This is a genomic window from Mycobacterium timonense (assembly GCF_025821985.1).
Lineage (GTDB): Bacteria > Actinomycetota > Actinomycetes > Mycobacteriales > Mycobacteriaceae > Mycobacterium > Mycobacterium avium.
On the sequence record NZ_JACKSY010000014.1, the window covers coordinates 56,324 to 99,415 of the forward strand.

The window sequence follows — 43,092 nt, forward strand, 5'->3', positions numbered from 1 at the left end:
ATCATCATCCCGACGACGACGCTGTTGAACTCGGTCGGGCTCTTCGGCGGCGTTTCCCCGATGTGGTGCGTGACGGGCAGGCCCGCGGCCTCGATCTCGTCCCAGACCGGTCTCATGGCGGTGCTGGAGTAGTCGATCATGTTGCCGTCGTCGTCCTTGCCGGGATTGAGCGGCATCAGGAAAGTCTTGAGCCCCAATGCTTTCAGCTCGTCCAGGGTCTTTCTGGTGCCCTGCGGGTCCCACCAGTTGATCAGCCCGGCGCCGTAGAAGTGCCCGTTCGAGCGCTCCTGCAGCTCGGCGATGTATTCGTTGTATATGCGGAAGGCGAGCTCGCGAAGTGTCTTGTCGGGGTAGTGGAACAGCGCCAGCACCGCGTTGGGGAAGGCCAGTTCCTTTTCCACCCCGTCCTCGTGCAACTCCTGAATCCGCGCCTCGATGTTGGTGCTCGCCGCACCGGGGAGGTCGTCGTACTGCATCAGCACGGCGCTGAAGTCGCCGGGCAGGAAAGACTGTCCCTTGCGCCCGACCTGGTAGGCGCCGTCCTCGTACCAGATCCGCGGCGCCTTGTCCTTCAGGTCATCCGGAAAGCGTTGGTAGAAGATGTCATCGGCCAGCGAGATGTGGTTGTCCGCCGAGAAGACCACCGTGCCCTCCGGCAGGCCGACATCGCTGCCCACGGCGTGACCGCGCCGGTTCTTGGGGGCGCCGTATCCTCCGGGCGGGTACAGGGAAACGGGGCTTGTTTGAGTCGTCATCATTGACCCTCCATTCGGATCCGCAATCTTTCGTGGGCTACCAGGTCACCGGGAGTTCGTAGACGCCGTAGGCGAGGCGGTCGTCCTTGAACGGAACCTCCTCGATCGGAATCGCAAGTTGCAGTGTGGGAATGCGGCGTACCAGGGCGTGGAACACGATCTGCAGCTCGGCGCGCGCCAGCTGCTGGCCCACGCATTGATGGCGGCCGTAGCCGAATGCGACGTTGCGGTCGGCGCCGGAGCGATGCAGGTAGAGCCGGTCGGGTTCGGGGAAGACGCGCGCATCCCAGTTCGCCGGGGCCAGGTCGATGATGATCCCCTCACCGGCCCGGATGGTCTCCCCGGCGATGTGGATGTCTTCGAGCGCGACGCGGCGCTGGCCGTTCTGAATGATGCTGAGGTAGCGCAGCAATTCCTCGACTGCGCTGGCGATCACCTTGGGGTCTTCGGCGTCCCGGATGACGGCCAGCTGGTCGGGGTTTTCCAGCAGGGCGAGCACGCCGAGACCGATCATGTTCGAGGTGGTTTCGTGCCCGGCGATCAGCAGGCCGGTGCCCAGCTGCGCGGCCTCCTTCACGCTGAGCTCCCCGGCCCTGACCCGCTCGGCCAGATCGGACACCGCGTCCTCGGCGGGGTTCTCCATCTTGGCCTCGACCAGCTGGGCGAGGTATTTGTTCAGGCTCATCGCGCCTTTGACGGTGTCCTCACCGGTGGCATAGCGCGCGAGGCCGACGTTGGCGTGGTGCTGGAACATGTCGGCGTCCTCGTAGGGGACCCCGAGCAGCTGGCTGATCACCAGCGAGGGCACCGGCAGGGCCAGCGCGCTGACGATGTCGGCCGGTTTCGGTCCGGCCAGTATCGCGTCGATGTGCTCGTCGGTGATCTGCTGGATGGTCGGGCGCAAACCCTCGACACGCTTGAACGTGAAGGGTTTTGACAGCATGCGCCGGAACCGGGTGTGTTCTTCGCCGTCGGCGGTGAAGACCGACCGCGGACGCTTGTGCACCGTGGACAGCATGCCCGCGTTCCAGTGCGGGAAGCCGGGCAGCCGGTCGTCGACGCTGACCCGCGAGTCCGAAAACAGTTCGCGCACTTGCTCATAGCCTGTGATGAGCCACGGTGTGCTGCCGTCCCAGATCCGCACCCGCGACAACGGCTTGTCGTGGGCCAGCGCCATGACGTCCGGTGGCGGCGCGAACGGGCAGCCGGCCTGCCGCGGCATCGGGTAGTCCGGAATGTCGGCGGTCTGCTCGGTCGCGGTGCTCGTCAGGGTGTCTGACATGGTGTTGTTCCTCGCCGTGTCGTCATTCTTCAACGCGGATGGCCAGGGCGGGGCAAGCCGCCGCCGCGCGCCGCGCGCCTTGCGCCTGCTCGGCCGTGGGATGGGGGTTGAGCAGGACGACGACGCCGTCGTCGTCGCGCTGGTCGAACACCTCGGGGGCATTCATCACGCAGTTCCCCGACGATGCGCAAAGGTCTTGGTCGACGGTCACTTTCATCTGCCCAGTCCTTCACTCGTACGGCGTCACGGGCGCCAGCCACAGGCCCACGATCGCGTCGATGAGGCCGGATGCCGCGGCCCGCCAGGAACGATGGGAGGTCGACGTGCCCGCGGCGAGCGCACGTTCACGGTCGGCGCAGGTGTGCATCAACAGGTTTCGAGCCATGATGTTGCGTTCGAAGTGCACTTCTGCCGGCAGGTCGGGCAGGCAGCGGTTGATGCCCTCGACGACCTGCACCAGCGACGGCGAGCTGAGCGCGCCCTTGACGATGATGTTGTAGTAGGCGGGATCGGTCATCGCCTGCGCCGCGAACCGCGCATACCAGGTCGGATTTCCCAGCTCCTCGAGGTGGTCGGTGAGGGGGCGCACCAAACAGGCCACCCAGCTGCGCAATTCGGCGTCCCGGCCGCCCCCGGCGCCGGACTCCAGCAGCTCGGCGACCATCTGCTCGCGCAGCTGCTCGACGGGCCCGCGGTGCTTGTGCTCGATGGCGCGCACCAAATCGGCCTTGGTGCCGAAGTGGTAACCGACCGCGGCGTTGTTGCCCTGTCCGGCGGCCTCGCTGACCTGCCGATTGGAGACGGCGAACATGCCGTGCTCGGCATAGAGCCGCTCGGCGGCCACCAGGATCGCCTCCTGCGTGGAGCTGGCCCGCTCGGTGCGCACGGGCCGTCCGATGGTGGTCATTGCGCCAGTCAACCGCGCCCGCGCTTTTAAGTCAAGCGATTGATTTAAAATTTCGGCGGGTGTCATCCCTGCCGCTTCGAGCGCATCGCCTTGCCAGCCGAGGTCCCGCCGTCCACCGGCAGCACCGTCCCGGTGACGTAGCGCGAGCGGTCGGTGGCGAAATACAGCGCCGCCTCCGCGACGTCGTCGGGTGTGCCCTCGCGCTTGAGCGGCCGGTCCTCGCGCATTCCCTCGCGGATCCGCGCCTCGAACCGCTCCCGCTGCTCGGGGTCCATGTCGCCCGCCGACTTCCCGAGAATCGGCGTCGGTATGTTGCCGGGCGCGATGGCGTTGACGCGAATGTCATAGCGCGCCAGCTCAATTGCCGCGGCCTTGGTGAACTGGATGACCGCTGCCTTGGAGGCGCGGTAGGTCATCACTCCCCCGCCGGCCTGGATCCCGCCGATCGAGGTCAGGTTGATGATCGCCCCGCCGCCGTTGTCGGCCATGTGGCGCGCCGCGTCTCGGGTACCGGCCATCACGCCCAGCACGTTGACGCCCATCACCCGGTGGAAGTCGGCGAGGTCGTCGTCGAGCAGCCGGCGCAACGGGCTGGAGATTCCGGCGTTGTTCACCATCACGTGCAGGTCGCCGAATTTCTCGACGGCGGCTGCGACCAGAGCCCCGACCTGTTCGATGTCGGAGACGTCGGTGCGGCGGAACACGGCCTCACCGCCCAGCTCGGCGGCCAGCCGCTCTCCCCGCTCGGTCTCGATATCGGCGATGACGACCCGCGCCCCTTCTGCCACAAAACGTTCCACGATTCCGCGACCGATGCCGGACGCCCCGCCGGTGACGATGGCAACCTTGCCAGCCAGTTCGTTGACCACACGACGAGTTAATCGGCGGCAACGGTGTTAAGTCAAGCAACTGATTTAAGGGTGGCCGGGAATGCGGCCGCCGATCGGTCGGACCCGACCCGTGCGACACGGCCGGAATCGATGACGGCGCTTGCATTCCGGCCGACACACGAGCACGGTATTAGGGCGCCCGAGGCCCACTCGACGAAGACGGGGAGCGACCAATGCCTGTGCCGCCGGCCGGTGATACCCCGTCGGAACGAAGGCAGCTCAGCAGGCGCGGTTTCATGGCCGCCGGTATCGCCGGCGGATTGGCGCTCGCGGGCTGCGGTCAGTCCAAGCCGGACCCGTCGCGCAACACGCGGATGGCCGCCGCCATCGCCACGGCCGAGGCCGCCCGGCCGCACAGCGGCCGCACCGTAACCGCGCACCTGACACCGCAACCGGTGCAGATCGATTTGGGCGGACCCGTCGTGCGCACGCTGGCCTTCGGCGACTCCATCCCCGGTCCGGTGATCCGCGCCGCCATCGGCGACGAGGTCGCGGTGACGGTGGCGAACCGGCTTGACCATTCGACATCGGTGCATTGGCATGGCATCTCGCTGCGCAACGACATGGACGGCGCCGAGCCCGCCACCCCCAACATCGCGGCCGGACACGACTTCACCTACCGGTTCTCGGTGCCCAATCCCGGTACCTACTGGGCACATCCGCACACCGGTCTGGACGAGGACACGGGTCTTTATCTGCCGGTCATCGTCGACGACCCGGCCGAGGCCGACTACGACGCCGAGTGGATCGTCGTGCTCGACGACTGGACCGACGGCGTCGGCAAGAGCCCGGCCCAGTTGTACGGCGAATTGAGCAATCCGAACAAGCCGCCACGCAACCCGCCCGAGACGACGACGTCGACCACCCCCACCACGACCGAGACATCCCCGGCCACGACGACCGAGACCACGTCGACCACCCCGACGACGGCCGCCGCGGCTCCGCCCGGCGTGGGCAGCAGCGAGCTGCTCGGCGGCGACGCCGGCGACATCGCCTACCCCTACTATCTGGTCAACGGTCGAATTGCGGCTTCCCCCAAGATATTCAACGCCAAGCCCGGCCAGCGGATACGGATTCGTCTGATCAACACGGCCTCGGACACCGCGTTCCGGGTCGCACTGGCCGGGCACTCGATGACGGTGACGCACACCGACGGCTATCCCGTGGTGCCCGCTCAGGTCGATGCCCTGCTGATCGGCATGGCCGAACGCTACGACGTCACGGTGACCGCGGGCGACGGTGTCTTCCCACTGGTCGCCGTCGCCGAAGGCAAGAACGCGCTGGGGCGGGCCCTGCTGTCCACCGCCGCGGGCAGCACACCCGACCCGCAGTTCCAGCCGGGCGAACTCACCAAACGGGTGGGCACGGTGGAGATGTTCACCGCCACCACGCCGGTCAACCTGGGCCGCCCCGATCCCGGTCTGGATCTGCCGATCGTGCTGGGCGGCAACATGATCCAGTACAACTGGACGATCAACGGCGAGCCGTACAGCAAGACGAATCCGCTGCTCGTGCACGAGGACCAACGGCCCACCCTCTCTTTCGAGAACACCACGATGATGTATCACCCGATTCACCTGCACGGGCACACATTCCAGGTGATCAAGCCCGACGGCAGCCCGGGCGCCCGCAAGGACACCGTCATGGTGCTGCCCAAGCAGAAACTCGCCGCTGTCCTGTCCGCCGACAACCCCGGCACCTGGGTGATGCACTGCCACAACACCTATCACCAGGTCGCCGGAATGGAGACCCGGCTGGACTATGTCCTGTGACGCTGCCTGTGACGCCACTGCTTACGCTCAGGCGGTCGCCAGAAAATCCATCAGCAACTGGTTGACCACGGACGGCTGCTCGATCTGCGGACAGTGCCCGGCATCGTCCACCACGACGGAGCGCGCGCCGTCGATCTGCTTGGCGATCTGAGCCGACCAGCCGGCGGGAAGGAGTTTGTCGCCTCCGCCCTCCACGACAAGCGTTGGCACACCAATGCGTTCGTAGGCCCGGGCGCTCGACGGCGTCGGGGACGGCGTGGCACCCGGCCGCCGGAACCTGGCCGCGGCGATGGCCTCCCACGCCCCCGGCGCGGTGCTGGACTCGTGCCGGCGGCGCACGTAGTCGTCGTCGGCGGGATAGGCCGGGTCGAAGAACAGCGCTTCGATGATGCGGCGCATCGCGGGCAGCGTGGCGTCGTAGTTCTGCAGCGCCTCGAAATACTCGTTCTGCTGGATTTCGCCGCCGCCGCAGATGATCACGGCGCTGCGGACCGGCCACAGCGGGCTGTCCGACGTGGCGTCGGTGAGCAGATTGATGGCGCCCATAGAATTGCCGACGACGTGCGCCGACTCGACGCCGAGCAGTTCGCAGAACCGGGCCACGTGCCGGATCCGCATGCCGCGACCGTCGACGAAGTCGATGACCTTGGCGGACCCGCCGAAGCCCAACTGGTCGGGCGCCAGCACCCGGTAGCGCGCGGCGAGTGCGGCGATGTTGCGTTCCCAGCCGAGCTCGGCGCTGGCCCCGAACTCCCCGCCGTGCAGCAACACCACCGGGTCGCCCTCGCCCGCCTCAAGGTAGCTGGTGACCAGGCCATCGACCGACATCGTTTTGCGATGAATCTCCATCGCCCGCCTTCTCTATTTGATCGCGATCGGGTTCACCGGCGAACCCACTGCCCCCACAAACCTCAACGGCGGTGCGACAAGCTGGAATTCGTAGACGCCGTCGGCCGCGCAATCGGTCGCCAGCGCGCTGAGGTCCCAGTACTCGCCGAGCATCAGCCCCATGTCGCGCAGGGTCAGCAGATGGAAGGGCAAAAACACCCCGTCGACGCCGGACACCGGATCTTCGACCTGCAGGTTGTCCGAGGCGACCGCGGCGACCTCGTGGTCATGCAGCCACTGGGCGCATCGCCAGTCCAGCCCGGAATACGGTTCGGTCTTGTTCCCTGTTTCCAAATATCTTGTCCACCAACCGGTCCGGATGAGCAGGATGTCGCCGCGCTCGATCGTCACGCCCTGGGCGCGCACGACGTCATCCAATTCCTGTGGGGTGATCGGGTTTCCGTGCTCCAAGAAGACCTCCGCGCCGCGATGGCGCACCAGATCCAGCAGCACCCCGCGCGACGTGATGCCCTTGCCGTCCACCTTCTCGATGCCCAAGCGGCGGGCGCCCAGGCTGGTCACCGAGCCGGCGGGGACGCCGTTGTAGAGCAGGTCGTCGTAGTAGACGTGCGACAGCGCATCCCATTGGGTGGCCGCCTGCAGCGGCATGATGATCATGTCGTCGTTGAACCGGAACAGGTTGTCGACGAAGTAGGGGCCCATCTGCGCCGCTGTCGGGTTGCGGTCCCAGCCGGGTCCGTACTGGGCCAGCGTGGCGGCGTCGCCGCCGTCCACGGTCATCACGTGGATCGGGTTGTGCCGAAACCCGAAGGCGCCCTGCGGTCCTGACGAGCCGAAGTCCACGCCGAGCGGAAACACTTTTCCGTGCTGCACCAGGCTGGCGGCCTGGGCGATCTTTTCCTCGGTGATGAAGTTCAGTGTGCCGAGCTCGTCGTCATCGCCCCAGCGACCCCAGTTGCTGACGTCGCGGGCGGCCCGGCGGAAGTCGGTCACACTGGCCACGGGGTACGCCCTTCCTCGAGTTCGCGAGCGATCGCGGCGCCTACATTTCCGCCGTCGACCCACACCACCTGGCCCGAAATATAGCTGGCCGCATCGCTATTGAGGAACAGCAGCACCGCTGCTTGCTCGGCGGGCCGGCTGACCCGGCCCAGCGGTTTGGGGATGTCGTCCAGGAAGCCCTGCCCGTAGGAGGTGCGCAGTTGATCCAAGATCGGCGTCTCGGTGACCCCGGGGCCGGTGCAGTTGATGCGGATACCACGAGCACCCAGCGGGGTGACGCTGCGCATGGTGTAGAGAATCAGGGCTTCCTTGGACAGTTGATAGCCGGTGCCCAGCGCTTCGGGATGGCTTGTGCACCAGTCGATACCCTCCCGCATGGTGGCGGTGTCCAGCAGCGGCGCCGCCTGCCGCAGGTGCTCGCGGTACCCGGCGGCGGCGAGCGAGGACACGCTCACGATGGACGACCCGGCCACCATCTTCGGGATCAGCGCCTCGGTGAGTTGGCGCGTGCCCAGGAAGTTGACGGTCACCACCAGCGGCGGGTTGCCGATCCCCGAGGACACGCCCGCGATGTTGAACAGCGCGTCGACGGGGCCGTCGATGCCGGCCGCGGCGCGGTCGATGGACTCGGGATCGGCCAGGTCCACCTCGTGGAACTCGCCGAGTGCGCAGCCGGGCCGGCGCTGGTCCAACCCGATCACATCGGCGCCGAGTTGGCCGAGCTGGCGCACCACCTGCTCGCCGATGCCCGACGCGCATCCGGTCACCACCGCGCGGCGGCCGTCATAGCGCCACAGCGCGTCGATCTCTGCCACGTTTCGCCCCGAAATCCGTTGAGAACTACTTCTTCTGCTGCTGTTGTTCCTTCGCCCGCTGCGCGGCCTGGACCCGGCCTTCGTTGATCTCCGCCATGGCCTCGGGGATCTCGCTGGCGGTGAACTTACCGCCCCGACCGGTGGGCAGTCCACCGAACGAGTAATTCTCGTCGAACTGCGGCGCGGTCGACTTCGGTCGGCGCGCCTCCACCTTTTCGATCACCGGCGCCAGCCTGGTGGCCTTGTCGGCCACGGCTTTTGCGTCCCGCTCGATGAATTCAGGGAGCACCTCTTTGCCCATCAGTTCGATGGATTCCATGGTGCCCTCGTGGCTGCGCGGGTTGAGCAGCAGGATGATCTCGTCGACGCCGCTTTCCTCGTAGCCGCGCAGGAACTCGCGCACCGTGGCCGGCGATCCGATGGCGCCCCGCCCGGGGCCGTAGGCCAGCGTCGGATCCTTTTCCACCTCTTCGAGATACCGCTTCCACACACCGGTTCGCCCGGGCGTGTGCACGCCGGTCATGTAGTAGTGCATGATCCCGAACGAGAAGAAGCCGCCGCCCTTGCCGAGCCGCTGCAGCGCCTCCTCGTCGGTCTTTGCCACCATCATCGACAGGTCACCGCCGATGGCCAAGATGTTCGGGTTGATCGCCGGCGTGACGGGCACGCCGTTCTCCTCGAACTCCTTGTAGTAGCCGTTGACGCGCTCGGTCAGCGGGCCGGGGCCGGTGTAGGCGAAACTCAAGGCGCCGATTGCCTTTTGGGCGGCCATCTGTACGCTGGCCGGCCGCGTGCAGGCCACCCACACCGGTGGGTGCGGCTTTTGCAGCGGCTTGGGAATGACGTTGCGCGCCGGCATCTGGACGTGCTCGCCGTGGAATCCGCTGAACGGTTCCTCGACCATGCAGCGGATCGCGACCTCGAGGGCCTCCTCCCACTGGGCCCGCTTGTCGGCGGGGTCGATGTTGAACCCGCCGAGCTCACCGACCGACGACGATTCACCGGTGCCGAACTCGACGCGGCCGTTGGACAGCAGGTCCAGGGTGGCGATGCGTTCGGCGACCCGGGCGGGGTGGTTGACCGCCGGCGGCAGATGCATGATGCCGAAACCGAGCCGGATGTTCTTGGTCCGCTGGCTGGCGGCGGCCAGGAAGATCTCCGGCGCCGTGGAGTGACAGTACTCCTCGAGGAAGTGGTGCTCGGTCAGCCAGACGGTGGAGAAACCCGCCTTGTCGGCCGCCTCCACCTCGTCCAGGCATTCCTGCAGCAGGACGTGCTCGTCGTCGGGGGCCCAGGGCCGCGGCAGGGCGAATTCGTAGAACAGCGAGATTTTCATGTGCTACCTCCTATGAGTATTAGCGGCTCGGTTGGCGACTTGGGCCGCAACGTGTTTCGCCGCGACGTAGCCGAAGGTCATGGCGGGGCCGATGGTGGCCCCCGCACCGGCATAGCTGCGGCCCATCACCGGCGCGGAGGTGTTACCCACCGCGTAGAGTCCCGGCACCACGGTGTCGTCGGCCCGCAGCACGCGGGCGTGTTCGTCGGTGCGCAGGCCGCCCGAGGTTCCGAGGTCCCCGAGCACGATTCGGAAGGCGTAATACGGCGGATCGCCCAGCGGATACAGGTTGGGGTTGGGCAGGGTCGGGTCGCCGTAGTAGTTGTCGTAGACGCTGTCGCCGCGGTTGAAGTCGTCGTCGTGGCCCTTGCGGGCGAGTTCGTTGAACCGTCGCGCGGTTTCGGCGAGCTCCGCGGCGGGCACCCCGATCTGCGCCGCCATCTCGTCCCACGTCATCGCGGCCTTGACGACACCCGATTCCAGCCAGGCCGGCGGGATCTTGCGGCCGGTGGGCACCGGCGCCCCGGGGATCTTCGGCAGCGGCAGGTGCCCGCCGATGACGTAGCGGTTCCACGACCTGTGGTCGGTGATCAGCCAGCACGGGATGTGGGTGACACCGGACCGCTGGCCCTCGATCATGGCGTGGCCGAAGTCCATGTACGGGGCCGCCTCGTTGATGAACCGTCGGCCGGCGCCGTTGACGATGAATTGCGCCGGCATCATCCGCTCGTTGAGCATGAATTGCATGCGCCCGTCCGGCCATTGGATGGCCGGGAACCACCACGCCTCGTCGAGCAAGTCCGTTGCGGCGCCCACATTTTGGCCGGCCCGGATGCCGTCCCCCATCGCGGCCGGGTTGCCGAAGCTCCAGTCCTGGTCCACCTCGGGCAGCAGCTCCTTGCGCCAGGCGAGGTCGTGGTCGAAGCCACCGGAGGCCAGGATCACGCCGAACCGTGCGCCGATGCGCTGCGGCTTGCCTTCGCGTTCCACCACCGCGCCGCTGACCGCTCCCTGCGGGTCGGTGAGCAACCGCACCATCGGCGAGTCCAGCCACAGCGGGACACCGCGGTCGCGCAGCGCCAGCCGCATCCGGGCGGCCAGCGACTGCCCGATCGCGGCCATCCGCTCGCCGAACACCCGCGCCCTGACCATCCGGGCGATCAGCTTGAGCAGCACGGCTTTGCCCGCCCAGGACTGCCGGATCCGGTAGAAGGTGCGTAACTCCTTGGGCCCCAGCCAGATTCCCTTGGGGGCCAGGGCCAGCGGCTGCAGCAGCTTGTGCTCGTCGGGCCCGAGCTTGCGCAGGTCGATGGGTGGCACGTTGATGGTGCTGCCGAGTTCGGAGCCGCCGGGCAGCTCGGGATAGTAGTCGGCATATCCGGGCTTCCAGACGAATTCGAACCATCCGGAGAGGTTTTCCAAGAATGACAGCATCTGCGGCGCGGTCTCGACGTATTGCCGTATCCGCGCCTCGCTGACCAGCCCGTCGGTGATGTTTTTGAGGTATTCCACCACCCCTTCCGGCGAGGGCGAGTAGCCCTCCCGCCGCTGCGCGGGCGCGCCGGGCACCCAGATGCCGCCTCCGGACAGCGCGGTGGAACCCCCGAAGTGGGAGGACTTTTCGACGATCAGCGCATCCAGCCCGGCGGCCTGGGCGGTGAGCGCGGCCGTCATCCCGCCGCCGCCCGAGCCGACGATGAGTACGTCGACGACGTGGTCGAAATCGGTCATTTCGGTCTTGCCGTTCTGATGGCGAATCCGGCGATCAGTTCGGGGGCGGGCTTGTAGTAGCGCATGGTCGTCTCGTAGGGACCGGCCGCCTGCAGTGCGGCGAATGCGGCCACCCAGGTGCGGATTTCGTGCGCGGAGCCGCCGCCCTCGTGCGTCACGAACGAATTCGACCAGCGGTCCAATTCGCTCAGCGAGCCGCGGTCGATGATTTCCAGGAACCGGTGATCCCAGGTCGGGTTGAGCGGCTGCAGTGCACTGTCGCCGGCGGCGAAGCTCCTGGCCGCGTCGATCACCGCGGCCTGCCGGGCCTGACGCTGCTCGGCCGTCATCGGCGCGCCGTGCACGATCCGCTGCAGCACAGGCTCGGGCGCGGTGGCCAGGGTGGGCACCGGCGGACTGTGCGAGAGCCCACCGGATCCCATCACCAGCACCCGCTTGTCCAGCGTGGCCAGATAGGTGCCGACGGCGGCGCCCAGCGCCCGGCACCGGTGCATCGGCCCCAGCGGCACCCCGATCGCGTTGACGAAGATCGGTATCACCGGACGCGAAATGGCCGTGCCGAACAGCTTTTCCAGCGGCTGGACGGTCCCGTGGTCGACGTCCATGCTGGCTGACACGGCGATGTCGACCCCGGCGTCGAGGACGGCTTGCGCGCAGTCGACCGCCAGCTTCTCCGGGACGTCCAGCGGTCCGGCGTGGGTGCCGTAATCGCCGACGCCGCTGGCGCTGGTGCCGATGCAGAAGGGCGGCATCACCTTGTAGAAGAACCCGTTGTAGTGGTCCGGTGAAAAGATGACCACGAGCTGCGGGTCGTAGTCTTCGACGAAACCTCGCGCCCGGGCGATGGCGGCGTCGATGTCGTCAAGCAGGTCCCGCGACGGCCCCGGAAGATTCAGGAGCGGGCTGTGCGACATACAGCACAGAGCCAGTGCCACTTTGCGGATCACCTCCTCGCGGCGTGAGCGTCAGCGCGTCGAACAGCGCCGCGCTCAGGTCGGGCGCGCGCTGTGCGATGCAGGCGCCGGCGATGCATCGATCGGGACGCAGGAACAGCACCGATTCAGCGTGGATGTCGAACCAGGATTTGAGGTCACCGCGCCGGTCGCCGACGACCACGACGTCGGGATCGTCGTGCCCGGTCCAGTGCAACTGTGTGGCCGGGCGCAGCGCAAAGAAGCGGGCGCCCAAGGCTTTCCAGTTCGCGAACGCCGTCTCGCCGAGGATCTTGCGCGGGTTGTTGTTCCAGCACAGCACGGCGAACCAGGGACCCAGCACGTCGTCGAGCAGCACGTCCTGCTGGTCCCGGGTGTCCACCCGCGGCTGGATGAACAGCGTGCCCACCGGGGAGTCGGCCCGGCCGGGGTTGGCGTGCACGACGGCGCCGTGCTCGTAACGCGGCATGGGCTTGAACCGCATCTCCAGCACATACCGCTTGAGCGTCGGCACGATCGACGCCGAGCGCACCAGCAGGTCGCGGGCGCCGGCCACCCGGCGGTTGGTGGGTGAGATGACCCGGCCCACCATCGTGGACAGGTCGATCATCGCGCGGGCATGCTTGCGGCGCTCCATGTCGTAGGTGTCCAGCAGCTCGTCGCCGGCCCGCCCGCTTACCACCGCGGCGAGCTTCCAGCCCAAGTTCGCCGCGTCGCGGATCCCGCTGTTGTATCCCTGTCCCTGCCAGACCGGCATCAGGTGCGCGGCGTCGCCGGCCAGCAGCAGCCGGCCTCGGCGGAACTCGCCGGCGATCCGCGAATGGTGGGTGTACACCCGGCGCCGGATCACGTCGACCCGGTCGGGGTGCGGCACCATCCGGGCCAGCATCCGCGTCAGGAATTCCGGGTCTTCGGCCTGTTCGTCGGACTCGTCGGCGTGAATCATGAACTCGAAGCGGCGAATTCCGTGCGCGATCGAGATCGAGGCGTACGGACGTTCGGGGTCGGCGCCGACCTCACTGTTGGGATGCCCGAGCGGATCGTTGGCGATGTCGACCACCAGCCACCGGGTCGAGGACGTCGTGCCGTCGAAGGACACCCCCATCACCCGCCGGGTCATGCTGCGCCCGCCGTCGCAACCGACGACGTAGCGGGCGCGCAGCCGGGCGGGGTGGCCGTCACCGCCGCCATCGCCGACATTGCCGCCGTCGGCGCCGAGTTCGACGTTCACCCCGTCGGCGTCTTCCCGGCAGCCCGTCATCGGGCTGCCCCAGCGCACCTGCACGTGCGCGAACCGGTCCAGTCCGGCCAGCAGTTCGGCGTCGACGAGCGGTTGCACGAATCCGTTTCGCTTCGGCCAGCCGAAACGCGCGTCGGGCGGGGCCATTTCGGCGAGCACCCGGCGTTTGGCGTCCATGAACCGCAGGATCTGGTTGGGCACCGTGTGCGGCAGCACCCGCTCGACAAGGCCGATCGACTGGAAGGTGCGCAGCGCCTCGTCGTCCAGGCCCACCCCGCGCGGGTAGTCGATCAGGGTGTCCCGCTCCTCGACCACCACGGTGCGGATGCCTTGCAGGCCAAGGATATTGGCGAGCGTCAGGCCGACCGGACCCGCACCCACCACCAGGACGTCGGTGTCGTGGTCGGTTGCCCGTGGCCCCGGCGCGATCATCAGCGGCCCAGCAGGAAATCGAGATGCAGCCGATTGAACGTCTTGGCGTCCTCGTACTGCGGCCAATGACCGCAGCCGGGCATCACTTCGAAACGCGCGCCCGGAATCATCGACGCGATGCGGCGGCCCTCGCTGACATCGGCGGTCGGGTCGTCGCTCGTCCACAGCACCAGGGTCGGCGCGATGATCGAGCCGTATTCGGCCGGGCCCAGAATGTTGCGCGCCCGAATCTCGGGGTCCTGCAACGCCATGATGTCGCGCATGGCGGCGACGAACCCCGGTTGGCGGTAGACGCGCTGGCGGCTGGCGACCAGGTCGTCGTAGTCGCGGGACTTGTCGGCCATCAGCCATTTGATCCGCGCTTGCACCGTCTCCCAGGTGGGGTTTTCGGCAGCGGCCATCGACAGCGCGATAATCCGTTGCATCACAACGGGATCGGCCTGCGACCCGCCGGCGGTGTTGAGGACCAGCCGGTCTACCACGTCGGGATGGTCGATGGCCGCGCGGGCGGCCACCCAGCCGCCCAGGGATTCGCCGCTGATGCTGGCGCGCTCGACACCGATGGTGCGCAGCACGGTCATCAGGTGCTCGACGTAGTGGCGGACCTCCAGCGGATGGCCGGGCTTGTCGGTGTAGCCGTGGCCCAGCATGTCGATCGACCAGGTCCAGAAATGGTCGGCGTGCGCGGCCAGGTTGCGGACGTACGCCTCGGCGTGACCGCCGGACCCGTGCAACAGGACCAGCACCGGCTTGCCGGGATCGCCGGCGCGCAGGTAGCGGGTCCGGATGCCCCCGGCATCGAGGTAGCCCTGCTCGAACGCGACGCCCTGGAGATCACTCCATATGCTCTCGAACTCCGCCACGGTTCCGTCCGGCCTCCAGATCGGGGAAATCTCGTTCTCGTTTTCGACCTACCTGTGTGCTAATATCGCACAGTGACGTGCGCTATATATAGAGCTTGGCTCTCACGGGAAGGTCTGTCAAGGCTGTGACGGGTTCTGGGACCGGTTCGCAGACCCTGGCCAGGGGTCTGACCGCGCTGCAGATGGTGGCGGATGCCCCCGCCGGACTCACGGTGCAGCAGCTTGCCGATCAGGTCGGCGTGCATCGCACGATCGCCTACCGGTTGCTGACGACGTTGGCGGAGTTCCGGCTGGTGGCCAAGGGCGAGGACGGCCGCTACCGCCCCGCGGCCGGTCTGGCCGTGCTCGGCGCGTCCTTCGACCGCAACGTGCGGCAGCTGTGCCTGCCGACGCTGCGCGCGCTGGCCGACGAGCTGGGCACCACGGTGTCCCTGCTCGTTGCCGAGGGCGACCAGCAAGTGGCGATCGCGGTGATCGTCCCCAGCCACGTCGCCTACCAGCTGTCCTTTCACGAAGGCAGCCGGTACCCGCTCGACCGCGGCGCCGCCGGCATCGCCCTGCTCGCGTGCATGCCGCCGCGGCCGGGGGAACGTGAGCTGGTGTCGCGGGCACGCGAGCGTGGTTGGGTGACGACGTACGGCGAGATCGAACCGAACACCTACGGCCTGGCCGTCGGTGTGCGCCGCCCGGCGCCGTCCCCGCCCACCTGTGTCAACCTCATCTCGCACCGCGAAGACGTCGTGATGCGCGGCAAGGATGCGGTCATGCGGGCCGCGGAGCAGTTATCAAAGCTGTTGAGCTGAAGGGATTGCAGTCCATGTCATGGGACCACGAAGTCGACGTCGTCGTGCTCGGCAGTGGCGGCGCCGGTCTCACCGCCGCGCTGACCGCGGCCGTGGCGGGCGCCTCGGTGCAGGTTTACGAGAAGGCACCGACCGTCGGCGGCACCACCGCCGTGTCCGGCGGCATCGTGTGGATACCGGCCCACAACCGTTGTCCCGACGGGGAATTGACGGCCGCCGACGCGTTGAAGTATCTGCGCGCGCAGTCCCTCGGTTCGATGGACGACGAGTTGGTCGAGACGTTCGTGCGCACCGGCCCGGCGATGCTCGACTTCATCGAGGCGCACAGCGGCCTTCACTTCGAGATCGCGACCGGCTTCCCCGACTACCGGCCCGAGCTGCCGGGAGGACGGCCCAGGGGTGGCCGATCGCTGAGCGCGGTGCCCTTCGACCTTGCCCAACTGGGCGAATGGGCAACGCGGATAACGTCTTTCCCTGCCGACTGGTCCAACGTCGGGTTCGACGCCGAGACCCGGGCGCGGCTGCACGCCGCGATCGACGAACGAACAGGTCACCTGTGCGTGGCCGGCACCGCGCTGATCGCCGGCCTGCTCAAGGGCCTGCTGGACCTCGGGGTGACGCCGCGGGTGAACGCGCGGGCCGAAGAGCTCGTCGCCGAGGACGGGGAGATCACCGGGGTGCGCATCGCCTCGGCCGAGGGCCGCATCGGCGTTCGCGCGCGGCGCGGAGTCATCCTGGGCACGGGCGGTTTCGAGTGGGATCCCGTTCTGGTGCAGGCGTTTCTGCGCGGCCCCATGCATGGCGCGGTCTCGCCACCCAACAACACCGGGGACGGGCTGCGGATGGCGATGGCGCACGGCGCGGATCTGGCCAACATGGGCGAAGCGTGGTGGGTGCCCATCGTCCAGATCCCGGGCGACACCATCGACGGCAAGCCGCGCAGCCGCAGTGTGCGGCTGGAAAGGACGCGGCCGCGCAGCATCATCGTCAACGCGGCGGGCCGGCGCTTCGTCAACGAGGCGTGCGACTACAACTCGATGGCCGGCGCGTTCCACTACCTGGATCCGCGCGGCGGATACGTCAACGACCGCGGGTGGATGGTGTTCGACTCGGTTCACCTGCAGCGCTACGGATTCCTGGGTGTCGAACCGGGACAACCGGTTCCGGACTGGTTCTGCGAGTCGGCAGATCTCGCCGAGCTGGCCGCCAAGACCGGTATCGACGCCGACGGATTGACCCGCACCGTCGAGAACTGGAACCGGTATGTGGCGGCCGGCGTCGACCCCGACTTCGGCCGCGGCTCCAGTGCCTACGACGGCTACTGGGGCGACGACAGCGCGGCCACTCAGGCGGGCAAGACGCTCGGGCCGATCGACACCGCCCCGTATTACGCGGTGCCGGTGAGCATCGGCGCGATGGGCACGAAGGGCGGCCCGCGCACCGATCGCGACGCGCGCGTGCTGCATGTGGGCGGTGAGCCGATCCCGGGCCTCTTCGCCGCGGGCAACGCGATGGGCGGGGTGACCGGACGCGCGTACGGCGGCGCCGGCGGAACACTTGGCCCGGCAATGGTTTTCGGGTACCGCGCCGGCCACGCCGCGGCCACCGGCAAATCGGTCGACTTGCAATAGCGGCGGCTTGGGCGCTTCGCACCCCCGCTTCGCGCCGAGCGAGTGGGCCCGGTTTCGCACCCCCGCTGCGCGCCGAGCGTGGGCCTTACGTCCCGAAACTGCCGGTTGGACGACCATAGGCCCCACGCTCGACGGGGAATCGCGGTGCGGTGAGCGGCAACCGATAGCGCCGGTGCTGGCGCAATCCAAACTCACTTCATGCCAGCCAAATTGGTGACCACGTGACCAATGTGACGCGCAGCAGCGATCGGCGCGGTTAGTTTCTCAGCGGTACCTCGACGCACACGTGCGTGCCCACCGGAACATCCAGGAATACCAGCTCTCCCCCGGCGGCCTCCACCCGGGCACGATGCGAGGCCAGCCCGATGTGCCCCTCGCCCAAGCGGCGCGCCACCGTCTCCTGGTTGAAGCCCACGCCGTCGTCGACGACGTGCAGGACGCACGTCCCGTCGGTGCGGCCGAGCATGATCGCCGCGGTGCGGGCCCGCGAATGCTGCACGACGTTGGACAGCAGCTCGCGCACCACGCCGAACACCACCGCGTCGATGGCGCTGCGCCCCGAATAGTCGATGTCGGTGGAGATTTCGATCCCGGACCGCTGCGCGGTGAATTCGGCCAGCTGCTGCACGGCAGCACCCAGCCCGACCTGTTCGAGCACCGCGGGATGCAGCTCGAACGTCGCCTGCCGCAACCGCTCCGAGGCCAGCTGCAGACCGGCCAGCGCCCGGCCGATACGTTCGTCATCGGGCACGGCCGCATCCAGCTCGACGAGCTCTTGGCGCACCGCCAGGATGTCTTGCAGCGGCCCGTCGTGAATGAACTCCGAGATCCTGCGCTGGGACACATCCGACGCGTTCATGGTCTGGGCGAGCAATTCCTCCCGCAACGCGCTGAGCCCGGCCACCGAGCGGGTATGGCGCTCCTCGATGCGCACCACCAAAAATGCCGCACAACAGAGAAAGCCGTAGAGCAGGAACCGAAAACCCGCCTCCGGCAAACGCACCGAGCTCGACATCACCGGATCTTGCAGCACGGCAATCGCGAACCCGAGCATGGAGAAGATCAGCACCACGGCCGCCCGGCGGGAGGAGACGTCGAGTCCCAACAGGACCGGCAGCATGGCCATGATGAGCAGCGGATAGATCCCGTTGGTGGACAGCAACTGAAAGATCGTCAACGCCAGGATGTCGACGACCGTGAACGCGAACGGCTCCAGCCGGCCGACCCCGGCCAATCTGCCGATCCCGATCCAGCGGCGAAACGGCGCGAACGCCAGCGCCACAGCACCGAGGGCGATGATTCCGTACAGCAGGATCAACACGCTTTCCTGCGGCCACTCGGATCGGGCGGTGCCGATGATCATCGCCGCGACCATCAGGCCCACCACGCCGACCCGCAACACCGAGCCGATTCGGTACGAGCGCATTTGGTGAACCGCGCGTACCCGCTCCAGCTCTGCGTCCCCGGCTACCGCCACCCGATCACCGTACTCATCCGCGCCGGTCGACCCCAAGCAAACGAGAAGACGACTCATCAGGGCGCCCAATCGTGGCGAAGACCGTTGTTCGGCAAAGAGCTACACTGTCGGCCATGGCTGACCCGGCTACCCGCGAGACGGTGCGGGTGGTCGTCGCCGACGACCACCCGCTGTTTCGCGAAGGTGTGGTGCGCGCGCTGGTGTCGAGCGGCGCGGTGAACGTCGTCGGTGAGGCGGAAGACGGTTCTGCGGCACTGGAATTGATCAAGTCGCATCGCACCAGCCCGACGTCGCGCTGCTCGACTACCGGATGCCCGGCATGGACGGCGCCCAGGTGGCCGCGGCGGTGCGCGCCGACGGGCTGGCGACCCGGGTGTTGCTGATCTCGGCGCACGACGAATCGGCGATCGTCTACCAGGCGCTGCAGCAGGGTGCGGCCGGGTTCGTGTTGAAGGACTCGACGCGCAGCGAGATCGTCAAGGCCGTGCTCGACTGCGCGCAGGGCCGCGACGTCGTGGCACCCGCGCTCGTCGGCGGTCTTGCTGCCGAGATCCGCCAGCGCGCGGAACCGACGGGGCCGGTGCTGAGCGCGCGCGAGCGCGAGGTGCTCCACCGGATCGCGCGCGGTCAAAGCATCCCCGCGATCGCGGGCGAGCTCTACGTGGCGCCGTCGACGGTCAAGACCCACGTGCAACGCCTCTACGAGAAGCTGGGGGTCAGCGACCGCGCGGCCGCCGTCGCCGAGGCAATGCGCCAAGGTCTGCTCAGCTAGCAGCCGACCAGCGGTCGGGTGCGCTCACCGCATCGGACCGGCGCGCTCGCACCAGCGCTTTCGCGCACGCCATCGCCTCGGCCACCAGATGCCGGGCTCCGCGTTCGACCTCCACGAGCCGGTCGGGGTCGACCCCGTCGGCCATCAGCCGCCGTCGCGCCAGGACCAGCGGGTCGATGGCGACGGGGTGGTTCGTCCGGTAGGTGATCGCCTCGACCAGGCTTGGCCCGTCGCCGGCGCTGGCGCGCCGTACCGCTTGGCCCACCGAATCACCCACGGCCACAACGTCTCTGCCGTCGACCAACGCCATGGGCATCGTCTCGGACCGGTAGGCGCACCGCCGGGCATCCGGCCCGCCGCGGACATTCTGCACGACGAACACCACCGGCAACCGCCACGACGCGGCGATCTTTGCGGCCGTGGCGAACTCGACGGAGTGCGTGTCACTACCCGCGATGGCACACAGCGTGACCCTGCCGTCACCGGCCATCCGCTGCGCGTTGGCGTCGCCGAGCGCAAACAGGGTCGATTGCCCCAACGCGCTTTCGTTGGCCAGCGCCTGCTTCCAGTCAGCCGCACCGCTTTTCCGCGATCCGCCGGCGCCTCCGCGCGTGGTTCCGAGCAATTCCGCGATCGCCGGGCCCAGCGGCAGGCCCAGGCCGATCTGCTGGGCGTGCCGGAATCGGGGGGTCGTCGCGTTGACCAGGTCTCCCGGTCGAAGTGCGGCGACGGCCCCGACGGCGACCGCCTCCTGCCCGAAGTCCACCGGCGCGTCGTCGTCGATCGCGGCGCCGACGGCCGATTCGTCCAGCGCCATGTCGAGCAGCCGCAAGACCCACATCCGGCGGTAGGGCTCCAGCCGGTCGTCGTGTTCGGGTGCTGTCATGTGCCGGACCTCCTAGTCGCAAGCGATTTGCTTGGTCCTCAAGGTAGGGGGATGGCCCGCGGCGCGCCTCCGCCGATCGGTCCGCAAACGTGATGAATGCCCGTTCCCCCGATTGGGGGACACCGCCGGCGGTCAGTCCGTCTCGGTCCTCGACGGCGAGAGCAGCCGGTCGGCGGCGGTGTAGGGATCCTGGGTGCCGTCGACGACGGCCTCGGCGAGCCGGTCGAGGGCCGGCTGGGTGCGCAGCCGGGTCTGCGCCAGCGACAGGATCTGGGCCCGGGCGCGCGCCAGTCGACGGGCGCGGCTGTCGGTGCGGCGATGGTCCTCGATGGCCGCCATCAGGTCCTCGATGCCCTCGCCCCGGGCGGCGATCAACGACACGATGGGGGCGCTGGTTTCGGCACGAAGATCCCGGACCGTCTGCTCGGCGCCGTCGCGGTCCGCCTTGTTGACGGCCACGATGTCGGCGACCTCCAACACCCCCGCCTTGGCGGCCTGGACCGCGTCGCCGGCACCGGGATTGAGGATGACGACGGTCGGGTCGGCCACGGCGGCGATCTCGATCTCGGACTGGCCCACCCCGACCGTCTCGAGCAGGACGACGTCGTAGCCGATCGCCGCCAACAGCCGGATGGCCGCCGGAACCGCGGCGGCCAGGCCGCCGAGATGCCCGCGGGTCGCCACGGAGCGGATCAGCACGTCGGAGTCGTTGATGTGCGCGGCCATTCGGATCCGGTCGCCCAGCAGCGCGCCCCCGCTGAACGGCGACGACGGGTCCACCGCCAGCACCGCCACCCGGCATCCCCGTCGGCGGTAGGCGCCGACCAGGGCGGCCACCGTAGTCGACTTCCCCGCACCCGGCGGTCCGGTGATGCCGATCACCGGGCCCGTGTCGCGGGGCGCGGAACCGATCGCCGTCAAGACCTCGTCGCGCTGCTCGCCCTCCACGAGGCTGAGCAGCCGACCGGCCGCCCGGGGAGATCCGTTGCGCGCCCGGTCGATCAGCTCTCCGATGGTCATGTGCGCATTATTCGCCCGCGACCTCGATCACCGTCGCCGAACCCATGCCCCCGCCCGCGCACATCGCCGCGACGCCGATACCGCCGCCGCGGCGGCGCAATTCGTGCACCAGGGTGACCAGCATCCGGGCCCCGGTCGCCGCCACGGGATGTCCCAGCGAGCAGCCGCTGCCGCTGACGTTGACCTTGTCGGGGTCGAGTTCAAGCAGCTTGACCGTGGCCACACACATCGCCGCGAAGGCCTCGTTGATCTCGAAGAGGTCCACATCGGAGATCGAAAGCCCAGCGCGTCCAAGGGCTTTCGGTATCGCCTCCACCGGCGCCAGGCCGGTGATCGCCGGGTCGACCCCGACCGACGCCCAGGACCGGATGGTGGCCAACGGCCGCAGCCCGAGCCGGTCGCTGGCGATCGTCAGCACCGCGGCACCGTCGTTGGCGCCGCAGGCGTTGCCGGCGGTGATGGAGAAGCCCTCGATTTCCGGATGTAACGGCTTGAGCGCGGCCAACTTCTCCATGCTGGTGTCGCGCCGCGGGTGTTCGTCGACCGAGAACAGCCCGTGCGGGGTGTCGATGGGCACGATCTCCTCTTTGAAGCGGCCCTCGTCGATGGCGGCGATGGCGTTGCGGTGCGACCGCAGCGCCCAGGCGTCCATCTCCTCGCGGCTCACCCCGGCTTTGACGGCAGCGTTCCAGCCGACGGTGATCGACATGTCCATGTTCGGGGCGTCGGGCCGGTCCGGGTGGGTCGGCGGGAACCAGTCGACCCACTCGCCGTCGACCTGCATCCGCGATCGCGGCGACGTGGAAGCCGAGTTGACGCCGCCGGCGATGACCAGTTGGTCCATTCCGGCGCGCACGCTGGCCGCGGCGCTCTGTACGGCCGCCTGACCCGCCGCGCAGTGCCGGTTGTTGGCCAGGCCGGGCACCTGGGTCAGCCCCGCCGTGATGGCCGCGTGGCGGGCCAGCACGCCGCCGCCGTAGAGGCCCTCGCCCAGGATCACGTCGTCGACCTGGGTCGGGTCGATATCCTTCACCGCTTCGCTGACGACGTGGTGCGCCAGGTCGAATGCGCTGGTGTCGCGCAGGGTGCCCTTGCGGGCGGTTCCGATGGGTGTGCGCAGCGCGGACACGATGACGGCTTCAGCCACAGTCTTCTCCAGTTCAACCAGCAGGTGCAGCGCCCGTGCGCCATCCGCACCTCACGAGAATATTATTCTCTCAGTAGGAGAGCGTCAGTTGCAACCAGCGCGGGGTGGCGGCCGGCGGGTCAGTTGGTGCGGTCGGACCATCCGCGCGGGAGGTCGCCGGGAGCGGTGTCGATGACGGTCTCGTCGTCGGTGCCGACGTATTCGAACAGGGTGATGTAGGCGAACTCCGGGACTTCGTAGATCGGGTAGGTCGGGCCGCGGTCGCGGTAGGCCCGCATCTCGTCGAGGTGTTCGTTCTGGAAGCAGACCGTGCGCTCGCCGTGCTGGCGAATCCACTGCGGGAAGAAGATGACGCCGTGAATGCGGCGTTTGGACGGCAGGACGTTGACCGCGACGCAGGTGCCGGTGGGCTCGGTCCACGAGATCTTGTAACTGTCGTCGTCGAGCTGGACGAGGTTGACCTCCTGGCCTTTGACCCAGCGCCCGCCGACATGCCCCGAGTGGATGCGGTAGTCGATGGTGGTGGCGTTCTTGACATACATTTCGTACTGCCAACCGTTGGCGTAAGTGTAGATGAAGCGGTGTCCGACGATCCCCGAGAAGTCTTGCGGGGGAATCGGGTTCGCGACGCTGGTCATGGTCGTGCCTCCCATCTCAGCGGGGCCGTGCGGGCCGCGCTCAGAGGAGATCTTGCCAGAACCGCACTCCCCCGGGAGCTGCGGGAATCGGTCCGATTTGGGATGGTGGGTGGATGACTGAGGGAATGGTCGCGGTCCCGGGTGGCCAGGTGTGGTTCCAGCGCACCGGCGGCGGCGCCGGGCTTCCGCTGCTCGTCATCCACGGCGGGCCGGGTCTACCGCACGACTACCTGCGGTCGCTGCGGCGGTTGGCCACCGACCGCGAGGTCATCTTCTGGGATCAGCTCGGCTGCGGCAACTCCAAATGCCCACCGAATCCCGGCCTTTGGACCATGGAACGCTCGGTGGCCGAGGTGGATGCCGTGGTGCGCGCCCTGCGGCTGGACCGGTTCCATCTGTTCGGAAATTCCTGGGGCGGGATGCTGGCCCAGCAGTACGTTCTGGACGCGGCTCCGGCCGGCGCCGCCAGCCTCACCATCTCGAACAGCATTGCCTCCATCCCGCAGTTCGCGAAGATGGTGGCGCGCTTGAAGTCTGAGCTGGACCCCGCCACACAGGCGGCCATCGACCGTCACGAGGCCGCCGGCACCACGCATGACCCCGAATACCAGGCCGCGATACGCACCTGGAATGAAACCTACCTGTGCCGGGTGCGGCCCTGGCCGCGCGACCTCGAGGACGCGTTCCGCAAAATGAGCGCCGAGGTGTTCGAGACGATGTTCGGCGCCAGCGACTTTCACATCGTCGGCACGGTGCGGGACTGGGACGTCTTCGACCGGCTGGGCGAAATCGCCGTGCCCACAATGGTACTCGCGGGCCGCTACGACGAATGCGTGCCGGAGCACATGTGGGAGATGCACCGGCGCATACCGGGCTCGCGCTTCGAGCTGTTCGAGTCCAGCGCCCACATGCCGTTCATCGAGGAACCGGAGAAGTTCGACGCGGTGATGCGTGACTTCCTACGGCTGCACGACTGATCGATTCAGTTCTTGTCCGCCAGTTTGGTGACGATCGACCGGAAATCCTCGGTGACGAACGACTGGCTCTCGGCCGACAACGCATAGTCCAGACTGGCCAGCACGGCCCGCTCCAGATGGATGTTGAGCACCCGCTTGGTGCTTTCCACCGCCTGCTGCGGCAGCTCCAAAATCTTTTTGGCGCAGGCGATTGCCTCGGCGACGGGATCGTCGGCCACGTGATTGGCCAACCCGAGCTCGACGGCGCGCTGCGCGCTGATCCGGGTTCCGGTCAGCGCGTACTCCTTGGCCAGCAACAGGCTGATGTGCAGCGGCCAGGTCAACGGCCCACCGTCGGCGGCCACCAGACCCACCTGCACATGCGGGTCGGCCAGGTAGGCGTTCTCGGCGATGTAGACGATGTCGCTCAGCGCCACCAGGCTGCAGCCCAGCCCTACCGCGGGGCCATTGACGGCCGCCACCACCGGAATCCGGCAGCGCGCCATGCCGAGCACGATCTCGCGCCCGTCCCGGATGGTCTTGGCACGCAGTTCGGCGTCGGCGGACAGCTCCTTGAGATACCCGAAATCACCGCCCGCCGAAAAAGCCCGGCCGGCACCGGTGATCACGGCGGCACGCGCGGTGGGGTCATCGGTCAACCGCTGCCACAGCCGCGCCAGCCCCACGTGCAGGTCGTCGTTGACCGAGTTGAGCGAGTCCGGCCGGTTCAGCGTGATGATGCGCAGCGCACCGTCGGCCCGGACATCGATTTCGGTAGGCATGTCGTACACGTCAGACTCCTTTAGATGGTCGTGACCCGCTTCACCCGGGCTTCGCCCGCGCTCGCGATCACTCCTTGTTTAATGGTCGTGACCCGCTTCACCCGGGCTTCGCCCGCGCTCGCGATCACTCCTTGTTTAATGGTCGTGACCCGCTTCACCCGGGCTTCGCCCGCGCTCGCGATCACTCCTACAATCCCAAGATCCGTGAAGCGATGATGTTCTTCTGTATTTGTGATGTCCCGCCCATGACGCTTTGCGCCCGGCTGTACAGGTAGGCGCTGAGCAGATCGGGATCCCGGGTGCCCGCGACGGCCAGCGCGGCATGGCCGACGGATTGTTCGACCCAGGTCATCAGCAGCTTGTCAAGCGATCCCTCGGGCCCGTGCGACACGCCGTCCAGCTGCTCGGACAGCCGTCGCCGGACGTGATGCGTGAGCATCTCCGATTGCACTGCCGCCCAAGCTAATTCCTCGCACACCGGGCCGTCGGTGCGCGCGTACAGGCTGCGGACGATCTTGCCGTAGCGGGCCGCATACCCCAGCGTGGAGGGCTCGCGTTCGTGCCCGACCACCGTCATGGCCACCGCCCACCCGTCCCCGGGGGCACCGACCATCCGGTCCGCGGGAACCTTGGCGCCGTCGAAGAACACCTGACCGAATTCGTTGGTCACCCCGTTGATCATGCGCAGCGGACGCTGTTGTACGCCAGGCTGTTTCATCTCGAGGATGAACGCCGACAGGCCCCGGTGACGCTTGGCCTGCGGATCGGTGCGGGCCAGCAGCAGACACCAGTCGGCGACATCGGAGTAACTGGTCCAGATCTTGTGCCCGTCGACGACGTAGGTGTCGCCCTCCAGCCGGGCGGTGGTGGTCAGCGACGCCAGGTCCGAACCGGCGCCCGGCTCGCTGAAGCCCTGACACCAGCGCTCGGTGCCATTGATGATGCCGGGCAGGAAGCGGCGGCGCAGTTCGTCGCTGGCGTGCCGGCCGATGCCGTAGATCAGATAGCCCACGCTGGGCCGCGGCGGCGCCCCGGCCCGGGCCAGTTCCTCGTCCACGATGACGTCGTACACCGGCGCCAGCTCCTGGCCGCCGTACTCGCGGGGCCACGACAGCCCGAAGAAGCCCTCGCGGTACAGGGCCTGGTGCCACTCGGCCTGCCGGGCCCAGTAGTCGTCACCGGAACTGGCAAACTCCTTGGCGTGCAACGAAAGCCAAGAGCGCAGCCGCTCCCGGAAGGCGGCCTCGTCGGGTGAATCACGAAAGTCCAAGATCGATCTCCTTCAACGCGACCGGCCACAGCTCGGTCGAGGTCAGGGCCCGGCGCAGGTAGACGTGCGCCGCGCACTCCCAGGTGTTGCCGATACCGCCGTGCACCTGAATCGCCGTCTCACAGACCGTTCGGGCGGCACGCGCACAGTAGACCTTGGCGATCTGGGCCGCCCGGATGGCCTCGGCGGGTGCCAGCGCGTCCACCGCCCACGCGGCGTGCCGGGCCACGCTGATCGAACCCTCGATCAGCGCAAGGCTTTCCGCCAGCAGGTGCGCGATGGCTTGATACGACCCGATCGGATTACCGTACTGCTCACGGATTTTCGCGTAGTCGCAGGCCAGCGCGTGCGCGCCCCGGGCGACGCCGACCAGGTCGGCCGTCGTGGTGACCAGCGCCAGCGCCCGCCACTGCCCGGCCACGTCGGAACCCACCTCCCCCAGTGTCTCCGGAGAGCCCACCGTCGTCGCGTCGGCCCGGGTCAGGTCGACGTTGTCCGGCGCGGGCCGCACATCGACGGCCAGGACCGCGCCACCCGACAGCGAGACAGCGCGCCGAGCGCCCCGGGCATCGACCGCCCGATCGTCGACGGCGACCGTCGTCGCCGCCGCGTCGGCGCCGACGTGGCGGAGCAGGTCGTCGGCGAGCACCGGACCCAGAAACGGCGTGTCGACCAGCCGGCGGCCGAATTCCTCGGCCACGATGGCCACTTCGACACCCGAGGCGCCGTCGGAGCGCAACGACCGCCAGCCGGACATCTCGATCTGCTTGTCCAGCCGGCTGATTCGGCCCTGGTCGTCGAGATCCTGCACCGTTGCCGGGCCGAGGTCGTCGGCCAGCTTGGCGGCGGCATCACGCAATTGCTGTTGTTCAGCTGTCAGACGTACATCCATGGCGCTCCTTCAGCACTCGGCGCAGCACCTTGCCCGAAGGCAGGCGGGGGATTTCGGGCACGACCACCACTCGGCTCAGATGTTTGTAGGACGCCAGCTTTTGGCGCACCAGGGCGGTCAACTCGGTCACGTCCACCGGTGCGGACACCGCGACCGCGGCGACGACGGCTTCGCCGTTGAGCCCGTCGGGCACGCCGAACACCGCGCAGTCCGCGACGGCGGGATGCCCCTGCAGCACCGCCTCGATCTCGGCCGGCGCCACCTGGAAGCCGCGCACCTTGATCATCTCCTTGAGACGGTCGGTGATGCGCAGCCACCCGCCGGTGTCCAGCCAGCCGGCGTCTCCGGTCCGGTACCACCCGTCGCGGATCGCCTCGCCCGTCGCCTCGCCCGGCAGATAGCCGGCCATCAGCGACGCCGACCGGGCCTGTATCTCACCGACCTCACCCGCTCCGGCCGGCTCGCCGCTCGCGAGCGAGACGACCCGCACCTCGACGCCGGGCACCGGCCGTCCGACGGTGTCCAGCCGCGCGTCCTCGATCGGATTACACGCGATCACCGGCAATTCCGTGGTCCCGTAGGCGGGCAGCCAACCCACCCCGGTGCGCCGGGTCACCATCTGGGCGACCTCAGCGTTGACGGGCGTTGCCCCCCACACGATGTAGCGCAGCGAGGACAGGTCATAGGACTCGAGATCCGGATGGGAGCCGATGGCCAGTGCGATCGGCGCCACCGCCATTTCGACGGTGACACGGTCACTTTCGATGTGGTGCAACACCTTGTCGATGTCGAAGCGGGGGTGCAGCCGCACGCAGGCGCCGGTCTTGAGCGCGGTCAGCAGATTCAGCAGGCCCAGGATGTGCGACGGCGGCGTCGCCACCTGGATTCGGTCGCGGCGTGTCAGCCGCAGCGCCTCGCGCCAGTGCCGCACCGCCGCGTCGAGCGAGGCGTGGGTGTGCCGGACGGCCTTCGGCAGGCCGGTGGTGCCGGAGCTGAACACCAGCACCGCGTCGCCGGCGCGCGGCGGCGCACCGGCCGTCGGCTGCGCGGGCGGGACCGGCTCGTCCAGGTGCAGCATCGGCATCAGGCCGGCCAGCACCGGATGGTCCCCGACGGCGTGCCCGGGATCGGTCAACGCGAGCGCATGCTCGACCTCGTCGCGCTTCCACGCCGGGCTGATGAGCACGGCCGTGGCGGCCAACCGCCAGATGGCGAGCAGCACGGCCAGGAATTCGGGCCGGTTGGAGGTCATCACCGCGACCCGTCGACCGGCCGTGACACCGTCCTTGGCCAGCGCGGCGGCCCAGCCGTCGGCCAATGCGTCGAGTTCGGGCACGCTGAATCGCCGTTCCTCGAACACGAGCGCTGCCGGCTCGGTCACGTCCCGTCCTTCCCTGACAGGCCGGGCAGACCCGACATCCATACAGTCTTGAGAAGATGCTATCGCTTCGTGAGAATAGTATTCTCTATACTGAAGAATGCAAGTACGGGAGGGGGCGGTCAAAGTGACGGTCACCCGGATCATCGAGGAGACCCCAGGGGTGACAGATCCGGCAACCAACGGCTCGAGCGCCGGAACGGTGACGATTCATCTGGACCGCAAGAAGGTCTCGGTGCCCATGGTGCCCGGCGAGACCCTGCTGGAGACCGCGCGGCGGGCCGGGCTGGAACCGCCGTTCAGCTGCGAGGCCGGCAACTGCGGCACGTGTATGGCCAAGCTCGAGGAGGGCCACGCGACCATGCGGGCCAACGACGCGCTGGAACCCGACGAGGTCGCCGAGGGCTACATTCTGACGTGCCAGGGCGTTCCGGACACGGACTCGGTCACGGTGCGCTACGAGTAGCCAGAGAGGTGGCGGCAATGGCCAAGGGCATCATCCTCGTGGAGAGTCGACCCAGTTCGCCTGAACGGGAACAGGAATACAACACCTGGTACGACGAGGTGCACCTGGGTGAGCTGGTGGCCCTGGACGGATTCGTCTCCGCGCGCCGGCTGCGGCCGGTGGACGGCGACGGCCCCTACGTCGCCATCTACGAGATCGAGGGCGACGACCTGCAGGCGATTCTGGACAACATGATCGCCAGCGCCGGGCAGCTGCACATGTCGGATGCCCTGCAGCTGGATCCGGCGCCGATCCCACGACTGCTCGAAGTGACCACCGAGTGCGGAGGCTAGCCCATGGAGGCCGATGACCTGATCCTGGTGAGCATCGACGACCACGTCGTCGAGCCGCCGGACATGTTCCTGCGGCACGTGCCCGCCAAATACCGGGACGAGGCCCCGATCGTCGTCACCGACGACAAGGGCGTCGACCAGTGGATGTACCAGGGCAGGCCGCAGGGCGTCAGCGGACTGAACGCCGTGGTGTCGTGGCCGGCCGAGGAGTGGGGCCGCGACCCGGCCGGGTTCGCCGAGATGCGGCCCGGCGTCTACGACGTCCACGAGCGGGTGCGGGACATGAACCGCAACGGCATCCTGGCGTCGATGTGTTTCCCGACGTTCACCGGCTTCTCGGCCCGGCACCTGAACATGCACCGCGAAGAGGTGACGCTGGTGATGGTGTCGGCCTACAACGATTGGCACATCGACGAGTGGGCGGGTTCCTATCCCGACCGGTTCATCCCGATCGCCATCCTGCCGACGTGGAATCCCGAGGCGATGTGCGCCGAGATCCGCCGGGTGGCGGCCAAGGGCTGCCGGGCGGTCACCATGCCGGAATTGCCGCATTTGGAAGGACTTCCGAGCTATCACGACGAGGACTATTGGGGTCCGGTGTTTCGCACCCTGTCCGAAGAGAACGTGGTGATGTGCCTGCACATCGGCACCGGGTTCGGGGCAATCAGCATGGCCCCCAACGCGCCGATCGACAACATGATCATCCTGGCCACCCAGGTCTCGGCGATGTGCGCCCAGGACCTGCTGTGGGGTCCGGCCATGCGCAACTACCCCGACCTGAAATTCGCCTTCTCCGAAGGCGGTATCGGCTGGATTCCGTTCTACTTGGACCGCAGCGACCGGCACTACACCAACCAGAAATGGCTGCGCCGCGACTTCGGCTCTCAACTGCCCAGCGAGGTGTTCCGGGAGCACTCGCTGGCCTGCTACGTGACCGACAAGACGTCGCTGAAGCTGCGCCACGAGATCGGCATCGACATCATCGCCTGGGAGTGCGACTACCCGCACTCGGACTGCTTCTGGCCGGATGCGCCCGAGCAGGTGCTGGCCGAACTGACCGCCGCCGGCGCCGATGACGCCGACATCAACAAGATCACCTGGGCGAATGCCTGCCGGTTCTTCAGCTGGGACCCGTTCGCCCGCACGCCCCGCGATCAAGCGACCGTCAAAGCGTTGCGCGCCAAGGCTCTTGACGTCGACGTGTCCATCCGGTCGCGCGCCGAGTGGGCGCGGCGCTACCACGAGAAGCAGCTGGCGGGGCAGACGTAGGCGAGGCGGGCGCAGCCGCCGCGGGCGCAGCCGCCGCGCGAGCGTGCACTTAGTTTCACGCTGGGCGCCGAGCGTGAAACTAGTTTCACGCTCGGCGGCGTGATGTCCTACGACTCCGGCAGCTGGGGCGGCGGACGGTACTCGGGCTGGTATCCCGACACGTGGATCGGGCTGCCGACCAGACGGAATTCCCCCGCGGTCACAACGACTTCGGGAGTGGCCTCGAGCGCCTCGGGCAGTGTTCTGACCGCCGCCGCCGGCACCCCGAGCGGACGCAGCCGCCGTTCCCACCCGGCGGCGCTGTCGGTGGACAGCATCGCGGTGACGACGGCCAGCACCTCGTCACGGCGGGCCACCCGCTCCGCCATGGTTTCAAACCCCCCGATACCCGCCTCCGCCGCGAACGACTTCCAGAAGCCGTCGTGGGTGATGAACAGCGCCAGATATCCGTCGGCGGTCGGAAACAGCTGCGCGGGAACGTAATAGGAGTGCGCCCCGTGTGGGCGGCGCTGCGGCTCGACGCCGCTGTTGAGGTACGCCGACGCGTGGTAGTTCAGCTGCGACAGCATGACGTCGCGCAGCGACACGTCCACCTGGCCGCCGGTGCCCGAGATGATCTTGGCCAGCAACCCCAGTGCCGCGCACATCCCGGTGGAGTTGTCGGCCGACGAATAGCCGGGCAGCGTCGGCGGGCCATCCGGGTCGCCGGTCAGCGCGGCGGTGCCCACGCCCGCCTGCACCACGTAGTCGAAGGCCGGATCGTCGCCGCCGTACAGCCCGAAACCGGTGATGGCGACGCAGACGATCTTCTCGTTGTGCCGCCGCAGGTCGTCGTAGGTGAGCCGGAGCCGGCGGATCGCGGACGGTTTCAGGTTCACCAGCAGCGCATGGGATTCGGCGGCGAGCTCACCCAGCCGCCGTTGTCCCGCATCGGAATTGAGGTCCAGGCAGATGCTGGACTTGTTGCGGTTGAGGCTGGCGAAGTAGGTGGCGCCGACGCTGCGGGAGATCTCGCCGCCGGGGGGTTCGATCTTGGTGACCTCGGCGCCGAGATCGGCGAGCAGCATGGTGGAGTACGGACCCGCCAGCATGGTGCCGACCTCGAGGATACGGATCCCCGCCAACGGCCCGGTGTTGTTGCCGCTCAACGCAACTCCGCGGCAAGTGAGGCGATCATCTCGCGGGTCCGGCGCTTGGAGGCCACCAGCTCGTCGCGGTTGTCGCCGATGGGCAGCAGCCGCACCGACAGATCCGTGACGCCGGCGTCGGCGAAGCGTCGCATCCGGGCCAGAATCTGTTCGGGTTCGCCGGCCGCGCACAGGTCGCCGACGTCGCGGGCATCGCCGCGTTCGAGCAGCCGCTGGTAGTTGGGCGACACCTCGGCCTCGCCCAGGATGCGGTTGGCCCGCTCCTTGGCCTCGTCGACCTGGCTTGGCGCACATAGGCATACCGGGATGCCGGCGACGATCCGCGGCGCGGGGCGGCCGGCGTCGGCGGCGGCCTTGGTGATCTTCGGCGCGATGTGCTCGCCGATGGCACGCTCGTCGGCCATCCACAGCACGGTGCCGTCGGCGAGTTCACCGGCGATCTGCAGCATCACCGGCCCCAGCGCGGCCACCAGTACCGGCATCGGGGTGTCGGCCCCGATCACCATGGGATTGTGGACGGTGAACGAATCGTTCTCGACGTCAACCGGTCCCGGCCCGGCGATGGCGGCGTTGAGCACCTGCAGGTAGTCGCGGGTGTAGGCGGCCGGTTTCTGGTACGGCAGGCCGAGCATGTCCCGGATGATCCAGTGGTGCGACGGCCCGACACCCAGCGCCAGCCGGCCACCGGCCACCGCGTGCGTCGAAAGCGCTTGACGAGCAAGGGCGATCGGATGCTGGGCCTGCAACGGCACCACCGCGGTGCCCAGCTCGATGCGGGAGCTGTGCGCGGCCATCAGCGACACCATGGTCAGGCAGTCGAAGTCGTTGGGCACCTGCGGCATCCACGCCGTGTCCAGCCCCGCCGACTCGGCCCATTCGATGTCGGAGACCAGCTTGTCCACCTTGCGGGCCATGTCGCCGCGCTCGGCGCCGATCATCACTCCGACGCGCACTGTTCCTCCGTGATCGCTTCCTTGTCGTCCGGCTCCCCGGTGCCGGTCAGTGCGCGGATCTCACGCACCAGTTTGTCCAGCGGTGTGCCGGTGGGGAATACGGCCGCGGCACCGGCCGCGAGCAGCTTGGGGACGTCGGCGTGCGGGATGGTTCCGCCGACGACGACGGCGATGTCCGCGGCGTCGCAGGCGCGCAGCGCCTCGACGGTGCGCGCGGTGAGCGCCAGGTGGGCGCCGGACAGGATGCTCAGGCCGACCACCGCCACGTCCTCCTGGACGGCGATCGAGGCGATGTCCTCGATGCGCTGCCGGATGCCGGTGTAGATGACCTCGAATCCGGCGTCCCGCAAGGTGCGGGCCACGATCTTGGCGCCCCGGTCGTGTCCGTCCAACCCGGGTTTGGCAACCAGAATCCGGACGGCCACTAGAACACCACCGGTTGCTGGAATTCGCCCCACACCGCCTTGAGCGCGGAGACCATCTCCCCGACCGTGCAGTACGCGTTGGCGCAGTCGATGAGCTTGTGCATCAGGTTGTCGTCTCCTTCGGCGGCACGCGACAGCGCCGCGAGACTGGATTTCACTGCGGCCGAATCCCTTTCGGCCTTCACCTTCGACAGCCGTTTGAGTTGCAGGTCGCGCCCTTCGGCGTCGAGCTCATAGGTGACCACATCGTGTTCGGGCTCCTCGGTCACGAACCGGTTGACGCCGACGACGGGACGGGTCCCGGCTTCGATGTCTTGATGCAGCCGGAACGCTTCGTCGGCGATCAACCCCTGCAGGTAGCCGTCCTCGATCGCGGACACCATGCCGCCGTGGCGGTCGAGGTCGGCCATGATCTCGATGATGCGGGCCTCGGTCTCGTCGGTGAGCGCCTCGACGAAGTAGGAGCCGCCCAGCGGGTCGGCGACACTGGCCACCCCGGTTTCGTAGGCCAGGATCTGCTGGGTGCGCAGCGCCAGGGTGGTGGTTTCCTCGGTGGGCAGCGCGAACGGCTCGTCCCAAGCGGCGGTGAACATCGACTGCACGCCGCCGAGCACCGCGGCCATCGCCTCGTAGGCCACCCGGACGATGTTGTTGTGGGCCTGCGGCGCATACAGGGAGGCGCCGCCGCAGACGCAGCCGAACCGGAACATCGATGCCTTGGCCGTCGTCGCACCGTACCGCTCCCGCACGATCGTCGCCCAACGCCGCCGTCCCGCACGGTATTTGGCGATCTCCTCGAAGAAATCCCCGTGGGTGTAGAAGAAGAACGAGATCTGCGGGGCGAACTGGTCGATCGTCATCCGGCCCCGCTCCACCACCGTGTCGCAGTAGGTCACTCCATCGGCCAGTGTGAACGCCATCTCCTGCACCGCGTTGGCGCCGGCATCGCGGAAATGCGCGCCGGCCACCGAGATCGCGTTGAACTTGGGCACCTCGGCCGCGCAGAACTCGATGGTGTCGGCGATCAGCCGCAGCGACGGCTCCGGCGGCCAGATCCACGTCCCGCGCGAGGCGTACTCCTTGAGGATGTCGTTCTGGATGGTGCCGGTGAGCTTGGCCCGCGGTATGCCCTTCTTTTCCGCCGCGGCGACGTAGAACGCCAGCAGGATCGCCGCCGTTCCGTTGATCGTCATGCTGGTGCTGAGCTTGTCCAGCGGAATGCCGTCGAACAGGATCTCGAAGTCGGCCAGGGTGTCCACCGCGACGCCGACCCGGCCGACCTCCTCGCCGAACTCGGGATCGTCGGAGTCGTAGCCGCACTGGGTCGGCAGGTCCAGCGCCACCGACAGCCCGGTCCCGCCCTGCTCGAGCAGGTAGCGGTAGCGGCGGTTGGACTCCTCGGCGGTGCCGAATCCCGAATATTGGCGGAAGGTCCAGAGCTTGCCGCGATAGCCGGAGGCGAAGTTACCCCTGGTGAAGGGGAACTCGCCCGGTTGCGGGGGCTCAGCGCTTCGGTCCGCCGGCCCGTAGACGGGCTGCAGCGGAATGCCAGACGGAGTGTGGGCCGTATTATCCATCGATGAATAACGTACTTGCAAAAAAAGAGAATGCCAATACCACTCGTTTGACCTGGTCAAGCGGGTGGCTTGACCAGGTCAAAGGAGACAGATGGCTGACAACTCGCTCACCGACCGCACGGTGGTGATCTCCGGCGGCAGCCGCGGCATCGGCCTCGCCATCGGTATCGCCGCCGCCCGGCGGGGCGCCAACGTGGTGCTGCTGGCCAAGACCGACACCCCGCACCCACGCCTGCCCGGGACGGTGCACACCGCCGCCGCCGACGTGGAGGCCGCCGGCGGGAAGGCGCTCGCGGTGGTCGGGGACGTGCGCCGCGAAGAGGACGTGCGGCGCGCGGTCGAGGCCGCGGTGCAGCGGTTCGGCGGCGTCGACGTGTGCGTGAACAACGCCAGCGCCATCGCGGTGGAGCCGACGGCGGAGCTGTCGGCCAAGAAGTTCGACCTGATGCAGGAGGTGAACATCCGCGGCACCTTCCTGCTCACCAAGGCGTGCCTGCCGTACCTGCGCCGCGCCGCCAACCCGCATGTGCTCACCATTTCGCCGCCGATCAACATGAACCCTCGCTGGCTGGGCGCCCACCCGGCCTACACGCTGTCCAAGTATGGGATGACGCTGTTGTCGCTGGGTTGGGCGGCCGAGTTCGCCGACGACGGCATCGGCGTGAATTGCCTTTGGCCCCAGACCTATATCGCGACGGCCGCGGTGGCCAACATGGCCGACGGCGACAAGCTGGCCGAGTCGTCGCGCAGCCCGGAGATCATGGCCGACGCGGCCGTCGAGATCGTTTCCCGCCCCGCGCGGGAAGCCACCGGCGACTGCTACATCGATGCCGAGGTGTTGCACTCTGCCGGGGTCGACGACCTGTCTGTCTACGGCGGCGGCGAGCAACCGATTCCGGACCTGTTCCTCGACTGAAGGCCTATGCGCGGCAGATGATTTCGCCGTGCGGGATGGCGATCCAGCCATCCGGGGCGGCGGCCCATTCTCGCCAGGCGGCGGAGATCTCCTCGAGCTGCTCGCGGGCGGCGAGCCCGAGGCTCACCAAGTCGCGGGCCACGGTGGAATGCAGGATGCGGTCGGCCCACATTCCGCCCCACCAGTCGCGCGTCTCGGGTGTCGCATAGCACCACAGGCTGCCGGTGGGCGTGATGTCGTCGAAGCCCGCCTGCCGCGCCCAGGACAGCAGCCGCCGGCCGGCGTCCGGTTCGCCGCGGTTGGCGCGCGCGACCCGTCGGTAGAGGTCTCGCCACAGGTCGAGCGCCGGCAGTTCGGGATACCAGATGAACCCCGCGTAGTCGGCGTCGCGCACCGCCACGATGCCGCCCGGCCTGCACACGCGCCGCATCTCGCGCAGGGCGGCGACCGGATCGGACAGGTGCTGGAGCACCTGATGGGCGTGGACGACATCGAACGTGTCGTCGGCGAAGTCGAGACGGTGCACGTCGGCGGTGCCGAACGAGACGTTGGACAGATTCCGTTGCTCGGCTTCGGCGCGGGCCACTTCCAGGACGTCCGCCGCCTGGTCGACGGCGGTGACCTGCCCGGGCGCGACCCGCGCGGCCAGGTCGGCGGTGATGGTGCCGGGACCGCAACCGACGTCGAGCACCGACAGGCCCGGTGTCAGGTGCGCCAGCAGGTAACCCGCGGAGTCCTCGGCGGCACGCCGCCGGTGACTGCGCAGCACCGACTCGTGGTGCCCGTGCGTATACGTCGCTCGATGTTGGTCGTTCACTATGGCCCCTCGGCTCGCGCGTCCTTGTTCGGCCAGGCTACCGACGTTGCGCCATATAATGAAACTCCCGTCTCGGAATATGAGACACCTAGTCGACGGGGACGTTGAGGATCGGTTGGTCCACACCGGCCCCCGGGCCGTCGAAATGCCACCACTCCCCCGAGTACACCTTCAATCCGCCGTAATTCATGGCGTTGCGCAGCGCGGCCCGGTTCGCCACCGCGTCGGCACTGATGCCCTGCGTGTTGAAAGCCGTTGCCCTCGAGGTGAAGTCGTCGAAGTCAGTGCCCATGTCGGCCAGACACAGCCCGCCGGCGTGCAACCCGGACGAGCAAGGCTGCTGTGCCGTCGTGAAGGTCACGTCCACCGAACGCCCCGACTCGTGGCTGCGGGCATACGCGCCCGGGCGGGCGACCCAGGCGGGGTTGGGGACCAGGCTGAACATCTTTACCTGGACGTCATGCGGGCGATAGCAGTCCCAGAACACCAGCAGGTGACCCTGTGGGCGCAGCGCACCGGCGGCCGCGGCAAGGCCGGGAGCCATCGATTGGTGCACAAGGCATCTGGCGTCGGAGGGATAAAGCTGCGTATGGGTGAAATTGTTCGACGTCGCATAGCGCAGGTCGAGCACCGCATCGGGAATGACGCTGCGGATATCCACGAAGCCGGCCGCTTTCGCGGCGTCACCGACCGGCGGGACATCCGGGCTGGCCTCGGCGGTGCGCGTCCCGCCCGCCGCGACCAACAACGCCGCAATCGTCAGTCGCAGCACCCACGCGAGACGCATGCGGTCATTATCCCGGTTGGTCGGCCGCGCCGGGGTCAGCCGCCGGGTGTTGTCGCCACCGGCCGTTCAGAGATCGGAAAAACCAGTGGGGCTGGTGCGAAGTCAATCGCACCAGCCCCACCGTGACGTTTGTGACGTTCTCAGACGGTGCTGACTCCTACCGCCTGGGGTCCCTTGGCTCCCTGCTCAACGTCGAACTGAACACGCTGGTTCTCGTCGAGCGAGCGATAGCCGCTTCCCTGGATCTCGGAGTAGTGGACGAAGAGGTCCTTCGTGCCGTCGTCAGGGGTGATGAAGCCGAAGCCCTTTTCACCGTTGAACCATTTCACAGTTCCCTGTGCCATTTACTTACTTCTCTCATCAAATGCGGATGTACCAATCACATCCGTGCGGGTTCAGGGTAGCATGAGACCGACCATATATTGAAAACAGTTGCCTCACTTGCTGATTCATTCGCTGTGCACCTGGACTGCGGCCTCGCCCGGGCTCCGTCTCACCCGACGCGCCAGGCGCGGCTCGGGCTGCCTGTAGAGTGGAGTGGAACCGCATTCTTACGGTCACCGCGAATCGCCGACGAACCACGAATCAGAGCGCCGTGCGATTCGATCGTCGTCCGACGCCAAGCAGCGATGCGTATCGGCCGAACTCTTCATCCGGAAGGACAACCATGGACCAGTCGAACCTGTTTTCCCACCCCGAGGAGCCGAAGTATGTCGCTTCGGGGGAAACCTCCGCGAAACCCGTCGAGTACCCGACGTTTTCCGATCGGCCCGACACCGGCGGATCCACACATCAACGGCGCTGATCGGCTTGAAGCGCCCGGGCGTCAGGACGCCTTGGCGTACCTGCGGACCAATTCGCCTTCTCCGAAGGTACTGGTTCGCTGCTGACCGTTGTCGTCTCGACTGAAAAATGTCCACTGGCCGGGACCGCTCTGCGGACCGCTGATCATCCGGACCGTCAGCCGCAATTCGGTGGGACGCCGCGTGCCGATGATGTCGCCGACCCGTATCTGCGATGGGTGAATCTCGACCGCGTCGCACCAGTTCTGTATTGCCATGTAATCCGTTCCTCGCCGTTGCCACCACCCTACCCGCCCTCCCGCACGAAGGGGCGGATACCGTGCATCGTCTCCAAACCCGTTGTGCTACAAGGGAATTGTCGTGGTTTGCGAAGACCGGGTTCAGCTACCGGGCGAATTCGCAGGCGCCGTCAGCCGACCTGGGTGAACTCGATGTGCAGCTCGGTCAGCCCCCGCAGCAAGAACGTCGACTCGTAGCGGTATTGGCGGCTGGACGCCGGCCCGTGCTTGGCCTCATTGATCCTGAGCTCGCTGGTGCGGTCCAGCAGCCGGTTGATGGTGATCTGGCCCTCGACCCGGGCCAGCGGCGCGCCGGCGCAGGTGTGGATCCCGCGGCCGAAGGCGATGTGTTCGCGGACATTCTTCCGGTCGATACGAAACTCGTTGGGGTTCTCGAATTTTCGCGGGTCGCGGTTGGCCGCCCCGAGACACAGCATGATGACCGTGCCGGCCGGGATGTGCACCCCGCCCAGGGTGGTGGTCTTGCGCGCCAGCCGGAAATCGACCTTGGTCGGGCTTTGCATGCGAAGCGCTTCTTCGATGAACGGGCCGATCAGGCCGCGGTCGGCGCGTAGCCGCGCCTGCAGCTCTGGCTGGTCGCCGAGCACCTGCACGGCGGCGCTGAGCAGCTTGGTCACCGTCTCCTGCCCGGCGGCGAACAAGAAGGTGGCCGGTCTGACCACCTCCAACAGCGGCGGGGTCGAGCCGTCGGGATAGGTGGCGGTCGCCAGGCCGGTCAGCACGTCGTCGCGGGGACGCTCGCGCCGGTCGGCGATGTAGCCGCTGAACAGGTCGTCGAGGTACTGCAGCGGGTTGCTGCCCACCGGTTCGTGATCCAGCGCGCCCACCCGGGCGCCCGGCGCGTTACCGGCGCCCAGATTGCGGCGGATCTGTGGCCGGTCCTCGTCGGGCACCCCCAGCAGGTCGGCGATGGCCAGTGTCGCGAACGGCTTGGCGTACTCGCTGAGGAACTCGCAGTGACCGTTGGCGATGAACTCGTCGAACTGCCGGTCGGCCAATTGCCAGATGTAATCCTTGTTTTCCTGCAGTCGGCGCGGCGTGAGCAGGCGACCGAGCAGCGACCGCGCCTTGTCGTGCTCGGGTGGGTCCATGACCACCATGTGCTCGAAGATCGGGAACTCGTGGCGATGCGCCTCGATCAGTTCGCTGATGTCGTCACCTTCCGGGGTGAACGGCAGCGGCGGGAACGGGCCGCCGATCGCGTTGACCGCGGAGAAGGATTCGACGTCTTTGAACGCGGCCTGGACTTCCTGGTAGCCCGTGACGGCCACCACGCCGTAATGCGGCTCACGGAACACCGGCCCCTGCTCGCGCAGATAATCCCAGTAGTCATAGGGATCCTGGGCGACGTCGGCGTCGGTGAAGTAGTCGACCTGGGCGAGATCGGTCATGAGCTCAATTTCCTTCGTCGGGCGCGTACGGCGGTTGTTCGGTCAGCACGCTGATGGCTTGGCGTGGACAAGCCGCCACCGCCGCCTGCACGCTGTGGCGCAACGATTCGGCCGGGTCGTCCGCGCAGCTCGCCGTGTCGTCGTCCAGCCGGAAAACCTCCGGGGCGATCTCCACGCACAGGGCATGGGCCTCACACAGCCGCGGATCCACCCGAACGCGCATGTCTTGACCCCCTTCACCCTCCGAACCGCCTGCGATACTGATCGATCGACCAAATTGCTAGGATGCGGTATGCCTACCACGGACCGCGCAGGCCGGTCAAGCAAAACGGGCACGGCCACCCGGCGCTCCCGGCGGAATACCGACGCGGGAGCGCGCACCAAATTGATCGAGGCCACCGCCCGGCTGATGCGCGAAGAAGGCTATGCCGCGGCGACGTCGCGGCGGGTGGCCGCCGAGGCGGGCGTCAAGCAGGCGCTGGTCTATTACTACTTCCCGACCATGGACGACCTTTTCGTGGAGGTGCTGCGGGCGGGGGCCGAGAGCGCGCTGACCCGGATGCGGGCGCTACTGACCGAGGACGATCCGCTGCAAGCGCTGTGGCTGATGAACAGCGACACGGCGCTGACCGCGCTGAATGCCGAGTTCATGGCGTTGGCCAACCACCGCAAGGCAATTGGCGCCGAACTCAAGGGCTACGCGGAGCGGGTCCGCGACATTGAGACCGCGGCGGCGACCATGGTGCTGCGCGCCAACGGCATCGACCTCGAGGAGTATCCCCCGGTCGCGATCTCCATGCTGATCGCGCAGGCCGCGCGCAGCCTGTGCAACGAGAAGGCCGTCGGCGTCACCCAGGGACACGACGAATTGCGCGCATTCGTGCAACGCCAACTGAGTCGGCTCACCGCACCCGCGGCCGCGTCGACCACCAGCGGCTAGCACCGGCATCTGTTGACACTGTGGCCAAACGGTGCCACCCTCCTGATCGATCGACAAATAATTTCTCGTCGACCAACAGGTGCGCGCCGGGCCATCGTCATCCCGGCCTCTGAAATCAGTGAGGACAATCATGGGCGGAAGAGTCGAGGGCAAGGTCGCGTTCATCACCGGGGCGGCGCGGGGTCAGGGTCGCAGTCACGCGGTACGGCTGGCGCAGGAGGGCGCCGACATCATCGCCGTCGACATCTGCGCCCCGATCAGCAGCAACAGCCAGATCCCGCCCTCGACGCCGGACGACCTGGCCGAGACGGCCGACCTCATCAAGGGGCTCGATCGGCGCATCGTGACCGCCGAGGTCGACGTCCGTGACTACGACGCGCTGAAAGCGGCGGTGGACAGCGGCGTCGAACAGCTCGGACGGCTGGACATCATCTGCGCCAACGCCGGAATCGGCAACGGCGGCCAGACCCTGGACAAAACCAGCGAAGACGACTGGCGAGACATGATCGACGTCAACCTTTCCGGTGTCTGGAAGACGGTCAAAGCCGGTGTGCCGCATCTGATTTCGCAAGGGCAAGGTGGATCGATCATCTTGACCAGCTCGGTCGGCGGACTCAAGGCCTACCCGCACACCGGCCATTACATCGCGGCCAAACACGGTGTCGTCGGGTTGATGCGGACGTTCGCCGTCGAGCTCGGCCAGCACTCCATCCGGGCGAATTCCGTGCACCCCACCAACGTGAACACACCGATGTTCATGAACGAGGGGACGATGAGGCTGTTCCGGCCGGACCTGAAGAACCCCGGCCCGGACGACCTGAAGGTCGCCGCGCAGTTCATGCATGTGCTGCCGGTCGGCTGGGTGGAGCCGGTGGACATCAGCAACGCCGTGCTGTTCCTGGCCTCCGACGAATCGCGTTACATCACAGGTCTTCCGGTCACCGTCGACGCCGGCAGCATGCTCAAGTAGCCGCGCCGGCATCTCGCTCACCGGCGGTGAAGTTCATCCCGGTGGCCAGGGGCGGGATCGAACCGCCGACCTTCCGCTTTTCAGGCGGAGTTCTGGCCTACACCAATGTGTTTCAGCCGGTCAGGCCAGGCACGCGACCGGAATTCGGACATGTTGGATCAGTCGGTCTGGTTCGCTGGCCCCATATCGGCCCCCTGGAACCAGCTTCGCGACTAAGCCCGGACGCCCCTCGCTAATGGTTGGCGTACGTGTTTACGCCTTTAGATTGGCCTGACCTTTGGCGTACCTCAACGACACCATGTACATCACTACATCAGTGAGGTACTGATTTTCATTGAGGTATAGTGATAGTCATGGCGTACCAGGGGAGAGCGGTCAGCGCGCTGGAAACCGTGCTTCATACCGCGCTGCGCGCGCGCAGCGCCGAAGGTCCGAAACGCGATCTAATCGTGACGTTAGGCAATAAGGATCTTCGGGTCCGCTGGCTAACGGTCGGCTGGCCGCAGCAGGTCGAAGCGGCCCTACACGATAAGCCCCGACCGGACGTGATCGTCGCCCCGCGGATGTCACCGGGAGCGCGCGCCGTTGCCAAGAAAGCCGGCGTTGGCTGGGTTGACGAATCCGGAGCAGCTGACATCGTCATCAGGGATGCCTCGGGGACGACGATCATCATCGACACAAAGGGCAAGCCGCCGGTGCCCCTGGACTCGGGCATCGGGTGGAGGCCAGCCACGCTCGCCGTTTGCGAGGCCATCCTCTCGGGACAGGCGAGCCCGACCGCGAACTCGGTTATAGACGTCACCGGGATATCGATGGGCAGCGCGGTGACGGCGCTGAAGTTCCTCGAGAAGGACGGGCATCTGGTCAGCTCTGCTGCCCGGGGGCCCAGCGCCGCGCGACGCGTCGCCAATCGTGACGAGTTCCTCGACGCTTACGCGACGGCGGCCGAGCGGCTGCGGTCTCCGATTTCCATCCGTGTCGGTGTGCTGTGGCGCGATCCTGCCGCTGGGGTGACCCAGACCGGTCAGCTTTTGGAGGCTGCCGGCATCGATTGGGCTGCCACAAGCGCGCTTTCGGCGAACGTGCTGGCGCCGCTGCAAACAGAGGTGGCTCCCTTGGAGATCTACGTGGCGGGCAAAACATGGAGTGATGTTCGCCGAGCCGCGGTGGTGGCTGGCCTGCAAGAGATGGACGGCGGTCGCCTGGTGCTACGCCCCTTCCCCACACCGGCCGGCGCAAAACTCACCGAGACGATCGCTGACGGATTTCGCTCGGTGCTGTGGCCTCGCGCGTACGCCGACCTCCGAATCAGCGGGGTCCGCGGCGAAGACGCGGCCGAACACCTACGTGAGGAGATGACGACACCGTGAATGACGACCTAGTGTCCTGAGTCATTAATTCGTGGGTTCTTGTTATAGTAGGTGATGCCGTCCCCGCATGCCGCGAAGATCGTGTTGACCGAGGATGAACGCGCCGAGTTAGAGGGTTGGGTGCGGCGCCGCAATAGTGCCGCGGGGTTGGCGCTGCGGGCCCGGATCGTG

The 43,092-nt window shown here is 67.7% G+C and carries 44 protein-coding genes, 1 tRNA gene and 2 pseudogenes (1 of these 47 running past the window's edge); 13 read left to right on the top strand and 34 right to left on the bottom strand.

The window, feature by feature from the left end; all coding sequences use genetic code 11:
* From H7I87_RS04590 to H7I87_RS04610, 5 genes are all read right to left on the bottom strand, one after another.
* On the bottom strand, nucleotides 1-644 hold the 5' portion of the coding sequence (locus H7I87_RS04590; RefSeq protein ID WP_031344497.1) for an amidohydrolase family protein. It extends 418 nt beyond the left edge of the window; the window shows 644 of its 1,062 coding nt (coding positions 1-644); it begins with the start codon at nucleotides 642-644; its stop codon lies off the left edge, out of view.
* 148 nt (nucleotides 645-792) lie between these two features.
* Nucleotides 793-2,037: a cytochrome P450 gene (locus H7I87_RS04595; protein ID WP_031344498.1), complete on the bottom strand. Its 1,245-nt coding sequence runs from the start codon at nucleotides 2,035-2,037 to the stop codon at nucleotides 793-795.
* A gap of 22 nt (nucleotides 2,038-2,059) precedes the next feature.
* On the bottom strand, nucleotides 2,060-2,254 hold the full coding sequence (locus H7I87_RS04600; protein WP_003873034.1) for a ferredoxin: 195 nt from the start codon (nucleotides 2,252-2,254) through the stop codon (nucleotides 2,060-2,062).
* Between the two features lie 12 nt (nucleotides 2,255-2,266).
* Nucleotides 2,267-2,944 carry a TetR/AcrR family transcriptional regulator gene (locus tag H7I87_RS04605; RefSeq protein WP_009975007.1) on the bottom strand — a complete coding sequence of 226 codons (678 nt, stop codon included), beginning with the start codon at nucleotides 2,942-2,944 and terminating at the stop codon, nucleotides 2,267-2,269.
* Between the two features lie 62 nt (nucleotides 2,945-3,006).
* The gene (locus H7I87_RS04610) at nucleotides 3,007-3,813 is read right to left on the bottom strand and encodes an SDR family NAD(P)-dependent oxidoreductase (protein ID WP_023864109.1); all 807 of its coding nucleotides are present in this window, start codon (nucleotides 3,811-3,813) and stop codon (nucleotides 3,007-3,009) included.
* 194 nt (nucleotides 3,814-4,007) lie between these two features.
* Here H7I87_RS04610 and H7I87_RS04615 point away from each other — a divergent pair, with 194 nt between their 5' ends.
* Entirely contained in the window at nucleotides 4,008-5,606 is a 1,599-nt protein-coding gene (locus H7I87_RS04615; RefSeq protein WP_023871398.1) for a multicopper oxidase family protein, read from the top strand.
* A 27-nt stretch (nucleotides 5,607-5,633) separates the two neighbouring features.
* Here H7I87_RS04615 and H7I87_RS04620 read toward each other — a convergent pair whose 3' ends face one another.
* Genes H7I87_RS04620 through H7I87_RS04655 form a run of 8 tightly spaced genes read right to left on the bottom strand, consistent with a single transcriptional unit; the run spans nucleotide 5,634 to nucleotide 14,806 of the window.
* Nucleotides 5,634-6,455, bottom strand: a complete 822-nt coding sequence (locus H7I87_RS04620) for an alpha/beta fold hydrolase (RefSeq protein ID WP_023864110.1) — start codon at nucleotides 6,453-6,455, stop codon at nucleotides 5,634-5,636.
* Nucleotides 6,456-6,467: 12 nt separating this feature from the next.
* Nucleotides 6,468-7,457: a cyclase family protein gene (locus H7I87_RS04625; RefSeq protein ID WP_023869738.1), complete on the bottom strand. Its 990-nt coding sequence runs from the start codon at nucleotides 7,455-7,457 to the stop codon at nucleotides 6,468-6,470.
* Nucleotides 7,445-8,272 (bottom strand): coniferyl-alcohol dehydrogenase, encoded by an 828-nt coding sequence (locus tag H7I87_RS04630; protein WP_023864111.1) that lies wholly within the window; start codon nucleotides 8,270-8,272, stop codon nucleotides 7,445-7,447. Before H7I87_RS04630 ends, H7I87_RS04625 begins: the two co-directional genes overlap by 13 nt.
* Before the next feature lie 25 nt (nucleotides 8,273-8,297).
* On the bottom strand, nucleotides 8,298-9,608 hold the full coding sequence (locus H7I87_RS04635) for an LLM class flavin-dependent oxidoreductase (protein ID WP_023861871.1): 1,311 nt from the start codon (nucleotides 9,606-9,608) through the stop codon (nucleotides 8,298-8,300).
* A 3-nt stretch (nucleotides 9,609-9,611) separates the two neighbouring features.
* Nucleotides 9,612-11,339 (bottom strand): FAD-binding protein, encoded by a 1,728-nt coding sequence (locus H7I87_RS04640; protein ID WP_019731921.1) that lies wholly within the window; start codon nucleotides 11,337-11,339, stop codon nucleotides 9,612-9,614.
* Nucleotides 11,336-12,253, bottom strand: coding sequence for a 3-carboxyethylcatechol 2,3-dioxygenase (locus tag H7I87_RS04645; RefSeq protein WP_019731922.1), 918 nt, complete (start codon nucleotides 12,251-12,253; stop codon nucleotides 11,336-11,338). The genes H7I87_RS04640 and H7I87_RS04645 overlap by 4 nt, the downstream gene beginning before the upstream one ends.
* Complete coding sequence (locus tag H7I87_RS04650; protein WP_019731923.1) at nucleotides 12,201-13,943, bottom strand: bifunctional 3-(3-hydroxy-phenyl)propionate/3-hydroxycinnamic acid hydroxylase; 1,743 nt, start codon at nucleotides 13,941-13,943, stop codon at nucleotides 12,201-12,203. Before H7I87_RS04650 ends, H7I87_RS04645 begins: the two co-directional genes overlap by 53 nt.
* Complete coding sequence (locus H7I87_RS04655; protein ID WP_003873045.1) at nucleotides 13,943-14,806, bottom strand: alpha/beta fold hydrolase; 864 nt, start codon at nucleotides 14,804-14,806, stop codon at nucleotides 13,943-13,945. Before H7I87_RS04655 ends, H7I87_RS04650 begins: the two co-directional genes overlap by 1 nt.
* Nucleotides 14,807-14,931: 125 nt before the next feature.
* Between H7I87_RS04655 and H7I87_RS04660 the strand changes: the two genes are divergently transcribed.
* Nucleotides 14,932-15,609 (top strand): IclR family transcriptional regulator, encoded by a 678-nt coding sequence (locus H7I87_RS04660; protein WP_019731924.1) that lies wholly within the window; start codon nucleotides 14,932-14,934, stop codon nucleotides 15,607-15,609.
* A gap of 14 nt (nucleotides 15,610-15,623) precedes the next feature.
* Nucleotides 15,624-17,240, top strand: coding sequence for an FAD-dependent oxidoreductase (locus tag H7I87_RS04665; protein WP_033724891.1), 1,617 nt, complete (start codon nucleotides 15,624-15,626; stop codon nucleotides 17,238-17,240).
* A gap of 256 nt (nucleotides 17,241-17,496) precedes the next feature.
* Here the strand turns inward: H7I87_RS04665 and H7I87_RS04670 are convergent, their stop codons facing one another.
* Nucleotides 17,497-18,717, bottom strand: a complete 1,221-nt coding sequence (locus tag H7I87_RS04670; protein ID WP_011723820.1) for a sensor histidine kinase — start codon at nucleotides 18,715-18,717, stop codon at nucleotides 17,497-17,499.
* Nucleotides 18,718-18,830: 113 nt separating this feature from the next.
* Here H7I87_RS04670 and H7I87_RS04675 point away from each other — a divergent pair.
* A pseudogene (locus H7I87_RS04675) lies at nucleotides 18,831-19,489 on the top strand (response regulator).
* Here the strand turns inward: H7I87_RS04675 and H7I87_RS04680 are convergent.
* The 4 genes from H7I87_RS04680 to H7I87_RS04695 form a co-directional block, all read right to left on the bottom strand.
* Complete coding sequence (locus H7I87_RS04680) at nucleotides 19,482-20,375, bottom strand: thiamine pyrophosphate-dependent enzyme (RefSeq protein WP_019733317.1); 894 nt, start codon at nucleotides 20,373-20,375, stop codon at nucleotides 19,482-19,484. The pseudogene H7I87_RS04675 and the gene H7I87_RS04680 overlap by 8 nt on opposite strands.
* A gap of 132 nt (nucleotides 20,376-20,507) precedes the next feature.
* Nucleotides 20,508-21,395 carry a methylmalonyl Co-A mutase-associated GTPase MeaB gene (meaB, locus tag H7I87_RS04685; protein WP_019733318.1) on the bottom strand — a complete coding sequence of 296 codons (888 nt, stop codon included), beginning with the start codon at nucleotides 21,393-21,395 and terminating at the stop codon, nucleotides 20,508-20,510.
* A 7-nt stretch (nucleotides 21,396-21,402) separates the two neighbouring features.
* Entirely contained in the window at nucleotides 21,403-22,542 is a 1,140-nt protein-coding gene (locus tag H7I87_RS04690) for a thiolase family protein (RefSeq protein WP_003873052.1), read from the bottom strand.
* A gap of 119 nt (nucleotides 22,543-22,661) precedes the next feature.
* Complete coding sequence (locus H7I87_RS04695) at nucleotides 22,662-23,180, bottom strand: phenolic acid decarboxylase (protein WP_003873053.1); 519 nt, start codon at nucleotides 23,178-23,180, stop codon at nucleotides 22,662-22,664.
* A gap of 125 nt (nucleotides 23,181-23,305) precedes the next feature.
* On the opposite strand from H7I87_RS04695, the gene H7I87_RS04700 reads away from it, so the two are divergent.
* Entirely contained in the window at nucleotides 23,306-24,157 is an 852-nt protein-coding gene (locus tag H7I87_RS04700) for a proline iminopeptidase-family hydrolase (protein WP_019733319.1), read from the top strand.
* 5 nt (nucleotides 24,158-24,162) lie between these two features.
* Here the strand turns inward: H7I87_RS04700 and H7I87_RS04705 are convergent, their stop codons facing one another.
* Genes H7I87_RS04705 through H7I87_RS04725 form a run of 5 tightly spaced genes read right to left on the bottom strand, consistent with a single transcriptional unit; the run spans nucleotide 24,163 to nucleotide 28,461 of the window.
* The gene (locus H7I87_RS04705) at nucleotides 24,163-24,927 is read right to left on the bottom strand and encodes an enoyl-CoA hydratase/isomerase family protein (protein ID WP_019733320.1); all 765 of its coding nucleotides are present in this window, start codon (nucleotides 24,925-24,927) and stop codon (nucleotides 24,163-24,165) included.
* Between the two features lie 11 nt (nucleotides 24,928-24,938).
* Nucleotides 24,939-25,103, bottom strand: a complete 165-nt coding sequence (locus tag H7I87_RS04710) for a hypothetical protein (protein ID WP_162936210.1) — start codon at nucleotides 25,101-25,103, stop codon at nucleotides 24,939-24,941.
* A 2-nt stretch (nucleotides 25,104-25,105) separates the two neighbouring features.
* On the bottom strand, nucleotides 25,106-26,188 hold the full coding sequence (locus H7I87_RS04715) for an acyl-CoA dehydrogenase family protein (protein WP_003873056.1): 1,083 nt from the start codon (nucleotides 26,186-26,188) through the stop codon (nucleotides 25,106-25,108).
* Complete coding sequence (locus tag H7I87_RS04720; protein ID WP_019733321.1) at nucleotides 26,175-27,080, bottom strand: acyl-CoA dehydrogenase family protein; 906 nt, start codon at nucleotides 27,078-27,080, stop codon at nucleotides 26,175-26,177. The genes H7I87_RS04715 and H7I87_RS04720 overlap by 14 nt, the downstream gene beginning before the upstream one ends.
* Nucleotides 27,058-28,461: a class I adenylate-forming enzyme family protein gene (locus H7I87_RS04725; RefSeq protein WP_023861878.1), complete on the bottom strand. Its 1,404-nt coding sequence runs from the start codon at nucleotides 28,459-28,461 to the stop codon at nucleotides 27,058-27,060. Before H7I87_RS04725 ends, H7I87_RS04720 begins: the two co-directional genes overlap by 23 nt.
* Nucleotides 28,462-28,585: 124 nt before the next feature.
* Here H7I87_RS04725 and H7I87_RS04730 point away from each other — a divergent pair, with 124 nt between their 5' ends.
* Genes H7I87_RS04730 through H7I87_RS04740 form a run of 3 tightly spaced genes read left to right on the top strand, consistent with a single transcriptional unit; the run spans nucleotide 28,586 to nucleotide 30,525 of the window.
* Nucleotides 28,586-28,924: a 2Fe-2S iron-sulfur cluster-binding protein gene (locus H7I87_RS04730; protein WP_031344507.1), complete on the top strand. Its 339-nt coding sequence runs from the start codon at nucleotides 28,586-28,588 to the stop codon at nucleotides 28,922-28,924.
* A gap of 17 nt (nucleotides 28,925-28,941) precedes the next feature.
* On the top strand, nucleotides 28,942-29,256 hold the full coding sequence (locus H7I87_RS04735; protein ID WP_003877227.1) for a DUF4286 family protein: 315 nt from the start codon (nucleotides 28,942-28,944) through the stop codon (nucleotides 29,254-29,256).
* Nucleotides 29,257-29,259: 3 nt separating this feature from the next.
* Nucleotides 29,260-30,525, top strand: coding sequence for an amidohydrolase family protein (locus H7I87_RS04740; protein ID WP_019733083.1), 1,266 nt, complete (start codon nucleotides 29,260-29,262; stop codon nucleotides 30,523-30,525).
* A gap of 107 nt (nucleotides 30,526-30,632) precedes the next feature.
* Here H7I87_RS04740 and H7I87_RS04745 read toward each other — a convergent pair whose 3' ends face one another.
* Genes H7I87_RS04745 through H7I87_RS04760 form a run of 4 tightly spaced genes read right to left on the bottom strand, consistent with a single transcriptional unit; the run spans nucleotide 30,633 to nucleotide 34,628 of the window.
* On the bottom strand, nucleotides 30,633-31,673 hold the full coding sequence (locus tag H7I87_RS04745) for a CaiB/BaiF CoA transferase family protein (protein WP_019733082.1): 1,041 nt from the start codon (nucleotides 31,671-31,673) through the stop codon (nucleotides 30,633-30,635).
* Nucleotides 31,670-32,626, bottom strand: a complete 957-nt coding sequence (locus H7I87_RS04750; protein WP_019733081.1) for an LLM class F420-dependent oxidoreductase — start codon at nucleotides 32,624-32,626, stop codon at nucleotides 31,670-31,672. The genes H7I87_RS04745 and H7I87_RS04750 overlap by 4 nt, the downstream gene beginning before the upstream one ends.
* On the bottom strand, nucleotides 32,611-33,051 hold the full coding sequence (locus H7I87_RS04755) for a cobalamin B12-binding domain-containing protein (RefSeq protein WP_009974980.1): 441 nt from the start codon (nucleotides 33,049-33,051) through the stop codon (nucleotides 32,611-32,613). The genes H7I87_RS04750 and H7I87_RS04755 overlap by 16 nt, the downstream gene beginning before the upstream one ends.
* Nucleotides 33,051-34,628, bottom strand: a complete 1,578-nt coding sequence (locus tag H7I87_RS04760) for a methylmalonyl-CoA mutase family protein (RefSeq protein WP_003873066.1) — start codon at nucleotides 34,626-34,628, stop codon at nucleotides 33,051-33,053. The genes H7I87_RS04755 and H7I87_RS04760 overlap by 1 nt, the downstream gene beginning before the upstream one ends.
* Nucleotides 34,629-34,719: 91 nt before the next feature.
* Between H7I87_RS04760 and H7I87_RS04765 the strand changes: the two genes are divergently transcribed.
* Complete coding sequence (locus tag H7I87_RS04765; RefSeq protein ID WP_019733080.1) at nucleotides 34,720-35,544, top strand: SDR family oxidoreductase; 825 nt, start codon at nucleotides 34,720-34,722, stop codon at nucleotides 35,542-35,544.
* A gap of 4 nt (nucleotides 35,545-35,548) precedes the next feature.
* Here H7I87_RS04765 and H7I87_RS04770 read toward each other — a convergent pair whose 3' ends face one another.
* From H7I87_RS04770 to H7I87_RS04795, 6 genes are all read right to left on the bottom strand, one after another.
* Nucleotides 35,549-36,361, bottom strand: a complete 813-nt coding sequence (locus H7I87_RS04770; protein WP_019733079.1) for a methyltransferase domain-containing protein — start codon at nucleotides 36,359-36,361, stop codon at nucleotides 35,549-35,551.
* An 88-nt stretch (nucleotides 36,362-36,449) separates the two neighbouring features.
* On the bottom strand, nucleotides 36,450-37,148 hold the full coding sequence (locus H7I87_RS04775) for a M15 family metallopeptidase (protein WP_019733078.1): 699 nt from the start codon (nucleotides 37,146-37,148) through the stop codon (nucleotides 36,450-36,452).
* Between the two features lie 140 nt (nucleotides 37,149-37,288).
* Nucleotides 37,289-37,492: a cold-shock protein gene (locus tag H7I87_RS04780; protein WP_003873070.1), complete on the bottom strand. Its 204-nt coding sequence runs from the start codon at nucleotides 37,490-37,492 to the stop codon at nucleotides 37,289-37,291.
* 482 nt (nucleotides 37,493-37,974) lie between these two features.
* Nucleotides 37,975-38,208 (bottom strand): hypothetical protein, encoded by a 234-nt coding sequence (locus H7I87_RS04785; RefSeq protein ID WP_009974975.1) that lies wholly within the window; start codon nucleotides 38,206-38,208, stop codon nucleotides 37,975-37,977.
* Nucleotides 38,209-38,360: 152 nt separating this feature from the next.
* A complete protein-coding gene (locus H7I87_RS04790; RefSeq protein ID WP_019733076.1) occupies nucleotides 38,361-39,641 on the bottom strand; it encodes a cytochrome P450 in 1,281 nt (426 codons plus the stop codon).
* Between the two features lie 4 nt (nucleotides 39,642-39,645).
* Nucleotides 39,646-39,864 carry a ferredoxin gene (locus H7I87_RS04795; RefSeq protein ID WP_003873074.1) on the bottom strand — a complete coding sequence of 73 codons (219 nt, stop codon included), beginning with the start codon at nucleotides 39,862-39,864 and terminating at the stop codon, nucleotides 39,646-39,648.
* Between the two features lie 162 nt (nucleotides 39,865-40,026).
* On the opposite strand from H7I87_RS04795, the gene H7I87_RS04800 reads away from it, so the two are divergent.
* Both H7I87_RS04800 and H7I87_RS04805 read left to right on the top strand, forming a co-directional pair.
* Nucleotides 40,027-40,581, top strand: a complete 555-nt coding sequence (locus H7I87_RS04800) for a TetR/AcrR family transcriptional regulator (RefSeq protein WP_031344512.1) — start codon at nucleotides 40,027-40,029, stop codon at nucleotides 40,579-40,581.
* Between the two features lie 130 nt (nucleotides 40,582-40,711).
* Nucleotides 40,712-41,551 (top strand): mycofactocin-coupled SDR family oxidoreductase, encoded by an 840-nt coding sequence (locus H7I87_RS04805; RefSeq protein WP_023861881.1) that lies wholly within the window; start codon nucleotides 40,712-40,714, stop codon nucleotides 41,549-41,551.
* Between the two features lie 42 nt (nucleotides 41,552-41,593).
* Here the strand turns inward: H7I87_RS04805 and H7I87_RS04810 are convergent.
* Nucleotides 41,594-41,652, bottom strand: a tRNA-OTHER gene (locus H7I87_RS04810).
* Nucleotides 41,653-41,904: 252 nt separating this feature from the next.
* On the opposite strand from H7I87_RS04810, the gene H7I87_RS04815 reads away from it, so the two are divergent.
* The gene (locus H7I87_RS04815) at nucleotides 41,905-42,921 is read left to right on the top strand and encodes a hypothetical protein (RefSeq protein WP_031344513.1); all 1,017 of its coding nucleotides are present in this window, start codon (nucleotides 41,905-41,907) and stop codon (nucleotides 42,919-42,921) included.
* A gap of 54 nt (nucleotides 42,922-42,975) precedes the next feature.
* A pseudogene (locus H7I87_RS04820) lies at nucleotides 42,976-43,092 on the top strand (IS630 family transposase); the annotation flags it as partial.

Bases quoted from the DNA above. Each gene is read 5' to 3' on its own strand.
- H7I87_RS04805 (WP_023861881.1), top strand. From the start codon at position 40,712: ATGGGCGGAAGAGTCGAGGGCAAGGTCGCGTTCATCACCGGGGCGGCG.
- H7I87_RS04765 (WP_019733080.1), top strand. From the start codon at position 34,720: ATGGCTGACAACTCGCTCACCGACCGCACGGTGGTGATCTCCGGCGGC.
- H7I87_RS04640 (WP_019731921.1), bottom strand. From the start codon at position 11,339: ATGACCGATTTCGACCACGTCGTCGACGTACTCATCGTCGGCTCGGGC.
- H7I87_RS04780 (WP_003873070.1), bottom strand. From the start codon at position 37,492: ATGGCACAGGGAACTGTGAAATGGTTCAACGGTGAAAAGGGCTTCGGC.
- H7I87_RS04775 (WP_019733078.1), bottom strand. From the start codon at position 37,148: ATGCGTCTCGCGTGGGTGCTGCGACTGACGATTGCGGCGTTGTTGGTC.
- H7I87_RS04615 (WP_023871398.1), top strand. From the start codon at position 4,008: ATGCCTGTGCCGCCGGCCGGTGATACCCCGTCGGAACGAAGGCAGCTC.
- H7I87_RS04720 (WP_019733321.1), bottom strand. From the start codon at position 27,080: ATGGATGTACGTCTGACAGCTGAACAACAGCAATTGCGTGATGCCGCC.
- H7I87_RS04735 (WP_003877227.1), top strand. From the start codon at position 28,942: ATGGCCAAGGGCATCATCCTCGTGGAGAGTCGACCCAGTTCGCCTGAA.
- H7I87_RS04665 (WP_033724891.1), top strand. From the start codon at position 15,624: ATGTCATGGGACCACGAAGTCGACGTCGTCGTGCTCGGCAGTGGCGGC.
- meaB (WP_019733318.1), bottom strand. From the start codon at position 21,395: ATGACCATCGGAGAGCTGATCGACCGGGCGCGCAACGGATCTCCCCGG.
- H7I87_RS04645 (WP_019731922.1), bottom strand. From the start codon at position 12,253: ATGTCGCACAGCCCGCTCCTGAATCTTCCGGGGCCGTCGCGGGACCTG.
- H7I87_RS04650 (WP_019731923.1), bottom strand. From the start codon at position 13,943: ATGATCGCGCCGGGGCCACGGGCAACCGACCACGACACCGACGTCCTG.
- H7I87_RS04605 (WP_009975007.1), bottom strand. From the start codon at position 2,944: ATGACCACCATCGGACGGCCCGTGCGCACCGAGCGGGCCAGCTCCACG.
- H7I87_RS04600 (WP_003873034.1), bottom strand. From the start codon at position 2,254: ATGAAAGTGACCGTCGACCAAGACCTTTGCGCATCGTCGGGGAACTGC.
- H7I87_RS04790 (WP_019733076.1), bottom strand. From the start codon at position 39,641: ATGACCGATCTCGCCCAGGTCGACTACTTCACCGACGCCGACGTCGCC.
- H7I87_RS04695 (WP_003873053.1), bottom strand. From the start codon at position 23,180: ATGACCAGCGTCGCGAACCCGATTCCCCCGCAAGACTTCTCGGGGATC.
- H7I87_RS04620 (WP_023864110.1), bottom strand. From the start codon at position 6,455: ATGGAGATTCATCGCAAAACGATGTCGGTCGATGGCCTGGTCACCAGC.
- H7I87_RS04700 (WP_019733319.1), top strand. From the start codon at position 23,306: ATGGTCGCGGTCCCGGGTGGCCAGGTGTGGTTCCAGCGCACCGGCGGC.
- H7I87_RS04795 (WP_003873074.1), bottom strand. From the start codon at position 39,864: ATGCGCGTTCGGGTGGATCCGCGGCTGTGTGAGGCCCATGCCCTGTGC.
- H7I87_RS04635 (WP_023861871.1), bottom strand. From the start codon at position 9,608: ATGAAAATCTCGCTGTTCTACGAATTCGCCCTGCCGCGGCCCTGGGCC.
- H7I87_RS04785 (WP_009974975.1), bottom strand. From the start codon at position 38,208: ATGGCAATACAGAACTGGTGCGACGCGGTCGAGATTCACCCATCGCAG.
- H7I87_RS04595 (WP_031344498.1), bottom strand. From the start codon at position 2,037: ATGTCAGACACCCTGACGAGCACCGCGACCGAGCAGACCGCCGACATT.
- H7I87_RS04740 (WP_019733083.1), top strand. From the start codon at position 29,260: ATGGAGGCCGATGACCTGATCCTGGTGAGCATCGACGACCACGTCGTC.
- H7I87_RS04760 (WP_003873066.1), bottom strand. From the start codon at position 34,628: ATGGATAATACGGCCCACACTCCGTCTGGCATTCCGCTGCAGCCCGTC.
- H7I87_RS04815 (WP_031344513.1), top strand. From the start codon at position 41,905: ATGGCGTACCAGGGGAGAGCGGTCAGCGCGCTGGAAACCGTGCTTCAT.
- H7I87_RS04680 (WP_019733317.1), bottom strand. From the start codon at position 20,375: ATGACAGCACCCGAACACGACGACCGGCTGGAGCCCTACCGCCGGATG.